Genomic DNA, 56,625 nt, shown 5'->3' with positions numbered 1-56,625 from the left:
CCGAGAACTGGGTCGCCGGCATCATCGTGCCGATGGCGGTGCCGAACAGCGCTGCGACCTGGGTGTTCGTCAGGGTCGAGGAGACGAGGCCGATGGCCGTGGTGGCGAGCACATAGGCGGCGGCGCCGAGCGCGAGGCCGAGGAACGAGCCCTTCAGCGGCACGCCGAACAGGAACAGTGCCATCAGCACCAGGACGCCGAAATTGAAGAACGCGACGGCCGCGTAGGGCAATTGCTTGCCCAGCAGGAATTCCAGCTTGGTGACGGGGGTGACGTAGAGGTTGGTGATGGAGCCCAGTTCCTTCTCCGTCACCACCCCGAGGGCGGTGAGGATGGCGGGAATGAAGATCAGCATCAGCGCGATGGTCGCCGGCACCATGGCCTCGACGCTCTTGAAGGCCTGGTTGTAGCGGTAGCGCATCTCCAGGGTCGCGAAGCTGGTCACGTCCCGCCCCGCCATCCGTGCGGCATCGGCCAGGAACATCAGGTGCACCGCCTGCACATAGCCTTGGATGGTCTCGGCGCGGAACGGCATGGCGCCGTCGATGGTCACGAGGATCTCGGTCGGCCGGCCGGAGCGCAGATCGGCGCCGAACTCGGGCGGGATTTCGATGGCGAAGGCGATGGAATTGGCCTTCAGCCGCCGGTCGAGGTCGTCGGGGCTCGCCAGCGCCGGCTCCATCACGAAATAGGTGGAGTGGGCAAAGCCGTCGACATAAGCGCGGCTCTCCGGCGTCTGGTCGCGGTCGAGCACGGCGAAGCGCAGCTTGTCCACATCGAGCGTGATGCCGTAGCCGAAGATCACCATCAGGAGCGCGGTGCCGAGCAGCGCGAAGGCCAGCCGCACGGGATCGCGCCGCAGCTCCAGCGCCTCGCGCCAGGCATAGGCGCCGAGCCGGCGCGGCGAGAAGGCCGCCGGCCGGCCGGCGGCATGGGGCGTGGGCGGCGCGAGGCGCGCCTTGGTCTCTGCGGCCCGTCCGCCCATCTCCATATAGGCGATGAAGGCCTCTTCCAGCGTCGGCGTGCCCTTCTCGCGCTTCAGGGCCTCAGGCGTGCCGGTGGCGATCACCTTGCCGGCATGCATGAAGGAGATGCGGTCGCAGCGCTCGGCCTCGCCCATGAAGTGGGTGGAGACGAAAATGGTCACGCCCTCCGTGCGGGAGAGGCGCTGGAGATGGTCCCAGAAATTGTCCCGTGCCACCGGGTCGACGCCCGAGGTGGGCTCGTCGAGGATCAGCACTTCCGGCCGGTGCAGCACCGCCACCGCCAGCGAGAGGCGCTGGCGCACGCCCAAAGGCAGGCCGTCGGAGAGCGCATCGAGGTGGCCGGCAAGGTCGAAGTCCCGCACCAGCTCGGCGATGCGCGCCACGCCGTCCGCCTCGGCCAGCGTGAACAGGCGGGCGTGCAGCTCCAGGTTCTGGCGCACGGTCAATTCGCCGTAGAGCGAGAAGGCCTGGCTCATATAGCCCACGCGCCGGCGGGTCTCGATATCGGCCGGGTCCACCGGCACGCCGAACAGCAGCGCCTCCCCGGAGGAGGCCGGCAGAAGGCCGGTGAGCATCTTCATGGTGGTGGACTTGCCGCAGCCGTTGGAGCCGAGGAAGCCGAAGATCTCGCCGCGGCGGATCTTGAAGCTCACATGGTCCACGGCGACGAAGTCGCCGAACCGGCGCGTCAGCCCGCGCGATTCGATGGCGATGGGCGCGTCGTCGGCGATCGGCGCGGCGGGCGCCGCTTCCGGCCCGTCGCCGCGCCGCCCCTCGGGCAGCAGCGAGATGAAGGCGCGCTCCAGGTTTGGCTGGCCGGTGCGGGCCAAAAGGTCGGCCGGCGTCCCGTCGGCGAGGATGCGGCCGCCGTCGACCATCACCACGCGCTCGAAGCGCGCCGCCTCCTCCATGTCGGCGGTGGCGACGAGGAGGGTCAGGCGCGGCCGGTCGGCGCGAATCTGCTCGACGAAGTCCCAGAACTGGCGGCGCGAGAGCGGGTCGACGCCGGTGGTGGGCTCGTCCAGCAGCAGCAGATCCGGGTCGTGCACCAGCGCGCAGCACAGGCCGAGCTTCTGCTTCATGCCGCCGGAGAGCTTGCGCATGAGCCGGTCGGCGAACGGATCGAGGCCCGTGGCCGCGAGCAAGGGCGCGACGCGGGCGCCCTTGGCGTCGGCCTCCTCGCCGAACAGGCGGGCGAAGAAGGCGATGTTCTCCGCCACGGTGAGGTTGGGATAGAGGTTGCGCCCGAGCCCCTGGGGCATGAAGGCGATGCGCGGCTGCACCGCCTCGCGGGCAGCGCGGGCGGAAAAGTCCGCGCCCAGCACCTCCACCTTGCCGGCCTGGATGCGCTTGGCCCCGGCGATCAGGCCGAAGAGGGTCGACTTGCCGACCCCGTCCGGTCCCACGAGCGCCACCGAAGCGCCCTCGGCGACGAGAAGGTCGATGCCGTCAACGGCCAGGGTGCGGCCATAGGCGTGGCGGATGCCCGTGAGGCGGATGGCATCGGCCGGTCCGCCTGGGCCAGCCCCTGCCGTTCCGCTCACTGCGCCGCCTCGCGCACGAGGTCGGATTCGAGCCAGGCCGGCCACTGGGCGTTGGGATCGAGCCGCACATAGCCGACGCCCGTGACGCCGGTCTTCACGTGCTCCAGATACTTCTCCACCAGCACCCGCGGCACCCGGAGCTTGACGCGGAACATCATGCGGTCGCGCTCGCTCTGGGTCTCCACCTGCTTGGGCGTGAACTGGCCGCGGGCGGAGACGAAGGAGACGTTGGCGGGCACGGCGCGGTCCGGCAGCGGCTCCAGCATCAGCCTGGCCTGCGCCCCGATGCGGAGCGTGCCGGCCTGGGACGCCGGCAGGAAGATGGTCATGTAGACGTCGGAGAGATCCACCAGGGTGAGCACCTTGCCGCCCGCGCCGAGCACCTCGCCCGGCTCGGCGAGGCGGTAGATGACGCGGCCGGACTTGGGCGCGACGAGGGTGCCGTCCGCCACCATGCGCTTCAGCCGGTCCACCTCGGCCTCGGCGGCGCGGATGGCGCTCTCGCTCGCGGCGAGGCTCGACTGGGCCGCGGCGAGGGCCGCAGCGGCGGTGAGCTTGGTGGTGCGATACTGGTCCACCTTCTGCTCGGTGGCGAAGCCCTTGGCCACCAGGGTCTCCTGGCGCTCCAGCTCCTTGGTGGCGAGGTCCAGCTCGCCCTTCCTCTGCTCCACCACGTGGGTCGCGGTATCGCGCGACTGGGTTGCCTGGGCGGCCTGGGCCTCGGCGGTGCGCAGGGCGGCGGCGGTCTCCTCCACATCCATGTGGGCGACCACCTGGCCCGCCTGGACGAAGTCGCCCTCCTCGGCGAGCACGTCCACCACCCGGCCCGCGGCCTTGGTGGCGACGTCCACCTGGGTGGCCTCGATGCGGCCGTTTCCGGAGGCGAATCCCGGCGGCAGGGCGCGGGCCCGGGAGGCGAGATACCAGGCCCCGGCGCCCCCTCCCGCGACCACGGCGAGCAGGAGCACGAGGATCACCAGCGTGCGCTTCATGGACAGCACCTCTGCAAAGGCCACCGCTGCGGCCGAGCGATAATCTCGCACGCCGCATGGGCCGACGTAACTGCCCCACTTGGTCCTGGAGGTAGCTGCGGTGCAGCAAGAGGGCCTTGATCGGGATCAACGGTACCCGCGGGCGCGGCGGTTCCCGCGCGCGATGGCCAACCGGACGGCCGTGTCAGGCTGGGCGGAGGTCAGGCAGAACGCCCGGCCCGCGGGGGAGATGCAGGCCGGGCGCCCGCTTCCGACGCACGGCAGGCCGTGTGCCAGAAAAGGCAGCTGAGAGCGCCGCACACATGAGAGCGGCAATTTCTGATTTACGGCATCGCAAAAAGGCTGGTCCCTGCGTGCGGATCAGCCGGCGTCATCGCCCCACGAAAGCAGCCGCAAAGTCCGGCTGTCACTGCGCCGATCAACGCGACACAAACGGTGCGTACAGCAAGGCGCCGGGGTTTCTTTTGACATGGATCAAATGGCGCGAAGGTATTTCGTTCCGGGCGTCACGGCGGCCCCCCTCAGCCGGCGCCGCGCCTTTTCCGCAGCTCCGTGCGCATCGCGTCCGGGCGAACCAATCTTCCGCGCGGGCGTTTGGCCTCTGGGCCGTGAACTGTACCCTGGCCGGGACAGCGCCGGCGGCGCACGGAAGGCGGGCTCGATGTCGCGGTGGGAATGGCTATTGAAGAACCTGGCGCGGCGCCTGTGGGTGCGCGCCAGCCTCATCGGCCTGCTGGGCGTCGCCGCGGCCATGGTCGCGGCCGTGGCGGAAAACTACATCCCCTGGCAATTGCCGGGCTCCATCGGCGCCGATGCGGTGGACGGGATCCTCAACATCATCGCCTCCTCCATGCTGGCGGTGACGACCTTTTCCCTCAGCGTGATGACCTCGGCCTACGGCTCCGCCACCAGCAACGTGACGCCCCGCGCCACCCGCCTGCTGATGGAGGACAAGGTCACGCAGAACGTGCTCTCCACCTTCATCGGCTCGTTCCTGTTCGGCATCGTCGGCATCGTCGTCCTGAAGACCGGGGCCTATGGCGACCGAGGGCGGGTCGTGCTGTTCCTCGTCACGATCGGCGTCATCTTCCTCATCGTCGTGACGCTTCTGCGGTGGATCGACCACCTGACCCGCCTCGGCCGCGTCGGCGAGACCACCGACCGGGTGGAGCGCGCGACCCGGTCGGCGCTGGAGGAAAGGCTGGCCGAGCCCTATCTGGGCGGCCGGCCCGCCGGCGGGCCTGAGGACGCGATCCCGGCGCGGGCGGTGCCGGTCTTCGCCGAGGCCATCGGCTATGTGCAGCACGTCGACATGGCGGCGCTGCAAGGCTGCGCCGAGAAGAACCAGGGCAGCATCCATGTGGCGGCCCTTCCCGGCTCGTTCATCGCCGCCCGCACTCCCGTCGCCTTCATCGATGCGCACTTCGCGGGCGGGGACGAAATCGCCGAGGCCACCGAGGCTGTCCGCCGGGCCTTCTCCGTGGGCAGCGAGCGCAACTTCGACCAGGATCCGCGCTTCGGACTGGCGGTGCTGAGCGAGATCGCGTGCCGCGCGCTCTCGCCAGCGGTTAACGATTACGGCACGGCGATCGACGTCATCGGCCGGGCCACCCGTCTGCTGAGCCTGTGGGCGCAGGGCGGCGCGCCGCGTGACGAGGACGGCATCCGCTTTGCAGACGTGCGGGTCCTCGCGCTGCGTTCCGATGACCTGTTCGAGGACGCCTTCATGCTCATCGCGCGCGACGGGGCCGCCATGATCGAGGTGCAGCTGCGGCTGCAGAAGGTGCTCGCGGCGCTCGGCCAGTTGGGCGACGCCGACTTTCGCGCCGCCGCGCGCCATCAGGCTGAGCTTGCGCTGATGCGGGCGGACGATGCCCTGCCGATCGAGGCCGACCGCGCCCGGCTGCGCGCCGCCGTCGCGGCGGGATGGGGCGAGCTCGCCACGGACGCAGCCGCACCGCCGGGAACGATCCGGCCGGAGCGTCATTGACTGGGCATATCCCCCACACCAAGGAGGTGACCATGTCCGGTCCATTGGACGGCAAGCGCATTCTCGTTCTCGCCACCAACGGCTTCGAGCAGTCCGAGCTGGAAGTGCCCCGCGACCGCCTGAAGGAGGCGGGCGCCAGGGTGGACGTCGTTTCGCCGGAGAGCGGCGAGATCAAGGGCTGGGACAAGAAGGACTGGGGCCGCCCCGTGAAGGTCGACCGGCCGCTCGCGGACGCCCGCGAGGCCGACTACGACGCCATCGTCGTGCCGGGCGGCCAGATCAATCCCGACCTGCTGCGCGCCGAGCCCGCGGCGGTCGAGCTGGTGAAGGCCTTCTACGATGCCGGCAAGACCGTGGCGGCGGTGTGCCACGGGCCGTGGCTGCTGGTGGAAGCCGGCATCGCCAAGGGCCGGCGCATGACCTCCTATCATTCGATCCGCACCGACGTGGTCAATGCGGGCGCGCGCTGGGAGGACGCGGAGGTGGTGACCGACAACGGCCTCGTCACCTCCCGCAAGCCCGACGATCTGGAGGCGTTCTGCGCCAAGATCATCGAGGAGGTCCGCGAGGGCCGCCACCAGCGGCGCGCGGCCTGACCATCGCGCCCTCGCGCGACCCGGCGAAAGGCGGCCTCCCGGCCGCCTTTCGTGCGGGATCAGCGCGCCGGCGCCTCCACCACGAGGCCGACGATGCGGCGCACCACGGGCAGCACCAGCAGCAGGGTGGGGAAGGCGACGAGCCAGCTGAGGCCCCAGGCGATGGGCCAGGTGCTCACGAAATCGGGGCCGAGCCCCAGGCTGCGTGCCGTGGCGATGGCCGAGACCACGAAGGTCATCAGCACCGACAGAACGAGCGGCATGACGATGCCGGCATAGCGCGCCGGCAGCTTGCGGGAAGTCTTGGGAGAGGCCATGAGGGCCATCCTTGTCGCGGATGGTCCCGGGCGGGTCCGGATCGTCTCGCGCATCCGGCCGGCCTGGGACCGGGTTGGATGCGTTGCCTGACGTCGGACGCTTACGGCGCGGCCCGAAGGCCGCACGCGCTTCTTAACGCACCTTCGCCGCGCCGCGTCAAGACCGAAGCGGACGGCTGCGGCGGTGGGCTATCGGCCCCGCCGCCGTCCGGCTGCGGCCTGCTGGGCCACCTGGAGCACGGTGCGCTCGCAGATGGCCTGGGCGAGCGGCGCGCTGCGGCGGGCGGCAAGCACGGCCTCGTCCACGGCGAGCATGGCCTTCAGCACGCGGCCGGCTGGGAGCGCCCTGAGCGCGGCGGAGAGCTTGGGCTTGCGCGAGAAATGCACCTGCGGCCGGGCGCCGTCGATCACCCGGTCCACGGAAGAGCCGCCCTCCACCTGAAGCGCCATCTGGTGCAGTGAGGCGAGGGCGCGCAGCAGCGCGCCGAGCACCGCGTCCGGCCGGGTGGCGGCGCCGAATGCCTTGCCGAGCGCCTGCACCGCGTCCGCCGTCTCGCCGGCGAGCGCGGCATCCACCACATCGTCCAGGGCGAGCGCCGAGGCATCGCCGACGATGGCGCGTACGTCCTCGGCGCTCACGCGCTTGCCGCCCTGGGCGTAGAGGGCGAGCTTGGCGATCTCCCCGCGCGAGGCGAGCCGGTCGCCGCCGATCAGCGAGACGAGAAGCTCGCGCGCGTCCGGATCGATGGCGAGGCCGGCCTCGCCGAGCATGGTGTCCACCAGGCGGGCGAGGTCGCGCTCGGTGTCGGCATAGCAGGCGATGGCCAAAGCGTGGGGCGAGTTCTCGCAGGCCGCGCGCAGCGGCGCGCCGCGCTTGAGGTCGCCCGCCTCCACCACCACCAGCGTGCCGGACGGCTCGGCCAGGACCGGGGCCAGCGCCGGGACGATGTTGCGCGACCCGGCGCGCACCCAGATCACCCGTTCGCCGCCGAACAGGCCGATGGTGCGCGTCTCGTCCACGAGGCGGCGCGGATCGGACGACAGCTCGTCGCCGTCGAGGCGCACCAGGGCGAACGGATCGGCGGTGTCGGGGATGGAGCGCCGCACCAGAGCGGCCGCGCGCTCGCGCACGAGGCCCATGTCCGGCCCGAAGATGAGAACCACCTGCTTGGATGGGTCGCGCCGGGCGAGCGCCGTGTCCGCGTCGCCCGGCCGCACGGCCACCATGGGCTAGCTGCCCTGGGGCTTGGGCTCGAAGTTGGGATCGTTCTTCTTGCGGATGAAATAGGCGGCGATCTGCGCCTTGATCTGGTCCGCGACGATACGGGCGGCGCGGTTCTCCGCGTCGCGGGTGGCGGCATAGTTGGCGTAGCGCTGGTCGCTCACGTCGATGGTGCCGGAGCCGGAGGCGGACCCCTCGATCACCGGCTTCTTCTTCTCGTCGCCGACCCGCACCAGCTTCCAGTTGCCGGTGATTCGGACGATCTGGTTCTCAGGCAGGCCGGAGCCCGAATTCACGATCGCCGAGGCGATCGAGGACTGCACCGAGATGGTCATCTGGTAGGGCACGTGCTTGGGATTGCCCTCCCCGCCGGTGAGGGCGAAAATCAAATCGTTGCGCAGCTCGTTGCCGATCCGGCCCTGGATCTGGAGAATCTCCACCTCGCGCATATTGTCCATGAGCGAGGGGCCGGCGGCGGTGTTGCTCTCCGCATAGAGCGGCTGGAAGCAGCCGGCGAGGCCGCCGGACAGGAGCCCCACCACGGCAAGCCGTGCAAGCAGAGTCGCGCGGCCGGCATCCTGCTTCGCAGACGCGGCCAGGGGCGTCCGGTCGGCGCGATGTTCGGCGCGGGTTTCGGTGCGGTGTTCGGTGTCAGGCGACCACATTCACGATCCTCTGCGGCACCACGATGATACGCTTCGGCGCGCGCCCGTCGAGTGCCTTGCGCACGCTTTCGAGTTGCAGGACGGCCTCTTCCACCTCTGCGGTGGTGGCCTCGCGCGGAACGACGATGTCGTCGCGCTTCTTGCCGTTGATCTGGATCGGCAGGGTGACGGTATCCCGGCGCAGCAGCGCCGCGTCCACCCGCGGCCATCCGGCCTCCGCCACCAGCCCCTCATGCCCGAGCGTCGCCCAGCATTCCTCGGCGAGATGCGGCGTCATCGGAGAGATCACCAGCACCGCGATCTCCGCCGCCTCGCGCAAGGCGTAGGCGAGGTCCGCCGGAACCGGCGCCGCGCCGCGCGCGGCGGCGACCGCCGAGGCGAAGGCATTGGTGAATTCGTAGACGTGCGCCACCGCCACGTTGAAGCGCAGGCGCTCCACGTCGTCCGCCACCTGGGCGGCGAGGGCGTGGGCCGCGCGGCGCAGCGCGAGCGCCGGCTCGCCGAACGCGTCGGGGCGGTTCGCCGCCGCCGGGGCGCCCAGCTCGATCGCCTCGTTCACCAGGCGCCAGATGCGCTGCACGAAGCGCCAGGCGCCCTCGATGCCGCCCTGGGTCCACTCGCTGTCGCGCTCGGGCGGGGTGTCGGAGAGCATGAACCAGCGCGCGCAGTCGACGCCGTAGGTGTCCGCCACCGCCTCGGGGGCCACCACGTTGCGCTTCGACTTCGACATCTTCTCCGGCGGCGAGACAGCGACCGGGGTGCCGTCGTCGATCTTCACCGCCTTGCCGGTGCCGAGCACCTTCACCTCTTCCGGGAACAGCCACTTGCCGTCCTGGTCCTTGTAGGTCTCGTGTACGATCATGCCCTGGGTGAAGAGGCCGGCGAACGGCTCCTCCAGGTCGATCCGCCCGCAGGCCTTCAGCGCCCGGGTGAAGAAGCGCGAATAGAGCAGATGCAGGATGGCGTGCTCGATGCCGCCGATATACTGGTCCACCGGCAGCCAGTGGCCGACTGCCGCCTTGTCCAGCGGCTGCTGCGCATTGTCGGAAGCATAGCGCAGGAAATACCAGGACGAATCCACGAAGGTGTCCATGGTATCGGTCTCGCGCCGGGCCGGCTTGCCGCATTTCGGGCAGGCGACCTCGCGCCAGGCCTTGGCGCGGTCGAGCGGATTGCCCGGCCGGTCGAAGGTCACGTCCTCCGGCAGCAGCACCGGCAGGTCCGCGCGCGGCACGCCCACGGGGCCGCAGCTCTCGCAGTGGATCACCGGGATCGGGCAGCCCCAATAGCGCTGGCGCGAGATGCCCCAGTCGCGCAGGCGGAAGTTCACCTTGCGCGTGCCCTGCGGCTCGCCGCCGACGCGGAAGCGCTCCAGGCGCCGGGCGACCGCCTCCTTGGCGTCGGGCACGCTCATGCCGTCCAGGAAGCCGGAATTGATCAGGGTGCCGTCGCCGTCATAGGCCACGTCGCCGATGGCGAAGGCGCCCGCGTCGGTGTCCGGCGGCAGCACCACCGGGACCACCGGCAGGGCGTACTTGCGGGCGAAGTCGAGGTCGCGCTGGTCGTGCGCCGGGCAGCCGAAGATGGCGCCGGTGCCGTAGTCCATCAGCACGAAATTGGCCACGAACACCGGCACGGTGCGCTTGTCGTCCAGCGGGTGCACCACCTTGAGGCCGGTGTCGAAGCCGAGCTTCTCCTGGGTCTCGATCTCCTCCGCCGAGGTGCCGCCCTTCTTGCACTCGGCGACGAAGGCGGCGAGCGCCTGGTTCTTCCCCGCGAGGTCCCGGGTCAGCGGATGGTCGGGCGACAGCGCGAGGAAAGAGGCGCCATAGAGCGTGTCGGGACGGGTGGTGTAGACCTTCACCGCGTCGGCGCCCGCCGGTGCCTCGCCCCGGGCGAACTCGAACAGCACTTCGAGCCCTTCCGACCGGCCGATCCAGTTGCGCTGCATGAGGCGCACCTTGTCGGGCCAGCGGTCGAGCGTATCGATGGCGTCCAGCAGCTCCTGGGCGAACGCGGTGATGCGGAAGAACCACTGCGAGAGCTTGCGCCGCTCGACCACCGCGCCGGAGCGCCAGCCGCGGCCGTCGATCACCTGCTCGTTGGCGAGCACGGTGTTGTCCACCGGGTCCCAATTGACCTCGCTCTCCTTGCGATAGGCGAGGCCGTTGTCCAGGAAGTCCAGGAAGATGCGCTGCTGCTCGACATAATAGGACGGGTCGCAGGTGGCGATCTCGCGGTCCCAGTCGAGCGAAAGGCCGAGCAGCTGGAGCTGCTCGCGCATGGTGGCGATGTTCTCGTAGGTCCACTCCTTGGGGTGGACGCGGCGCTCGATGGCGGCGTTCTCGGCCGGCAGGCCGAACGCGTCCCAGCCCATGGGGTGCAGCACGTTGAAGCCGGCCATGCGCTTGTAGCGCGCCAGCACGTCGCCCATGACGTAGTTGCGCCCGTGGCCGATATGGATGCGCCCGGACGGGTAGGGGAACATCTCCAGGACGTAGAATTTCGGGCGCGGATCATCGTTGCGCGTGCGGAAGACGCCGCGCTCCTTCCAGATCTTCTGCCAGCGGGGTTCCACCGCGCGGGCGTTGTAGCGGTCGCTGGCCCGCTCCTGTGTCGGTTCTTGGCTCATCGCTCTTGTGCTGGGATCGAAACGCGGCGGCACTTGGGCAGAAACCGCCGCCGGGGTCAATGGCGCGATGCCGCTTCGCGCCCCGTGGCGGCCCCGCGCGGGGCGCCGGCGGACGCAGCGGAAGATTGGTGGCCGCCACCGTGCCCATTTGCCGGCAGTCGCCCTTGCCTCACGCCGCCCTATCGTCCATCACAGGGCGGCACTCAAAAGACACAGGGGTGGGGAAATGGTGGCGGCGCGGCGGTGTGTCAGGTCTTGTCTCGGGCTTGCCGGCGCGGGCGTCCTTCTTCTAGCAGGTGCTTCGGGCGCCCTGGGCGCGGATGGGGCGCCGGCGCTGGACGGCGCGCAGCTTTCGCCGCTCTGGGCGCTGCCGTTCGTGGGCATGCTGCTGTCGATCGCCCTGTTCCCGCTGCTGGCCGGGCACTTCTGGCACCATCACTACGGCAAGGTGGCGCTGTTCTGGGGCCTCGCCTTCGCCATTCCCTTCGCCTTGACCTACGGCCCCTCGGCCACGACGCACGAGGTGGTGCACACGGCGCTGCTGGAATACATCCCCTTCATCATCCTGCTGTTCGCGCTGTTCACCGTCTCGGGCGGCATCCTGGTGACCGGCAACCTGCACGGCAGCCCCGTCACCAACACGGCGCTGCTTGCCATCGGCACGGTCCTGGCCAGCGTCATCGGCACCACCGGCGCCTCCATGGTGCTCATCCGCCCGCTGCTGCGCGCCAATGACGAGCGGCGCTACAACGTGCACACGGTGGTGTTCTTCATCTTCCTGGTGTCGAACATCGGCGGCTCGCTGACGCCACTCGGCGACCCGCCGCTGTTCCTCGGCTTCCTGAAGGGGGTGAACTTCTTCTGGACCACCACGCACCTGTTCCACGACACGGTGGTGATGGCGGGCCTTCTGCTCACCGCCTTCTTCCTGCTCGACAGCTACTACTACCGCAAGGAAGAGGGCATGAAACTGCGCCGCGACCCGACCCCCGACACCGAGGGGCTGGGCCTGCGCGGGGCGCAGAACCTGCCGCTGCTCGGCGGCGTCATCGGCGCGATCCTGCTCTCGGCGCTGTGGAAGCCCGGCATCAGCTTCAACATCTACGGCACCCACGTGGAGCTGCAGTGGATGGTGCGCGACGTGCTGCTGGTGGTGATCGCGCTGGTCTCCCTCGCCATCACCCCGAAGCTGGTGCGCGAGCGCAACGGCTTCGACTGGGAGCCGATCCGCGAGGTGGCGAAGCTGTTCGCCGCCATCTTCCTCACCATCATCCCGGTGATCGCCATCCTCAAGGCGGGCGAGCGCGGCGTGTTCTCGCCGCTGGTCGAGCTCGTGACCGGGCCCGACGGCCAGCCGGTGAACGTCTGGTACTTCTGGCTCACCGGCGCGCTCTCGGCCTTCCTGGACAACGCCCCGACCTATCTCGTCTTCTTCAACCTGGCCGGCGGCGACCCGCACCAGCTGATGGGGCCGCTGGCGGTGACGCTGGAGGCGATCTCGGCCGGCGCGGTGTTCATGGGCGCCATGACCTATATCGGCAACGCGCCGAACTTCATGGTGCTCTCCATCGCCAAGCACCGCGGCGTGAAGATGCCGAGCTTCTTCGGCTACATGGCCTGGTCTGTTGGCTTCCTGGTGCCGGGCTTCATCCTGCTGACGTTCCTCTATTTCCTGTAGGGGGCGGTCTCGCGGGCGTCGTCATGCCCCGGCTTGTCCGGGGCATCCGCCCTGCCATCCCGCACGATGCCAGGGAGGCCGGCACCACGGCCGACCGGCGATCCCCCGCACCGGCCTGGGGGATGGCGCGCCGAGAACGCGGGCGCCCCGGCGAAGGCCGATCGCGTGCCTATTCGCCGGCCAGCCGCAGCGGGGGACACGCCTGCGCCTCGCGCCGGCGCAAAGCGGCCTCCGCCTCGGCGATATAGCCGCGCGTGAGCGGCACCGCCTCCTGGCGGCGGGCGAGCTGGATCTGGAACACGTTCAGGCCCTGGTAGCGGAACGCCATCTCGCTGGCGGCGAGATAGAATTCCCACATGCGGCAGAAGCGTTCGTCGGTCAGGCGCACCGCCTCCTCCCAGCGGGCGCGGAAGCGCTCGCGCCACGCCTTCAACGTCTCAGCATAATGCAGGCGCAGAAGCTCAATGTCGGTCACCACGAGGCCGGCGCGCTCGATGTGCGGCAGCACCTCGGACAATGCCGGGATGTAGCCGCCGGGGAAGATGTACTTGGCGATGAAAGGGTTGGTGACGCCCGGCGGGTCGGAGCGGCCGATGGCGTGGAGCAGCATCACCCCGTCGGGCTTCAGCAGGGCCTTCGCCCGCTGGAAGAAGGTGGCGAAGTGGTCCACCCCCACATGCTCGAACATGCCCACCGAGACGATGCGGTCGAAGGCCTCCGGGATGTCGCGATAGTCCTGCATGCGGAATTCGACCCGGTCCGCAAGGCCGCGCTCGCGCGCCCGGTTGCGCGCCATGTCGAGCTGTTCCCGCGAGAGGGTGACGCCGGTGACGCGCGCGCCCGTCATCTCGGCGAGATAGAGGCCCAGCCCGCCCCAGCCGGAGCCGATGTCCAGCACCGAAAGGTCCGGCCGATCCATCACCAGCTTGGCGGCGAGGTGGCGCTTCTTGGCGAGCTGGGCGTCGTCGAGCCGCTGCTCGGGCGTCTCGAAATAGGCGCAGGAATATTGCCGGTCGGCATCGAGGAAGAGCGAATAGAGCCGCCCGTCGATGTCGTAATGGTGGGCGACATTGCGCTGGGACCGCGCGGGCGGATTGAACTGGGCGATCCGCCGCAGGGCCAGCCGCAGCCGGTAGAGCCCCCGTGCCGACGGGGTCGGATTCACCGCCTCTGGCTGCGACATCAGCAAGTCGAGAAGGTCGGCGAGCGTGCCCTTCTCCACCACCAGCGTGCCGTCCATATAGGCTTCGCCCAGGCGCAGCTCGGGGTCGAGCAGGATGCCGCGTTCGGCCGCGCGGGTCGTGAAGCGAACCGCCACAAGCGGAGGGCCGGCCGCGGCCTCACCCACCACATCTTCGCCCACCAAATCTCCGCCCACCACGTAGCGCCGGCCGGAGGCCGACGTGACCTGAAGCGCACCGCGACGGACGATGCGGGCCAGAACATTCTTCAGCAACCGTTCCATCGGCCGCCTCCACCATGAGCGTCCTATGACGCGAAATGCCTCTCCTTCCCTCGCCCGATGCCGGACCCACCCGCAGGCAGCCACTGCAACACTGCGCCCCGACCGCTCTGGTCAGTTCGGGTTCGCCTTGCCTCGCACGACATAACGTTGGAAACGCGCAAGACGATGTCCGGCCGCCGGGTTCGGCCGCAACGGGTGGAATGAAACCATCAAGCGTTCCTGTCGGCAATATGTCGCACCCGCCGGACGCTGTTTTTTCCATCACCCGTGAAGCGGCGATGAAAAATTGAGCGGGAGGCACCTGCGGCGTCGCGGCCGGCGTTCAGAAACAAAGGCGGCGCCGCCGGCCTGGGCCAGGGCGCCGCCTTTTCATTCGTCTCGCCGGCAGTGGAGGCCGCCGGCGCAGGCAAAAGCCGTAAAGCTCAGCCCTCCACGTCCTCCTCAGCGGCCAGCTCGGCGGCGACGGCGGCGCGCTCGACGGCGAGCTCGGCCTCGATCTCGGCGTCCTCGTCACGGGCGGTGCGCACGTCCTCGCCGCGGGCCTGGCGCTCGGCCTCCTCGGGATTGCGGGCGACGTTCACCTTCACCGTGACCTCGACCTCGGGGTGGAGGGTGACGGGCACGGTGTGCAGGCCGAGGGTCTTGATGGGGTGGTTCAGCACCACCTGCGCGCGGTCCACGTGGAAGCCGGCCGCGGTCAGGCCGTCGGCGATGTCGCGGGTGGAGACGGAGCCGTAGAGCTGGCCGCTCTCGCCCGCCTGGCGGATCATCACCACGCTCTGGCCGTTGAGCTTCTCCGCCACGGCCTGGGCCTCCTGGCGGCGCTCCAGGTTGCGGGCCTCAAGCTCCACCTTCATGGTCTGGAAGCGGTCCTTGTTCGCCTTGGTGGCGCGCAGGGCCTTGCCGTTCGGCAGCAGGAAGTTGCGGGCGTAGCCGTCGCGCACCTTCACCACTTCGCCCATCTGGCCAAGCTTGGCGACGCGCTCGAGAAGAATGACGTCCATGTTCGTGTCTCCTTGTATCTTCGTGTGTCGTGCGTTTTCGTGTGTCTTGGTCTTCGCGTGATCGGGCTGTTCAGCGATCGTTGGCGGCAGGCGGTCCCTTTGGCGTCGAAACCCGCGCGCGCAAGTCGAACAGGGCGTCCGCGAGGCCGAGCGCCGCCATGGCGAGGAGGGGCCAGCCCAGCATGAGGCTCGTGGCCCATACGCCCGAGAGCACAAGGACGCGCGCGGTGTGGCCGCGGGTGAGGGCGTGGACCAGCGCGAAGCCGGCCAGCGCAAAAGCGAGGATCAGGGTCGCCGCCGCCACCGAGGCGGCGAGGCCCAGCATGGACGGCGCCATGGTGAGCAGCAGGGCGGCCGCGAGCGCCAGCGGCGTGCCGCGCGGCAGGCGGAAGGCGGACAGATCGGGCCAGGGCCGCGTGAGCCGCTGGGACACCAGGGCCGCCTTGCCGGCGAGGTAGAGGCAGGCGAGCTGCGAGACCATGCTCAGCGCCCCCGCCATGGGTGGCAGCAGGCGGGCGAGCAGGGCCCCCATGGCCGCCGTGTCGGTGCCGCCGGCCAGCGCCGACTGCCCGCCTTGGCCGACAAGCGCCTCGAAGGCGGAGATGACCGAGGCCTCATAGGCCTCGAAGCTCCACGACATGGAGAACAGCGCCACCAGCACCGCCAGCGTCGCGAGGCCCGCCGCCATGCCGATGAGCCCACCCACCGGGAACCACAGCACGCCGTCGCGCGCCGCCGGCTCCTCGCGGGCAAGCATGGCGGCATATGAGAGGGCAAAAGCGGGGCCGCCCATGCCCAGCGCATAGGCGATCAGGAGCGGGTGCCCGAACACGAAGCCGAGGCTTCCGGCGGCAACGATGGCGGCGCCGAGCGCAGCCCAGGGAGAGAAGGCGATGCCGGCGATCATGACCGGCAGGGGCGCAAGATAGAACAGCGGCACGGCCATGAGCGATCCCGCCGCGACGCCTGCGGCGAGCAGGGCGGACGCGGCGCCCGCAGCGATGGCGATGACGATCAGCGGACCCATTGGACGAGCTGTCCCGCTTGAGGGCGGTTAGAGGCGGCACGCGGCGGCCCCAACTGAAGCCCCAGGGCTCATTCCCTGCGGCCTGTCTTCTCTCTTGGAAGACGCCCCCGGGGAGACCCGGAGGCGCGCGATCCCCTTGGGGACCATATGCTTGCGGTGATCCTCAGCGGATCACGCTGCCTAGTTTCGTAATCCTGCGCGGATCACGATGCCCGTGTTCGTGATCCTCAGCGGATCACGAAGGGCAGCAGGCCCAGGAAGCGGGCGCGCTTGACGGCGGCGGCCAGCTCGCGCTGCTTCTTGGCGGACACCGCCGTGATGCGCGAGGGCACGATCTTGCCGCGCTCGGAGATGTAGCGCTGCAGGAGACGCACGTCCTTGTAGTCGATCTTCGGCGCGTTCGGGCCGGAGAACGGGCAGGTCTTGCGACGACGGAAGAAGGGGCGGCGCTGGCCGCCGCCGGCACCACCGGACTGAGCGAACGCCATCAGACTTCCTCCTCGCTCTGGGTCTCCTCGGAGGGACGCGGACGGCGCGGGCGATCCTCACGGCCGCCGAAGCCGCCGCGGTCGCCGCCGAAGCCGCCGCGTTCACCACGCTCGCCGCGCTCGCCCCGCTCACCGCGGTCGTCGCGATCGCGCTTCTGGAGCATGGCGGAGGGGGTCTCCTCGTGCTCCTCGACGCGCAGGGTCAGGACGCGCAGCACGTCCTCGTCGATGCGCTGCTGGCGCTCCAGCTCCTGCACCGCCGCCGCGGGGGCGTCGATGTTCATGAGCGTGAAGTGGGCCTTGCGGTTCTTGTTGATGCGATAGGTGAGGGACTTCACGCCCCAATACTCGGTCTTTCCGACCGAGCCGCCATTCGCCTCGATGACACCCTTGAACCGGGTGGTCAGTTCCTCGACCTGCTGCGCCGTGACGTCCTGGCGCGCGAGGAACACGTGCTCGTAGAGCGGCATGTGTTCACTGCCTTTCGTTTCAACTCTCCGCCCCACCGGCGCCAAGCCCTTCTTGCCTTTCGGAAAGGCGCGAAGCTCGGAAGGCGGGGACACGGGACGGCGGGCGGTCTTGCCCTCCCTTTCCCTTCCCAAGGCATGCCTCGGGCAAAGAAAGAGCGTCCGTTCAGCCCCCGGCCGGGTGCGACGGAAGCGGCGCGTATAGCAGGTTCTGCTGCGATGGCAAGGTCCGAGCCGTGGCGGGAGCCCGCGCGAGGGCGTCCCGCCATTGCCACGGCGGCCCGCCGAAACGGATTGACGAGTTCATATCTCGGACTAAAGTCAGATATTATGCTGCCAGATCCCGTTTCCCGCATCCGCCGCTTCAACCGCGTCGTCACCGCCGAGGTGGGGGCGCTCGACACGTCCTTTCTCGGGCGCGGGCGGCCGCTCGGCGCGGCGCGGGTGCTGAACGCCATCGGCCAGGGCTGCGGCGACGTGGGCAAGATCCGCGCACGGCTGGGCCTCGATTCGGGCCTCGCGAGCCGGCTGCTGCGCGGCCTGGAGGACGAGGGGCTGGTGGAGACGGCGCCCGATGCCGACGACGCCCGCCGCCGCGTCGCCCGGCTCACCGAAGCCGGCAAGGCGGAGTTCGCCGCCTATGAGGCGCTCTCGAACGCGCAGGCCGGCGCGTTCCTCTCCCGCGCGGCGCGGACGGAGGCGCTGCTTGACGCCATGGACCTCGTCGCCTCCACGCTCGGGCGCGGGCGCATCACCGTCGAGGAAGCGGACCCGCGCGGCGCCGAGGCGCGCTGGTGCCTCGGCGAATACTATGCCGAACTCGGGCGCCGCTTCGCGTCCGGGTTCGACGTGGCGCGCTCGCGCGATCCCGATGCCGAGGCCATGGTGCGGCCGCGCGGGGTGTTCCTTCTGGCGATGTCCGACGGCCTGCCGGTGGGCTGCGTGGGCCTGAAGGGCTCGGGCGGCGCGATGGCGGAGGTGAAGCGCCTGTGGATCGCGCCTTCCGCCCGGGGACTTGGCCTCGGCCGGCGCCTGATGGACGAGGTGGAGGCGGCCGCCCGGTCGCTCGGCGTCGCCACGCTGCGGCTCGACACCAATGGCGCGCTCGGCGAGGCGCTGGCGCTGTACCGCACCACCGGCTGGCGCGAGATCGACCGCTTCAACGACGATCCCTATCCCGACCACTTCTTCGAGAAGCAGCTGTAGCGCCGGGCGCCAGCATCTTCCCCTCGCCCCGAAGAGAAGCAAGGGCGGGCGCCGCTTGGGCGCCCGCCCTCATCTCACTTTGCCGGCGTGTTCACCGGCGAGTTCGGGTCGAACAGATAGGCCACCACGTCCTTGATCTGCTTCTCGGTCAGCACGCCGTTATGCCCGAAGCGCGGCATGGAGGAGCAGGCGAACGCGGCCTGGGCGTTGTAGACCTTGGCGTAGGCGGCCTTGGCGTCCTCGGCGGCATACTTGCGGTCGGCGCCGTAATTGGTGAGCGAGGGCCCGAGCGTGCCGTAGCTCACCTCCTTCAGGTCCATCTGGTGGCAGGCATAGCAATTGCCGCCGCTCACCGTGCCGGGCGGGTCCGAGAACTGGCCGCCGCGGCCGTTCTGCGCGACCTTGGCGCCTTCCTTCCAGTCGCCCAGCAGCACGCCGTCTGCGGGGAAGACCACGGTCTTGGTCTCGCGGGCGACGATGGCATCCGCCTGCGCGGCGGAGGGCTGGTTGCGGGTCTGGGAGCAGACCTGCATGGTCTCGTCCTGGGCGAGGCGCGCGGCCCAGCCCTCGGGCAGCTTGGTGAAGCTCTCCTTCACCACCCGGTCCACGGTCGCCTGCGGCGCGGCCGGGATCTGCTGGGCGAAGGCGAGGGACGGGACGACCAAAGCGGCGGCGGCGATGAATGCGTGTTTCATGGTTTCCTCCCGCCTCAGCGCTTGATCGAGGGCACGTTGAGCTCGGCCCCGTTGGCTTGTTTGTTCAGGAACAGCGCCAGCGCGGTGACCGCTTCCGAGCCGTAGTCCGGCGCCGGCATGCGCATCTGGCGGTAGCAGTCCCACAGGCGGTGCTGCATGGTGCGCAGCGCGCTCTGGGAGACGCGGTAGGTGGGCCAGGAGCTCATGGTCGCCTGCGCGTCCTTGCCGGGCTTGTCGAGCTGCGGCAGGCCCTGGAGGCGGATGCGCTTGCCGGGCTCGGCGTGGCAGGTCTGGCACGAGAAGTCGTTGATCGACGAGCGGCGGAAGAACAGCGCCTCGCCGATGGCATAGGCCTCCTTCTCCTTCGGGTCGTCGAGCACGACGTTGATCTTCATGCCGTTCGACTTGTTGGCGATGAAGGCGACGAGGTCCTCCATGTCCGAGCCGCGGCCGGGGCCGGAGAAGGGCCGCGCCTTGAGTGGCTTGGTGTCGAGGCCCTGGATGGTCTCCATGCACCACAGGAGGCGCTGCTCCAGGTCCATCACCTGGTCGGCATCCTTGAAGTAGCGCGGCATCTGCACGAACGCGCCCTCGATCTTGCCGGGGCCGACGCCGAGATCGCAGGTCTCCAGCGACACGTTCTTGGTGCCGCGCTTGGCCGACCACAGTTCCTCGCCCCGATCCACCGCAAGGTAGCCCGGATTGGCCATGGGGTCGTTGATCATGGCGCGGTAGCGCTCGATCTCCTTTTCGCTGGCATCCTCCTGGGCGGCCGCGACCAGCGGCGCGCCGAGGACGAAGGCGAGCGCGCATAGGCATGTGAGGGTTGTGGCTTTGCGTCGCATGGTTCCTCCCGACAGTTGGCGTCTCGCGGCGCCGGGCTCTCTTTGGTGGAGTCCTGGCCGTTCCTCGCATCGGTCGTCCGCGCTCCTTGCCGAAGCGCGGCGCCGATGGAGCTACTTTACATTCAAAAAAATCGATATCACAATATGTGAAATTGATCGGCGAACCGCCGTTCCAAAAGGCCGCCAGGGCCGCCGATAAAAATCAGGAATTGCAGGGCGCCCGTGGCGCCGCGGCACCGAGGAGGAAACGGATGACGTTCAAGGCTTTTGCGCCCACCCGTCGGCAGGCGCTCCAGTTGGCGGCCGGCGCCTTCGCGGCGGCGCTCGCGCCCAACCTTGCGCTGGCGACCGAGGCGCAGGTCGCGGACGAACTGAAGAAGCTGTTCGGCGGCAAGTCCATGGCCGAGGGCAAGGTGAAGCTCGACCTGCCCGAGATCGCCGAGAACGGCCTCGTCGTGCCGCTCAACCTTGAGGTCGACAGCCCGATGACGGACGCCGACTACGTGAAGGCGGTCCACGTCTTCGCCGACGGCAACCCGCTGCCCCAGGTCGTCACCTATCACTTCACGCCGGCCTCCGGCCGCGCCTCCGCCTCCACCCGCATGCGCCTCGCCCAGACGCAGAACGTGATCGCGGTGGCCGAGATGTCGGACGGCAAGCTCTACAGCGCCAAGGCGCAGGTGAAGGTGACCATCGGCGGCTGCGGCGGCTGACGCGCGGCGACCGGCAACGAAACTCAAGGAAGGAAACGCACCATGGCCATCACCTCCAAGCCCCGCGTGCGCGTGCCCGCCCAGGCCAAGGCCGGCGAGATCATCGAGATCAAGACCCTCATCTCCCACGAGATGGAGAGCGGCCAGCGCAAGGATTCGGCGGGCAAGACCGTGCCGCGCGACATCATCAGCACCTTCGAGGCGGCGTTCAACGGCAAGCCGTTCTTCAAGGCGGACTGGTTTCCGGCGATCTCGGCGAACCCGTTCCAGTCGTTCTTCTTCAAGGCGACCGAGAGCGGCGAGTTCACCTTCAGCTGGAAGGACGACGGCGGCTCCGAGCAGAAGGCGACCGCCAAGCTTACCGTCGGCTGAGGCCGGCCGACCCGCGACGCCAGCCGCGGCCCGTCCCCCAAAGGGACGGGCGCGCGCCCGCAGCACGCCTTAGGGCGTGAACGGGAGAGCGTGCGCGGCGCGCCCTCGGCTTGCGGTCTCGCCGCTTCGAACGCACCCTTTTGAACGCAGGACGCACATGATCTCCAGGCGCGACTTCCTCATCGCCGGCACGGCGCTCGCAGGGCTCTTCGCCGGCCAGCCGGGCGCGCTCGCCCAGGCGGCGCGCGGGCAGACTCTGTCCCAGGGCGACCTGCTGAAGTTCGGCGCGTCCGGAACGGTGACTCTGCTCCACATCACCGACATCCACGCCCAACTCGTGCCGATCTATTTCCGCGAGCCCTCGGTCAATCTCGGCGTGGGCGAGGCGCGCGGCGTGCCGCCCCACCTGACCGACCAGGCGTTCCTCGACGTCTTCAAGGTCCCCGTTGGCGGCCGCGACGCCTATGCGATGACCAGCCTCGACTTCCAGAACCTCGCCAAGACGTACGGCCGCATGGGCGGCATGGACCGCATGGCGACGCTCATCAAGGCGATCCGCGCCGAGCGGGGCGACGACAAGGTGCTGCTGCTCGACGGCGGCGACGGCCTGCAGGGTTCGTGGACCTCGCTCAAGACCAAGGGCGAGGACATGGTGAAGGTGTTCTCCGCCCTCAAGACCGACGCCATGGTCGGCCACTGGGAGTTCACCTACGGCGCCGACCGGGTCGCCGAGATCAAGGACAAGGCGCCGTTCGCCTTCCTGGCGCAGAACGTGCGCTCGGTGGAGTGGCAGGAGCCGGTGTTCGAGGCGCGCAAGACCTTCGAGAAGGGCGGCGCCAAGGTGGCGGTGATCGGCCAGGCGTTCCCGCGCACGCCGATCTCCAACCCGCGCTGGATGATCCCGGACTGGGAGTTCGGCATCCGCGAAGACGAGATGCAGAAGCAGGTGGACGCCGCCCGCGCCGACGGCGCCGACGTGGTGGTGCTGCTGTCCCACAACGGCTTCGACGTGGACCGCAAGATGGCGTCCCGCGTGAAGGGCATCGACGTGGTCTTCACCGCCCACACCCACGACGCCATGCCGGCGGTGGTGCAGGTGGGCCAGACGCTGCTGGTGGCCTCCGGCTCCCACGGCAAGTTCCTCTCGCGCCTTGATCTCGACGTGAAGGACAGGAAGGTCGCGGGCTTCCGCTTCCAGCTCATCCCGGTGTTCTCGGATGTGATCGCACCCGATCCGGAGATGGCGAAGCTGGTCGCCGACATCCGCGCGCCCTATGCCAAGGATATCGACCGGGTGCTGGGGCAGGCGGGCAGCCTGCTCTACCGCCGCGGCAACTTCAACGGCACGCTCGACGACATGATCTGCGACGCCATGATGGCCGAGCGGGACGCGGAGATCGCGCTCTCACCCGGCTTCCGCTGGGGCGCGAGCCTTTTGCCGGGCGATCCCATCACCTTCGAGCAGGTCGCCAACGCCACCGCCATCACCTATCCCGCCTGCTACCGCATGACCATGACGGGCAAGCAGTTGAAGGACGTGCTGGAGGACGTGGCGGACAACATCTTCCACCCAGATCCCTACTTCCAGGGCGGCGGCGACATGGTCCGCGTCGGCGGCGTCGGCTATTCCATCGATGTCGGCAAGGAGATCGGATCGCGCATCTCCGACATGGTGTTCCTGAAGACCGGGAAGGCGCTGGAGGCCGACCGGTCCTACACCGTCGCCGGCTGGGCGAGCGTGAACCAGAACGTGGAGGGCCCGCCGATCTGGGAGATCGTCGAGCGCTACGTCACCGCCAAGAAGACCATCGACATCAAGCCCAATGCGTCGGTGAAGGTGAGCGGCGCGTGAGGCCGGCTGCCGGCCCCTTTTTTTGATCGACATATGCAAACTTGCGAATGCAAGAATATCTGAGGCAAGAATATCTGAGGGAGGACGCCATGTCCCAGATCCATGAGCCCGGAAAGGGGCGAGGCGGCGAGGCGGGGACTGCATCCCTAAGCCGCCGCCGCTTCCTCTCCGCCGCCGGCATCGGCGCCGGCGTCGCGGCAGCCGCCCCGCTGTCCGCGGTCGCGGCGCGGGCCGCGGCGCCCGACCCCAACATCGTGCCCGTCCCCGACTGGACGAAGACGCTCGGCGTGGGGGTCAACAACAATCCCTATGGCGTGCCCTCGAAGTTCGAGAAGGACGTGGTGCGGCGCGAGGTGGAATGGCTCACCGCGAGCCGCGAAAGCTCGGTGAGCTTCACCCCGCTGTACGCGCTCGACGGCGTCATCACGCCCAATGGCCTGTGCTTCGTGCGGCACCATGGCGGCGAGGCGGAGATCGATCCGGACAAGTACCGCTTCATGATCCACGGCCTCGTGGACAAGCCGCTGGTGTTCACGCTCGACGACATCAAGCGCATGCCCGGCCGGGTGAACCGCGCCTACTTCCTGGAGTGCGCCGCCAATTCCGGCATGGAGTGGCGCGGCGCCCAGCTCAACGGCTGCCAGTTCACCCACGGCATGATCCACAACGTGTTCTATACCGGCGTTCCGCTGCGCGCGTTCCTCGACGCGGCGGGGGTGAAGACCTCCGCCAAGTGGGTGCTCGCGGAGGGCGCCGACGCCTCGGTGATGACGCGCTCGATCCCGCTGCACAAGGCGCTCGACGACTGTCTCGTGGCCTTCGCCATGAACGGCGAGGCGCTGCGGCCCGAGCAGGGCTATCCGGTGCGCCTCGTGGTGCCGGGCTGGGAAGGCAACATGTGGGTGAAGTGGCTGCGCCGCCTCGAGGTGGGCGACCAGCCCTGGGCGCAGCGCGAGGAGACCGCCAAGTATACCGACCTGCTCGCGGACGGACGCTCGCGCCGCTACACCTTCATCATGGACGCGAAGTCCGTGGTGACGAGCCCGAGCCCGCAGGCGCCGCTCAAGCACAAGGGGCCGAACGTCCTGTCCGGCATCGCCTGGTCCGGCCGCGGCACCATCAAGCGCGTCGACGTCTCGCTCGACGGCGGGCGGAACTGGACCACCGCGCGCATCGAGGGCCCGGCCATGCCCATGGCCATGACGCGCTTCTATCTCGACTTCGACTGGGACGGCCGCGAACTCTTGGTGCAGTCCCGCGCCATGGACGAGACCGGCTACGTGCAGCCCTCCAAGGCCGAGCTGCGCAAGGTGCGCGGCGAGAACTCGATCTACCACAACAACGGCATCCAGACCTGGCTGGTGCACGGCAACGGGGAGACGGAAAATGTGGAAGTCGGCTGAGGCGCTCGCCGTCGCCATCGTCATGGCCGGCGCGCTCGCCGTCGCCGCGCTCCCCTCCCACGCCGAGCTCGCCCCCGCCGCCCAGAAAGGCGAGGCGGGCAAGAAGGCCCAGGCCAAGGCCGAGAAGGGCAAGGCGCAGCAGGCGGTGAACGCGGCCGCGCCCGCCGCCGCCGCGACTGCGGTGAAGGTCGCCGCGCTCGGCCGGCCGGCGCTGGCGGAAGAGATCGCCGCCTGGGACATCGACGTGCGTCCGGACGGCCAGGGCCTTCCCGAAGGCAAGGGCTCGGTGAAGGAGGGCGAGGAGGTGTTCCTCGAACAGTGCGCCGCCTGCCACGGCGAGTTCGGCGAGGGCGCCGGCCGCTGGCCGGTGCTGGCCGGCGGCGCCGGGACGCTGAAGTCGGAGCGGCCGGAGAAGACCATCGGCTCGTTCTGGCCCGATGCCTCCACCGCCTACGACTACATCCACCGGGCGATGCCGTTCGGCAACGGCCAGTCGCTGACCGCGGACCAGACCTACGCCATCGTCGCCTACCTGTTGAACCTGAACGACGTGGTGAAGGACGACTTCGTGCTCTCCAAGGAGAACTTCGCGAAGGTGAAGCTGCCGAACCAGCCGAACTTCTTCGACGACGACCGGGAGACCACCGAGAAGGCCTTCTGGAATGCCAATCCCTGCATGAAGAACTGCACCGGGGAGGTGAAGGTGATCAGCCGCGCGCGTATCCTCGACGTGACGCCGGACGGCGAGCAGAAGGGCAATCTGGAGTGAACCCGCGACCAGCGCGGGCGCTCCTCGCCCGGGCGGTGCGTTCGCGCACCGCCCTCTCGGCGTTTCTGGCGCCGCTTCTCATCGGCCCCGCGGGCGCGAGCGCGTCCGGCGATCGCGAATACGGCGCCTATCTCGCCTCGCAATGCGTCACCTGCCACCAGGCCTCCGGGGCGACGGTCGCCGGCGTGCCCGCCATCGTCGCCTGGCCGGAGGAGCAGTTCGTGGCGGTGCTCGATTCCTACCGCAAGAAGGAGCGCGACAACGAGGTGATGCGCACCATCGCCGCCACCCTGTCCGAGGAAGAGATGGCCGCGCTCGCGGCCTATTTCGGCAGCCTGAAGCCCGCAAGCGGGCACTGAACGACCCGCCCGCCGCCGCCTCGCGCGGCGGCGGAAGCCGGCCGGCCGGGGGCATCCCCGGCGCGCAGAAACGAGGTGCCGCATAAGGCGCCCGTATGGAGGAGGAGACGATGTTCAACTTCGGCCGCCGGGCCTTTCTCGGCACCCTCGCGCTGGCCGGCGCGGCGCCCGTCGCCGCCTCCGCCGCGCAGAGCCTCAAGCTCGCCGACATCAGGAAGGAGGCGGACAACGCCTGCCTCTATCACTGCGACTTCGGCGACCCGCCGCGCTTCGTGCAGATGCTCACCAACATCTCGAACCACTATTCGGCCTATGGCGCGGACCCGTTCGCGCTCCAGCTCGCCGTGGTGGCGCACGGGCAGGGCGTGAAGTTCTTCCTGGAAGACCTCGACGGCACCACCTGGAAGGACGAGGTGATGGTGCCTTCCATCTTCGAGAAGGTGGATGCCGTCGCCAAGAACGGGCTCAAGATCTACCTCTGCTCCATCACCTTCGAACGCCTCAAGCTCGACAAGGAGAAGGTGCGCAAGGCGCCCTACATCGCCTTCGTGCCCTCGGGCGTCGCCACCGTCGGCGCGCTTCAGAACAAGGGCTTCGCCTACATCAAGATCGGCTGACAGGCCGGCACTGGGAGGACTGGGACATGACAACGCTATCTCGGACAACGCTATCTCGCAGGCATTTCGTCGCCGGCGCGGGCACGCTCGCTCTCGCCACGACGCTCGGGGCACCGGCGGTGCTCGGCCAGGCCAAGCCGCGGCTCGTGGTGGTGGGCGGCGGACCGGGCGGCGCCACGGTGGCGCGCTATGTCGCCAAGGATTCCGGCGGCGCGGTGGACGTAACCTTGGTGGAACCGGCGCCGAAATTCGTCACCTGCTTCCACTCGAACCTCTATCTCGGCGGCTTCCGCTCGTTCGAGAGCCTGGAGCACGGCTACGACAAGCTCGCGGGCCAGGGCGTGAAGATGGTGCGGCAGGCCGCGAAGTCCATCGACCGCGACAAGAAGGAGGTGGTGCTGGAGGACGGCTCGCGCCTTCCTTTTGACCGCCTCGTGCTCGCGCCCGGCATCGACCTCAAATACGATTCCGTGCCCGGCTGGTCGAAGGCGGCGGAGGAGGTCATGCCCCACGCCTGGAAGGCGGGGCCGCAGACCAAGCTGCTGAAGGCCAAGCTCGACGCGGTGCCGGATGGCGGGCTGATCGTCATGATCGCTCCGCCCAATCCCTTCCGCTGTCCCCCCGGCCCCTACGAGCGCGTCTCCATGATGGCGCATGTGCTCAAGACGTCCGGGCGTGGCAAGGCCAAGATCATCATCGTCGATCCCAAGGACAAGTTCTCCAAGATGGGCCTGTTCCAGGAGGGCTGGGAGCGCCATTATCCCGGCATGGTCGAGTGGATCGGCCCCAGCATCAATGACGGCGTGAAGTCGGTGGACCCGAAGACCGGCACCGTGGTGACCGGCTTCGAGACCTACAAGAATGCGGCGCTCGTGAACGTCATCCCGGCGCAGATGGCCGGTGCCATCGCCCGCGACGCGGGTCTCGCCAACGCCTCCGGCTTCTGCCCCATCGATCCGGAGAGCATGGCGTCGCAGATGGATCCGAACGTCTTCATTGTCGGCGACGCCGCCATTCCGGGCGACATGCCGAAGTCGGCCTTCGCGGCCAACAGCCAGGCCAAGGTGGCGGCCATGGCGGCGCGCGCCGCGCTCACCGGCGCGAAGGCGTTCCCGGCGCGCTATGCCAACACCTGCTGGAGCCTCATCGACACCGACGACGCGGTGAAGGTGGGCGGGCGCTATGCGCCGGCCGACGGCAAGATCAAGGAGGTGGAGGGCTTCATCTCCAAGACCGGCGAGAGCGCGGAGCTGCGCAGGCAGACCGAGCAGGAGAACCTCGGCTGGTATGCCGGCATCACCGCCGACATCTGGGGCTGAGGCCCTCCGGCTGGCCTGAAAATGAGACGCCCGCCGGCAGGCCGGCGGGCGTCTTCGCATCCGTGCAGGCGGGGCGCTCAGGTGCCCATGTATTTGATGGTGCAGCCATAGGGGCGGGTGACGGCGGTCTTCACCGGCTCGCCTTTCACCGCCGCCGCCATGGCTTCGCGCAGATAGGGCACCGCCTTCTCGATGTCGTCGGCGCGGGTGGACGCGATGGAATCGATGCCGCCCATGTAGAGCAGCGTGCCGTCCTTGCCGATGACGTACATGTGGGGCGTCACCTGCGCGCCATAGGCGCGGCCGATCTTGCCGTCCGGGTCCATCACCACCGCCGCCGGCATCGCCTTGCGCGAGCCGGTGAGGCCGTTGGCAGTGGGGCCGTCGACCGCGCCCTGCTCGCCGGGGGCGGACGAGATCATGGTGAGCCACACCACGCCTTGGGCCTTCGCATCCGCCTGCAGCTTCTGCATGTTGCCGGCGCCGTAATGCTTGCGCACGAACGGGCAGTCATGGTTGGTCCATTCCAGCACCACCACCTTGCCTTTCAGCGCCGCGAGGCTCTGGGTCGCCCCGTTGCTGTCGGTGGCGGTGAAGGCGGGCGCGGGCTGGCCGATCTGCGGGGCGGCGAGCGCCGGCATCGCGGCGAGCAGGGCCGGGCCGGCGGCGAGGCTCGCGGCGCCGGCCATCAGGAAGGCGCGGCGGCCGAGGGTGGCGGGGCGGTCGGAAGAAGAGCCTGTGGTCATGCGTCGTCTCCGTTGGGTCAGGGGGCGGCGCGCTCAAGCGCCGCGACGAGATAGGCCTCGGTAAGGACGGTGGAGAGCACCACCGGGTCCCCGCCGCCGGCGGGGTAGAGGGCATAGAAGGGCAGGCCGTCGCGCCCGAAGGCGCGCAGGAAGGCGGTGATCTCGGGGTCCTGGTTGGTCCAGTCGCCCTTGAGATAGGTGATGCCCTTGTCCTTGAGCGCGGCCTTGGCCGCGGCGGTGGAGAGCGCGGTGCGCTCGTTGACGAGGCAGGTGATGCACCAGGCCGCCGTCATGTTCACGAACACCGGCCTGCCCTCGCGCCGCAGCGCGGCGAGGCGGGCGCCGGTGAAGGGCTCGCTGCCGGCCGACGCCTCGGCCGTGGGGGAGGGCGCCGCCACCGCGCGCAGCTGCGGCAGCAGCGCAATCGTCCCGACAATCGCGGCGAGCGCCAGAGCGCGGGGCACGAGGCCGCGGCCGCGCCGGTGCTGGGCAATGCCGAAGATCCAGGCCGCGAGCGCCACCAGGAGCGCGCCGGCGAGCGCGATCATCACCCCGAACTCGCCCGCCTGCCGCGCCAGCACCCAGACCAGCCAGGCGGCGGAGGCATACATGGGGAAGGCCAGCGCCTGCCGGAGCCGCACCATCCACAGGCCCGGCCGCGGCAGGAGCCGCGCGAGGCGCGGCACGAAGGCGATCAGCGCATAGGGCGCGGCAAGGCCGAGGCCGAGCGACAGGAACACGGCGAGCGCCACCGGCCACGGCGCGGCGAGCGCCGCCCCCAGCGCCGCGCCCATGAACGGGGCGGTGCAGGGCGTCGCCACCACCACCGCCAGGAGCCCGGTGAAGAAGCTGCCCTTGTGGCTCGGCGCGTGGGCGAGGTGCTGCCCCGCGCCGGTGACCGAGGTGCCGATCTCGAACACGCCCGAAAGGTTGAGCCCGATGGCGAGCATCAGCCACGCCATGAGGGCGACGAACACCGGCGACTGGAACTGGAAGCCCCAGCCCACCGCCGCGCCGCCCGCGCGCACGGCGAGCAGCACGCCGGCCAGCGCGAGGAAGGCCGCGACGACGCCGAGCGTGTAGAACACGCCTGAAAGCCGCACCTCCCGCGCCTCGCGGCCCGACAGGCGGGCGAGCGCGGTCGCCTTGATGGCAAGCACCGGGAACACGCACGGCATCAGATTGAGGATCAGCCCGCCGAGGAAGGCGAACAGGATCGCCTGGCCGAGCGGCAGGCGCGCCGCCGCGCCGCCCGCAGGGTCGGACGCGGCGGCTGCGGGCGCAGGCGTCGGCGCGATCTCGATCCAGCGCGTGACACCGGCCGGATCGGTGACGGCGACGAGCCCGCCATTGGCGGCAGACGGGTCAAAGGACTGGCCCTTCTCGGCCACCAAAGTGAGCCGGCCTGGCGCAACCTCCAGCGCCTGCGGTGCCGCGTGGACGACGACGCCCCAGTCCTGCGGATAGAAAAAGGCGCCGGCGATGCGCTCCGGCGCGATGCCCTCGCCCTCGACGGTGAGCGCGAGGTTGCCGCCCTCAGTGGCGAGCCGCGCGCGCCAGTCGAGCCCCACCGGGCGGCGGGCGTCGCTGGCGGCGAAGGCCGCGGCGATGCCGGGTGCGGGCGGCGCCGGCGCTTCGCTCACCGGCAAAGCGAGCGTGAACCTGCCCTCCTCGGGAATGCATTCCTTCTCGCACACCAGCCAGCTCGCCTCGGCCGACACGGTGAAGGTGTCGCCGGGCTTTAGCGTCGCCGGCACCGTGACGGCGATGGGAAACACCACCTCGCCGCCATAGCCGAAGCTGGTGACCGGGCCGACGGCGAAGCGGTCCGGCCCCGGCCATTGAATCTCGCCCGCCCGCGCACCCTCGGGCAAAGCGAGCGCGATCTCCGGCGGCGTGCCGGCATCGCCGGGATTCTTCCAGTAGGTATGCCAGCCGGGCGCGAGCTTCTGGCGCAGGCCGATCCGCACCTCTCCGCCCGGCGCGACGCCGGCGGCGTCGGCGATCAGCGTGACGGTGGCGCGGGGACTGCTGACGGCGGCGCTTTCCGCTACGGTGACTTGGCCTTCCTGCGCCCCGGCGGGGTGGGGCGCGAGCAGCACGGCGAGGGCAAGGGCGAGGCCCGAAACGGCGCGCGCGGCGCCACCGCGCCACGTTCGCAGCCTCGGCCACCGCTCATCATGCCGTCCCACTTGCCGCATGCCGCCGCCTTTCGCGCGCACCGCCCGCAGGCGGTGCTCTGGATGTGCCGGACCATACGTAAGGTCCGCGCCGGCCGCAGCGCACAATCCTGGAAACGCCGGCCCGCCCGCCTCCGGGTCGAGAGCGGTCGTGCCATTTATCGTTTTCAATCAGCCGCTTGCCGTGGATCGCGTGTGGCTGCGCGAACGATGCACAATGGCGTGAGCGGGAGAGGCCCGCGCAGGTGGGCCGGCTCTATCGCCCGCCGGCGGCGCGCGCCTTCGTGCCGGTGTCGACCTTCGGCTTGGCGGGTGACTTGGCAGGGGGGGTGGCAGGGGATTTGGCGGACGTCTTTGCCGGTGCCTTGGCCGCCGCCTTCCTGGGCTTCGGCGCGGGGGCCTCTTCGTCTTCCGCCGCCAGCGCGTCCTCCGCCGCGACGGGGGCCACCTTCGAGGTCCCCATCATGGCGGAGATGGAGGCGCCGGCGGTGAGCATGATCTGCTTGAACTCGTCGAGGCGCGGGTCCATGCGCACGCTCGGCCCGGTGACGGACAGCGAGTAGTGCACCTCGTCCTTGATGTCGAAGATCGGCACCGAGATGGCGGTGACGCCGGGAATCCGCTGGCCGGTGGTGCAGGAATAGCCGAGCCGCCGGATCTCCGCGAGCGCCGCCTTCAGCGCCTTCACGTCCAGCTTCTCCTTGGTCTGGGCATAGGCCAGGATGGCGTCGATCTCGGTGTCGCCCGCATAAGCGAGCAGCAGGCGCGCGGTCGCCCCGTGCAGCAGGCTCACATGCTCGCCCGGCCGCACGATGGTCATCAGCGGCGAGGGGGTGTCCACCACGTCGACGCAGATGCGCTCGACCCCGGAGCGGATGTTCAGCGTCACGGTCTCGCCGGTGAGCCGGCACACCTCCGCCATGGTGGGGCGCGCCGCCTCGCGGATGCCGAGCGTGCTCTTCACCAGGCCGGCGAGGCGCAGGATCTTCAGCGACAGGCAGTAGCGCTGGTTCTCCAGCCGCACCAGGAAGCCGCCGCGCACCAGCGTGTTCACCAGCCGGAAGGTGGTGGCCTTGGGCATGCCGATGCGCTCGCCGATCTCCTGCAAGGAGAGGCTCTGATGCTTGGCGTCGAACGCATCGAAGATGGCCAGCGCCCGTCCAACCGCTCGGATCATGTGGTTCCCCTGCCGTACCGTTCCGCCGCCTGCGCTGCCCCGCTTGCTCCGCCGCCTACTCCGCCGCCGCCTGATGCCGCGCCTCGGGCCGCAGGGCGTTGAGCCCGGTCAGCTCGCGCCCGAGGATCAGGGTGAGGATCTCGTTGGTCCCGTCGGGGATCGGCAGCATGCGCACGTCGCGGTAGAGCCGCTCCAGCCCGGTCTCCTCCGCCACACCCATGGCGCCGTGCACCTGCATGGCGAGCGACACCGCCTCCGCGCATGCGGTGGTGGCGTATCTCTTGGCCATGGCGGACGCCCCGTCCGCCGGTGCGCCGTCGTCGATGAGCGCCAACGCCCGATAGCAGAGGAGGCGGCTCGTTGTCACGGCGGTTGCAATGTCGGCGAGCCGGCCCTGCACCAGCTGCTTGCGGCCGATCGGCTCGCCGAACTGGCGCCGCACCCCGGCATAGGCCACCGCCAGATCGAGCGCCTTCTGCGCCATGTGCACCGCGCTGAGCCCGAGCAGCGGGCGGTTGCCCACCCAGGTGCCCTGGAGGATGCGCGCGGCGTCGCCGCTCTGGCCGAGCAGGTTGCGCCTCGGCACCCGGCAGTCGGCGAGCGAAATCTCGGACAGGTGGCCCTGCTTGAACCCCAGCACGGGAATTTCGCGCGCCTCAAAGGGCGAGGCGTCGCGCTCGATCAGCACCCGCTGCATCATGCCCTGGCCGGACAGGCAGGTGGCGATCATCAGGTCGGCGATGGTGCCGTTGGTGATCCACATCTTCGAACCCGACACCACATAGCCGTCGCCGCTCGGCGTGATGCGGGTGGCGATGCCGCGCGGGTCGGAGCCTGTGTTGGGCTCGGTGGAGCCGGTGCAGCCGATCTTGCGGCCGGCGATCAGCTCCGGCAGCAGGTGCTCGGCATGCTCGGCGCCGCCCTCGGCATGGAGCCGGGCGATGGTGCATTCGTGCGAGATGAGCGAGATGGCGATCACCGGCGGCAGCTGCTCGAAGCACAGGCCGTAGTCCAGCATGCGCATTTCGCCGCCGCCGGCGGAGGCCGGCAGGCGCGGCGCGGTGAGGCCCATGCGCGCCAGCGCGGCGAAAATCTCCAGCATCACCGCCTTGGGCAGCGGCTTGTCCGGGTGGTTGGCGGCGAGCCTGGGCTCGATCTCGGCGCGCACCATGCGGCGCACCTGATCCTGGAGCAGTTCCTGTTCCTCGCTCAGCTTGAAATCCATGGTCCGATGATCCTTGAGCGCTTCATCCCGCGGTGGTCTTGGTCTTTTTTGGGCCCCGTGCCCTAAGGCATCACGAAGCCGCCGTTCACGCTCAGCACCTGGCCGGTGATCCAGCCGGCCTCCGCGCTGGCGAGGAAGGCGATGGCGGCGCCGATGTCCTCCGGCTCGCCGATCCGGCCGGTGGGATAGAGCTTGAGCACGCTCTTCTGCCGGCGGGCATATTTCTCCTCGCCCATCTGCTCGAGCATCTGCGCCTCGCGCGCCTGGCGCAGCGGCGTGTTGGTGGCGCCGGGCGAGACCACGTTGAGCGTCACGCCCTTGCCGCCCACCTCCTGCGCCACCGACTTCACGAGCGCGATCACGCCCGCCTTGGCCGCCGCATAATAGGACAGGCGCGCCTGGCCGATGCGCGCCGAATCGGAGGCGAGGCACACTACGCGGCCATAGCCGCGCGCGACCATGCCCGGCAGCACCGCGTGGAGGCCCAGCATGGGTCCGTCGAGGCACACGCCCAGCATCCGCTTCCAGTCCGCCGGGGTAGAGTCCAGGAACAGCTTGTCGTCCAGCACCGCGGCGCTGTTGACGAAGATGGAGAGCGGGCCGAGCGCGCCTTCCGCCTTGGCAACCATGGCGGCGACGTCGTCCGCCTGGGTGATGTCGCAGCCGATGCCGATGGCGCCGGGCAGCTTCGCTGCGGCGGCCTCGGCCGCCTTGGCGTCGATGTCGGCGAGGGCGAGGCGTCCCCCTTCGGCGGCGATGCGCTCGGCGGCGGCGAAGCCGATGCCGCGCGCGCCGCCGGTGATGAGCGCGACGCGATCCTTGAAGCGCTGCGTGGTCATCAGATCGCCTTCCGGAAGCGGCGGAAGTTCGCCGGGCGCTTTTCCAGGAAGGCGGTGATGCCTTCGAGATTCTCCTCGTTGCCGTAGATCGAGGCCAGCATCTCCGCGCTCGGGAAGAAGGCGGAATAGAAGTCGCGGTCCGAGCCGGCATTGAGCGCCAGCTTGGCGATGCGGATGCTCTGCGGGCTCTTGTCGAGGATGTCCGAGCACAAGGCGTCCACCGTGGCGTCGAGCGCGTCGGCGGCCACCACCTGGTTGATGAGGCCCATGGCGAGCGCCTCCTGCGCCGAATAGAGCCGGCAGGTGAACACCATCTCGCGCGCCTTGCGCTCGCCCACGTAGCGCGCCAGCAGCTGGCAGGCGCCCCAGATCGGGATCGAGCCGACGCGCGGGCCGGTCTGGCCGAACTTGGCGTCCTCGCTCGCCACCGTCATGTCGCAGAACAGGTTGATCTCGTTGCCGCCGCCGACGCAGAAGCCGCGCACCTTGGCGATGATGGGCTTGTCCATCATGCGCATCACGGTGGAGAGGTTGAACAGGCGGCGCATGTGCTTGCGCCCCACCGGCGGCACGCGCTTCGACTGGTCGCGGATGTCGCCGCCGGCGCAGAACGCCTTCTCGCCCGCGCCCGCGAGCACCACCACGCCCACCTCCGGGTCGTCCGCGGCCCGCGCCATGGCGTCGGTCAGTTCCTCGTAGGTGCGCGGGCGCACCGCGTTGCGGACCTCGGCGCGATTGATGGTGATGCGGGCGATCCCGCCATCCTGCTCATACAGAACGTCCTCATACGGCACGTGCGTCTCCCTGCCTTTTTTGATCTTGAGATTCCACTAGACGGATCGAGTTTCAAAAATCTATACTCCCGGGCATGCCGACGAGCAACCAAAGATCGGCGTTTAGGGAGAACCGCATGCATCGTCTGTCCTCGGGCGGAATCCTGCCCATTCTGGCACTGGCGACCACGCTCGCCGCCACCCCCGCTCTCGCGCAGGAAAGCATCAAGATCGGCGTGCCGATGGAGCTGAGCGGGCGATTCGTCGCCTACGGCGCCTCCGGCAAGCGCGGCGTCGAGTTCGCCACCGAAGTCTATGGCGGCAAGGTCGCCGGCAAGAAGATCGAGCTCCTGGTGCGCGACATCCAGTCGGAATCGCAGGCCACCATCTCGGTGTTCAACGAGCTCGTCAGCAAGGAGAAGGTGAACTACATCATCGGCCCGATCGGCTCGCCGACCGTGGCCGCCGCCATTCCCGCCTGGCGCCAGGGCAAGCCGATCTGGCTGGTGCCCGGCTCCTCCAGCACCAAGCTGGAAGAAGAGGTGGGCGGGGACCCGGAATTCTTCCACACCTTCCCCTACGCCTACAATTACCACGAGAGCATCGCCGCCGCGCTGAAGAACCAGCTGCCCGCGGGCCAGAAGGTGGCGATGATCTATACTGACGACAATTACGGCCGCACGCACCAGCCCTATGCCAAGAAGTACCTGACCGACGCCGGCTTCGAGGTCGTTCTCGAAGAGATCGTGCGCACCAACGCGGCGGACATGAACCCGCTGCTCACCAAGATCGCGCGGGTGAAGCCGGACGTGCTGCTCGGCCTGGTGCAGACCACCGACGCGGTCACGCTCGCCAAGCAGATCTACACCCGCAAGCTGCCCGTGCCCTACCTGATCGGCACCGCGGCGACGCAGCTCGATGAGTGGCAGAAGGCGGTCGGCACCGCCCAGGAGGGATGGGTCGGCGTCACTACCTATCTGCCGGGGCTCAACCGGCCGGGCAATCAGGAATTCCCCAAGCTGTTCCCGCCGAGCAGCGAGTGGGAGGCGATGTTCGTGAAGAAGTACGGCCAGGAGCCCGACTTCGAGGATGCCGGCTGCTACGTCTCCGCCATGCTGCTGTTCCTCGCCATCGAGCGGGCCGGCGGCGACGACAAGGAGAAGGTGGCGGCCGAGCTGCGCAAGATGGACATCCCGAACACCCTGCTCGGGCGCGCCAAGTTCGTCTCCACGCCGAGCGGCACCAAGCAGCAGGCGTTCACCGACATGGTCGTGTTCCAGCGCGAGAACGGCAAGAACGTGATGCTGTTCCCGCCCGGTCCCGAGACCAAGAAGATCAAGGCTGTGACCTACTGATCGCAGGCGCAGCGGCCGGGGTCATGGCGCCCCGGCCGCTGCAAGCGGAGGCCGGCTGATGGATCTCATTCCCCAACTCATCGTTGATGCGCTGCTGCTCGGCGGCATCTACACGCTGATGGTCATCGGGCTCGCTCTGAGCTTCGGCGTCACGCGCGTCATCAACTTCGCGCACGGCGAGGCGGTGATGCTCGGCGCCTATGGCGCGTTCACCGTGTTCGTCGCGTTCGGTGTCGATCCGCTGATCGCCATGCCGGTGCTGATGGTGGCGGGCTGCGTGCTCGGCATGGTGCTGTTCAAGGTCGCCATCGCCCCGGTGCTCAAGGCGCCCCACGTCAACCAGATCCTGCTCACCTTCGGCATCGGCCTGGTGCTGCAGAACCTCGCTCTGGTGATCTGGAGCCCGGACGGGCGCTCGGTGGTGCCGTCTTATGCCTATTCCTCGTTCGAGTTCGGCGACGTGGTGGTCTCGGGCGGCCGGCTGATCGGCTTCGGCATCGCCGCGGTGCTCGTGCTCGCGCTGTTCTTCTGGCTGAAGCGCACCGAGTTCGGTCGCGCAACCCGCGCGCTCGCCGAGCAGCACGACGCGGCGGTTCTCATGGGCATCAACGTCAACCAGATGTATGCGCTCGCCTTCGGCCTGTCGGTGGCGCTCGGCGTCGCAACGGGCGTGATCCTGAGCTTCCTCGGCGCCATCACGCCGTTCATGGGCTTCCACATCCTGGTGAAGGGCTTCGCCATCATCGTTCTGGGCGGGCTCGGCAGCATCGTCGGCGCGGTGCTGGGCGCGTTCCTGCTCGCCTTCGCCGAGACCGCGGTCAGCTACTACGTGCCGAACGGCACCGGCTGGGCCGAGGCGGTGGCCTTCCTCACCCTTTTCCTCGTCCTGGTGCTGCGCCCGCGCGGCATCATCGGCCAAGCCGTGGCGGACTGAAGCATGCTCCGATCCCCCTATTTCATGGTCGGCCTCGGCTTGCTGTCGGCCCTCGCGCTCGTCGCCTCCACCTTCTGGAACGCGCCGCAGCTCAACGACTGGCTGTTCCGCATCTCGACCCTCATCATCCTGGCGACCAGCTGGAACCTGATGGCCAATGCCGGCCTGGTCTCGCTCGGCCACTCCGCCTTCTGGGGCGTGGGCAGCTATACCGCGGTGCTGGCGGCCAATGCCTTCGGCGGCTCGGTGCTGCTCACCTTCACGCTGGCGCTCGTCGTGGGCGGCGTCATGGGGGCGCTGCTGGCACTGGTGACGGGCTCGCTGAAGGGCATCTTCTTCGCCATCGTCACTTTGGCGCTGTCGGAGGGGCTGCGCATCTGCGCGCTCATGGTGCCGGAGGTGACGGGCGGGGCCGTGGGCCTGTTCCTGAAGCAGGAGCTGCGCCCGTCCCAGCACACGCTCTATCTGTTCGGCGCGCTCGCGGCGGTGGGGAGCGTGGTGGTGGCGGCGGTGATCGCCGGCTCGAAGCTCCAGTTCGCCTCCCGCGCCATGCGCGACAACGAGGCCGCGGCGCAGATGCTGGGCATCGCCCCGCGCCGCCAGCGGCTGATCGTGGTGGCGATCTCCGGCGCAATGGCCTCGGCGGCCGGCGCCATCAATGCGTGGTACGGCGGCTATCTCGACCCCGAGGTCGCCTTCACCCTGCACAACACCATCCTGTCGCAGATCGCCCCCATCCTCGGCGGCATCCACACCATCGCCGGGCCGGTGGTCGGCGCGGTGGCGATCATCGCCCTGTCGGAAGGCACGCGCATCTGGCTCGGCACCATGGAGGGCGTCAGCCAGCTCACCTTCGGCCTGATCCTGGTGGTGTGCATCCTGTTCCTGCCCAAGGGTCTGGTGGGCCTGGTCCAGGGCGGGCCGAACCGGCGCAAGCCGACCCCCGCGCCGCGCCTGCCGCTCGCCTCGACCCAGGGAGCCAAGCCATGAGCGCGCTGCTTGAGGTGAGCAACCTGCACGCCGGCTACGGCGAGTCCGCGGTGCTCCAGGGGCTCGATTTCGAGCTGGGGCAGGGCGAGGTCGTGTGCCTGCTCGGCGCCAACGGCGTCGGCAAGACCACCACCATGGGCGTGCTGTCGGGCCTCGTGCCGGCGAGCGAGGGGCGGGTGCGCTATGACGGCATCGACCTCCTGGCGCTGCCCACCCACGAGCGCGTGTCGTCGGGCCTCGCGCTGTCGCCGGAAGGCCGCAAGGTGTTCCCGAACCTCACGGTGGAGGAGAACCTCTATCTCGGCTCCTTCAACCGCAACGCCCGCGCCCACCGCATGCGCAAGCTCGACGAGGTCTATGCGCTGTTCCCGCGCCTCGCCGAGCGGCGCACCCAGAGTTCGGGCCTCATGTCCGGCGGCGAGCAGCAGATGCTCGCGCTGGGCCGGGCGCTGATGTCGAACCCGCGGGTGCTGCTGCTGGACGAGCCCTCGCTCGGCCTCGCGCCGCTTGTGGTGCAGTCGGTGTTCGCGGCGATCCGCGCCATCGCCGCCACCAACATCTCCATCCTGCTGGTGGAGCAGAACACCCACGCCGCGCTCTCGGTCGCCTCGCGCGGCTACGTGATGGCGGCCGGGCGCATCGTGCTGGCGGGCGACGCCGCCACCCTGCGCGAGGCGCCGGAGCTGCGCGACGCCTTCATCGGCAAGGCTCAATCCAAGGGGAAGGCTCTCCATGCTTGAGGTGCGCGATCTCTCGAAATCGTTCGGCGGCCTGAAGGCGGTGAGCGAGGTCAGCCTCACCGTCGGCCAGGGCGAGTTCGTGGGCGTCATCGGCCCGAACGGCGCCGGCAAGACCACGCTCATGAACCTCATCACCGGCTATATGCGCCCCACCTCGGGCGACGTGCTGTTCGAGGGGCGCTCCATCGTCGGCCTGCCGCCCTACCGCATTTCCCACCGCGGCGTCGGCCGCACCTTCCAGGTGGTGCGCCCGTTCGCCGAGATGTCGGTGGAGGACAATGTGATGACCGGCGCGCTTTTCTCCGGCGCGCGCACCAACAGCCTCAAGGTCGCTCGCAAGGCGGCGGAGCTGCCCATGGAGCTGACCGGCCTCACCGCCAAGCGCCATGTGGCGGCCGGCGCGCTCACGCTGGGCGAGAAGAAGAAGCTGGAGCTCGCCCGCGCGCTCGCCACCAACCCCCGCCTGCTGCTGCTGGACGAGGTGATGGGCGGGGTGACGCGCGGCGAAGTCGGCGAGCTGATGGAGGTGCTGCGCCGCATCCACAGCGCCGGGGTGACGATCATCATGATCGAGCACCTGGTGGAGGTCATCATGGAGCTGAGCCAGCGCGTGATGGTGCTCAATTTCGGCCAGAAGCTGTTCGAGGGCACGCCGGACGCGGTGGTGGAGCACCCGGCGGTGATCGAATCCTATCTCGGCAAGCCGCTGGAGGCGGACGCCGCATGAACGCGCCGCTGCCGCTGCCCGCATCGCCGGCGCCGGCCATCGTCGGCACGCTCGCCGTGCGCCGCTTCGGCGCCGGGCGTCCGCTGGTGCTGCTGCACGGCGGCTCGGGCTCGCACACCCACTGGATCGCCAATATCGACCGTCTCGCCCAGGGCTTCGAGGTGGTGGCGCTCGATTTGCCCGGCTATGGCGACGCCCCGCGCCCGGCCTCGCGCGATCCGGAAACCTATATCGGCTCCTTGGCCGAGGACCTCGCCGCCGCCATGGCGGACGCCGGGCCGTTCGGCCTCGTGGGCTTCAGCTTCGGCGGCACGCTGGCGGCGGCGCTCGCCGCCCGCCTGCCGGGCAGCCAAGTGAGCGCGCTGACGCTGCTGGGCCCGGGCGGCTTCGGCGTGCCGGAAGGTCGCCGGCTGCCCATCGTGCCCACCCCGAGCGCGGCGCAGGACCCCGCCGGCCACCGCGCCGCGGTGGCGCAGAATCTCGGCGCCTTCATGATGTCGCGCGTCCCGGCCGTGGACGAGGCGGTGGTGGACCTGCACAGCGCCAACATCGCCCGCCAGCGCTTCGACAGCCGCGTCATCAGCCTTGCCGACCGGCTGACGGGCGATCTCGCGCGGGTGCACTGCCCGCTCCAGGTGATCTGGGGCGCCAAGGACCAGCTCTGCGTGCCCTCGGTGGCGCATCGGGCCGGCCTGGTGCGCGCGGTGCAGCCCGATGCCGAAATCCACATCCTGCCGGGCGCTGGCCACTTCGTGCAGTACGAGGTGCCCGATGCAGTCGCCGCGCTGATCGAGACCTTTCACCACCAGGCCTTTTCCAACCGGGTGCCTTCATGAGCAGCTACGAGACCATTCGCGTGGAGCGCCGGGGGCCGGCGCTGATCTTCCATCTCGCCCGCCCCGAGCGGCGCAACGCCGTCAGCCTCAAGATGATGGCCGAGATCGTCGCCGCCACCGAGGCGGCGGAGGACGATGCCGAGGGCCGCGCCATCATCCTCTATGGCGGGCAGGAGTATTTCTCCGCCGGCGCCGACCTCACCGAGGCGGTGAAGATCAAGACCGCCACCGACGGCACGCGCTATTTCAAGCAGTGGCACGCGCTGAACGCGGCGCTGGAGAATTCCGCAAAGCCGGTGATCGCCGCCATCGAGGGCTTCTGCATGACCGGCGGGCTGGAGCTGGCGCTCGCCGCCGACCTGCGCGTGGCCGGGGAGGGATCGAGCTTCGCCATCACCAGCGCGCGCATCGGCACCGTTGCGGGGGCCGGCGGCACCCAGCGTCTGCCCCGCGTGGTGGGGCCGTCCAACGCGCTCGACATGCTGTTCGCAGCCGAGCCGATCGATGCCGCCGAGGCGCTGCGCATCGGCCTCGTCAACCGCGTCACGCCGCGCGGCGACGCGCTCGACAAGGCGCTCGAGATGGCGACGCTGTACGCCACCCGCGCGCCGCTGAGCCTCGCCTTCGTCAAGCGCGCGGTGCATCGCGGCCTGCAGATGGACCTCGCCTCCGCCATCGAGTTCGAGACCTTCCTCGTCACCACCGTCTACGGCACCCGCGACAAGCAGGAGGGCATCACCGCCTTCCTGGAGAAGCGGCCCGCCACCTTCACCGGAGCCTGAGCCATGGCCGAGGTGCTTCCCCTTTCCGGCATCAAGGTGGCGGACTTCAGTCGCCTCCTGCCCGGCCCCTGGTGCGCGCAGATGCTCGCCGACCTCGGCGCCGAGGTGGTGAAGGTCGAGCGGCCGGACGGCGACCCGAGCCGCCACAACGCCCCTCTCTACGAAAACGAGAGCGTCTATTTCTGCTCCGTCAATGGCGGCAAGACCTCGCTGGCGGTGGACCTTTCGACCGCCGAGGGCCGCGCGGCCGCGCACCTCCTGATCGCGGAAGCCGACGTGCTGGTGGAGAGCTTCGGCCGCGGCGGCGCGGAGAAGCTCGAGGTGCATTACGAGCGCGCCCGCGCGCTCAACCCGCGCCTGATCTATTGCAGCATCACCGGCTTCGGCCATGACGGCGCGCTCTCCGGCATTGCCGGGCACGACCTCGCGATCCAGGCGAGCACGGGCCTGCTCGCCAACACCGCCGACACCGCGCCCTATTTCCAGGCGGGAGACTATTCCGCCGGGGCGATGGCGGTGATCGGCATCCTCGCCGCCCTGCGCAACCGCGACCGGGACGGGCAGGGCGCCTTCCTCGACGTCGCCATGTACGACGCGCTGATGGGCATGGGGAACATCGCGCTCGCCAGTGCCCTCGGCCGGCGCGCCGGCGGCACCGGAACCCCGGCCATGGAGGTGTTCGGCGGCAGCCCGCGCTACACCACCTATCCGACCCGCGACGGCAAGCGCGTCGCGGTCTGCCTGCTGGAGGCGAAGATCTGGCGGCGCTTCTGCGCGGTGATCGGCCGGCACGACCTCGCCTTCGCCGACGAGACGCCGGTGGACCGGCTCTCCAGCCACGGACCGCGCGCCGAGCTGTTCCGCGCCGCGATCACCGAGTTCTGCCTCGCCCACGACCGCGACGAGATCGGCGCCCTCATGGTGGCGCACGCGCTGCCGGTGATGCCGGTGCTCACCCCCGACGAGGCGGTGGCGAGCGAGCACGCGGCGAGCCGCGGCGTGGTGGAACAGGTGGAGCACCCCACCGAGGGCACCACCTACACGCTGCGCAGCGGCCTCAAGGGCGCCGGCCTCGTGCGCGAGACCCGCCGCCCCGCCCCGACCATCGGCGACGCCGAGCGCGCGCCGCCCGACACACGCATCCGCGCCAGCCGCGCGGTCTAGGACACGGCCATGGATTTCAGCCTCACCGAGGAACAGACCCTCTTCCGCGACGCGGTGCGCGCCTTCTCCGAGCGGCATCTTGCGGCCGGCGCGCTGGCGCGTGCTCACGCCAACGCCTATCCCTGGGACGTGGCGGAGATGATGGCCGAGCAGGGCCTCATCGGCATCACCGCCAGCGAGGAGAATGGCGGCATCGGCGGCACGCTGATGGACGCGGTCATCGCCATACAGGAGGTGGCGCGCTCGTGCCCGCGCTCGGCGGACGTGGTGCAGGCCGGCAATTTCGGCGCCATCCGGGTGCTCGCCCAGTATGCGACCCCCGAGCAGCGCGAGCGCTACCTGAAGCCGCTGTTCGCCGGCAAGGGCCTGATCTCGGTGGCCATGACCGAGCCCGGCGCGGGCTCCGCCGTCACCGAGCTTCAGGCGTCGGTGAAGCCGGACGGCAAGGGTTTCCGCCTCAACGGCTCGAAGATCTTCACCACCCACGGCACCCACGCCACCGTGTTCCTGGTCTATGTCCGATTCGGGCCGGGCACCGGGAACATCGGCTCCGTGCTGGTGGAGCGCGGCATGGAGGGCTTCACCTTCGGCGGCCAGGTGCCGTTCCTCTCCGGCGAGGAGTGGAACCCGCTGTTCTTCGACAATGTCTACATCCCGCCGGAGAACGTGCTGCTCGGTCCGGGCGGCTTCAAGAAGCAGATTTCCGGCTTCAACGTGGAGCGCATCGGCAATTCCTCGCGCGCGCTGGCGCTCGGCCGCTACGCCTATGAGACGGCGCGCGAGCATGCGCTCACCCGCCACCAGTTCGGCCGCGCGCTGGCCGAGTTCCAGGGCCTGCAGTGGAAGTTCGCGGAGATGAAGATCCAGCTCGACGCGGCGCAGCTCCTGCTCTACCGCGCCGCCGCCAGCGCCGACCGGGGCTTCCCCTCGGCCGAGGAGACGGCGATCGCCAAGGTGGCTTGCAACCGCGCCGGCTTCAACGTGGCGAACGAGGCCATGCAGGTGATGGGCGGCGCCGGCTACAGCCAGGATTCGCTGGTCGAATACTGCTTCCGCCGCACCCGCGGCTGGATGATCGCCGGCGGCGCCATCGAGATTCTTCTCAACCGCATCGCCGAGCACGTATTCGACCGCAGCTTCCCGCAGCGGGCCGAGAGCCGGGCGAAGGAAACCGCATGAGCGCCGCGCCCTCCATCGCCGATGCCCTGTTCCGCCCGCGCAGCATCGCGCTGGTGGGCGCCTCGGGCGACCAGAACAAGCACGCCTCGCTGCCGCACCAGTATCTGCGGCGCCACGGCTATGGCGGCGAGATCTTTCCGATCAATGCCTATCGCGACAGCGTGTTCGGCGAGCGCGCCTTCGCCCGCATCGACGACATCGGCCGCCCGGTGGACCACGCCTTCATCATGCTGCCGACCGACGCGGTGAAGGATGCGGTGTCCGACTGCTGCCGGGCGGGGGTGCGCTGCGCCACCATCCTCAGCAACGGTTTCGCCGAGAGCGGCGACAGCGGCCGCCTCCGCCAGGACGAACTGGTGGAGATGGCACGCGACGCCGGGCTCCGGCTGCTCGGCCCCAACAGCCTCGGCATCATCAACCTGCCGGAGCACGTGGCGCTCTCGGCCAACGAAATACTCTCCTTGCCGGAGCTGCGGCCCGGCCGCTACAGCCTCGTCTCGCAGAGCGGCAGCCTGATCGGCGCCGTGCTCTCGCGCGGCATCGAGCGCGGCATCGGCTTTTCCAAGATGATCTCGGTGGGCAACGAGGCGGACCTCGGGGTCGCCGAGACCGGCGACCTGCTGGTGGACGATCCCGGCACCGACGCCATCCTCCTGTTCCTGGAAACCGTGCGCAAGCCCGATGCGCTGGCCGCCATGGCGCGCCGCGCGTTCGCCGCCGGCAAGCCGGTGATCGCCTTCCGCGTCGGCCGCTCGGAGGTGGGCGAGACGCTCGCCGCCTCGCATACCGGCGCGCTGGTGGGCAGCGGCGCCGCGGTCGACGCCTTCCTCGCCGACATCGGCGTGGTGCGGGTGGAGACCATGGACGCCTTCCTGGAGGTGGCGCCGCTGGTGAAGGGCCACCGGCCCGCGCCGGGGCGGCGCGTCTCCGTCGTCACCACCACGGGCGGCGGCGGCACGCTGGTGGTGGACGCGCTCTCGCGCCACGACATCACCATCGCCCCGCCCTCGCAGGCCTGCGTCGACCGCCTCGCCGCCCAGGGCATCGCCATCGCCCGCGCGCCGCTGATCGACCTGACGCTCGCCGGCACCAACGCGAAGACCTACGGCCCGGTGCTGAGCGCGCTGATGGCGTCGGAAGACTGCGACCTCGTGGTGTCGGTGGTGGGCTCGTCCTCCCAGTTCCGTCCCGACCGGGCGGTGCTGCCCATCGTCTCGGCGACGCGCGACAATCCCGACACGCCGGTGGCGGCGTTCCTGACGCCGCACGCGGCCACCTCGCTGAGCCTCCTGGCGGAGGCGGGCGTCGCCGCGTTCCGTACGCCGGAATCCTGCGCCGACGCGGTGCGCGCCTTCTTCGACTGGCGCGCCCCGCGCGCGGCGGCGGCGTCCGTCGCACCGCCCGAGGCGCAGGCCGCGCTCAAAGCCGCCGAAGGCCCCGCGCTCGATGCGGAAGCCGCGGCGCGGGTGTTTGCGGCGCTCGGCGTGCCGGTGGCGCCGGAACGGGTGCTGCCGGCGGATGCCGCCGCCATCGAGCGCCTGGCGCTCGACGACCTGCCCTATCCGGTGGCCGCGAAGATCCTCTCCCCCGACATTGCCCACAAGACCGAGGCGGAGGGCGTGGCGCTCGCCATCGCCTCGCCGCAGGCGCTGAAGGACGCCTGCCGCCGCATCCTCGCCGGCGCCGCCCGGCATGCCCCGGACGCCCGCCTCCTCGGCATCCAGGTGCAGCCCATGCTGCGCGGGCTGGGCGAGGCGCTGGTCGGCTTCCGCCGCGATCCGGCGGTGGGCCCGGTGGTGACGCTGGGGGCCGGCGGCGTGCTCGCGGAAATCTACCGCGATGTCAGCGTGCGCACGGCGCCGGTGGACGCCGAGACCGCGCGCGCCATGATCGGCGAAGTGAAGGCCTTCGCGCCGCTCCGGGGCTATCGCGGCCTGCCGCGCGGCGACCTCGACGCGCTGGCGCAGGCGGTCGCGGCCTTCTCGCGCCTCGCCGCGCTCGACGTCGCGGAGGCGGAGGCCAACCCGGTGCTGGTGCGCGCCGAAGGCGAGGGCGTCATCGCCCTCGACGCCCTGATCGTGAAGGGAGGCGAACATGCGCTCTGAAGCCCCGTCGGGCGACGTCACGCGCCGGCTCGCCGCATTCTGCGCCGGCCTCTCCTTCGCCGACCTCGACGCGGCGGCGCGCCGCGCGGTGGGCCGCCATCTGCTCGACACGCTCGGCGCCGCCGTCGCCGGCTCGCAGGGGCTTCCGGCCCGCATCGCCGCGCGCACGCTCGCGGAAGTCGGCTCGGACGGTCCCATGCCGGTGCCCGGCATGGCGGGCGGCTGGAACCGCCTCGCCGCCGCCTATCTCATGGGCGCCAGCGCCCACGGCCTGGAGGTGGACGACGGCTACCGTGCCGGATCGGTTCATCCCGGCGCTCCCGTCATTCCCGCCGTGCTCGCCGCCGCCTGGGGCGGCAAGGTGAGCGGCGCGCGCGCCGCCGCGGCCATCGCGGTCGGCTACGAGGTGGTGACGCGGGTCGCCGAGACGGTGCATCCCGCCTCGCGCCGGCGCGGCTTCCACAACACCTCGATCACCGGCGTACTGGGGGCGGCGGCCGCCGCCGCCTCGGTGCTGGGGCTCGATGCCGGGCGCACGGCGCACGCGCTCGGCATCGCCTCAAGCTCGGCGGCGGGCCTGTTCGCCTTCCTGCACGGCGGCGGCGAGATCAAGCGCCTGCATCCGGGCCTCGCCGCGCGCGAAGGCCTCTATGCGGCGCTGCTCGCCCGCAACGGCATGACCGGCCCGGCCGGCGTCCTGGAGGGCGAGGACGGCTTCCTCCAGGCGTTCGGCGACAAGGCGGACCCTTCAAGGCTGGTGGCCGGCCTCGGCGAGAGCCTCAACGTCACGCGCTGCTACATCAAGCCCTATGCCTGCTGCCGGCACCTGCATCCCGGCATGGACGGCGTGCGCGCCGCCATGGCGGACGCCGGCATCGGCGCGGACGATATCGATGCGGTGGAGATCGGCACCTACGCCATCGCCGCTGGCCATGCCCATGGCGGCTGGGAGGACATGCCTTCGGCGCAGATGAACTACCGCTTCTGCGTGGCGCTCGCCGCGCGCGAGGCGCAGGTGGGCATCGCCGCCTTCGACACCGCCCATCTTTCCGACCCCGTGCTGAGCGACCTCGCCGGCCGCGTCCATGTGGCGGTCGAGGGCGAGCGCGAGGCGGAATATCCGCGCCTCAGGTCCGCGCGCGTCACGCTGCGCACCAAGTCGGGCGCCGCCTTCGAAAGCTATGTGGACGAGCCGCTCGGCTCGGCGCGCCATCCGCTCTCCGACGCCGCGCTCATCGCCAAGTTCGAGGAACTCGCGACGCCGGTTCTCGGCGCACGGGAAACCGCGCAGCTGCGCGCGCGCGTCGGCGACCTTGCGGCCCTCGACGATATCGATGCGCTTCTTGCCCCCGTCGCGGGGCTGGAGCGCACGGCAAGCTGAAGAACAAGAATTCGGAAGGACGAGGAAATGCCCAAGACCACGCTGTTCTCCCCCTTCTCGCTGCGCGACGTGACCTTCGACAACCGCATCGTCGTCTCGCCCATGGGGCAGTATTCGGCCGACGAGAACGGCTTCGCCACCTCCTGGCACACCATGCATCTCGGCCATCTCGCCGTGTCGGGCGCCGGCCTCGTCTTCACCGAGGCGACGGCGGTTGAGCCGCGCGGGCGGGTGAGCGGGCGCTGCCTCGGCATCTGGTCGGACGACCATGTGGCGGGCCTCAAGGAGGTGGTGGGCTTCTGCCGCAGGCACGGCGGCGCCAAGCTCGGGATGCAGCTCGCCCATTCGGGCCGGAAGGGCTCGGTGACGGTGCCGTGGGAGAAGCAGCAGGGCATGGAGGACGGGGAGGGCGGCTGGCTCATGGCGAGCCCCTCGGCGGTGCCCTATCCCGGCCGCCCGGTGCCTGAGGCGCTCGACGAGGCGGGCCTCAGGGAGGTGCGCGAGGCGTTCGCCGCCGCCGCGCGGCGCGCCGATGCGGCGGGCTTCGACGTGATCGAGATCCACAACGCCCACGGCTACCTGCTGCATTCCTTCCTCTCGCCGCACGCCAATGCGCGCACCGACGCCTATGGCGGCAGCCGCGAGAACCGCATGCGCTTCCCGCTCGAAGTGTTCGAGGCGGTGCGCGCCGCCTGGCCGGCGGGCAAGCCGCTGGGCGTGCGCGTCTCCTCCACCGACTGGACGCCGGACGGCTGGCAGCCGCATGACACGGTCGCCTTCGCCCACGAACTGAAGGCGCGCGGCTGCGACTATATCTGCGCCTCCAGCGGCGGGTCCTCGCCGGACCAGAAGATCCCGGTCGGCCCCGGCTACCAGGTGCCGTTCGCCGATCAGGTGCGGCGCGCGGCGGACATCCCCACCATGGCGGTGGGGCTCATCACCAAGCCGCAGCAGGCCGAGGACATCCTCAAGAGCGGGCAGGCGGACTTCGTCGCGCTCGGCCGCGGCATGCTCTACGAGCCGCGCTGGGCCTGGCATGCGGCGGAGCATTTCGGCGAGGAGGTGTATTTCCCGCCGCAATACGAGCGCTCGCACCCCTCCATGCGGCCGGGCGACTTCCTGAAGCCGTTCCGCGAGAGCGCCGCCGCGGCGCAGGCCAAGGCGAGCTGAGGGCCGCACCATGACCAACCGCACGGACGCCAACCTCACCCTCGCCTTCGCGGAAGAGCTGGCAGCGATCACCCCCGCCGCGCTGACCGAGCGCGACCTCGCCCAGCTGGACCTCCTGGTGTTCGACTATGTCGGCGTCGCCTATGGCGGCGCGGCGCGTCCGTGGATCGTGGCGCTGCACCGCTGGGCGGAGCGCTATCGCGGCACCGGGCCGGCGCGCATCATCGCCAGCGATCTGGAGGTGACGCCCGAGGTGGCGGCGTTCGTCAACGGCGCGGCCGGGCATTCCTTCGAGCTCGACGACACGCACGAAGCCTCCATGAGCCATCCCGGCGCGGTGGTGATCCCGGCCGCGCTCGCGGTGGCGTCCGAGACCGGCGCGTCCGGACGCGACGTGCTCGCGGCCATCGCCGCCGGCTACGAGGCCATGGCGCGCATCGGCATCGCTGCCCGCGCCGAGCGCGTGATCGCCGCCGGCCATCATCCGACCGCGGTGTTCGGCGTGTTCGGCGCGGTCGTGGCGGCCGGAAAGCTGAAGGGCTTCTCGGCGCAGCAGATCGCCGCCGCCTGGGGGCACGCGCTCTCTTTGTCCGCCGGCTCCATGCAGTTCTCGCAGGAGGTGAGCGGCGCCGAGGTGAAGCGCCTCCATGCCGGCTATGCGGCGCGCGCCGGCGTGCTGGCGGCAGAGGTGGTGGAGGCGGGCATTCCCGGCCCCACGCGCGGCCTCGACGGGCGCTACGGCTTCCTCGCGCTCTATGGCCACGACGCGATTCCCGAGGCGCTGACGCGGATGGGCGCGCGCGGCCTTGCCATCCACGACATGAGCTTCAAGCCCTATGCCTGCTGCCGGCTGCTGCATTCCATGATCGACGGCCTGCGCACCACCACGGACGGCTTCGCACAGGCGCAGGAGGCGCGCATCCGCGCCATCCTGGTGCGCGGCCCGCGCAAGCTCGCCGAGCAGCACATGGTGCGCCGGCCTGACACGCCCATGGCGGCGCAGTACAGCCTGCCCTTCACGGTGGGCGCGGCGCTCGCCTTCGGGCCGGAGCGCTACGACGCCTACGAGCCGGGCAACCTCGCCGACCCGCGCATCCTCGCCTTCGCCGACCTCGTCGAGGTGGGCCACGACGCGGCGATGGAGGCAGCCTATCCCGAGCATTTCGGCACCGAGGTGGAGGTGACGTTCGCCGACGGCTCCACCCGCACCGAGCGGGTGCTCGACAGCCTCGGCACGCCGGTCCATCCCATGACCGGGGACGCGCTGCGCGCCAAGGCGCTCGGCCTCATCGGCGGGCGGCTGGAGGCGGACGCGTTCGATCGCCTCGTGGGCGAAGTGACGGCGCTCAAGGGCGCGGCCGATGTCGGCCCGCTCCAGGCGGCGGTGGCACGATGACGATTACCACGCCGTTCCGCGACCTGGTGGTGCTCGAATGGGGCTGCCGGCCGGCGGTGCGCGCCTGCGGCAGCCTGCTCGCCCAGGTGGGTGCGCAGGTCGCGGCGTTCGGCGATGCCGGGGCCGATTGCTTCGGCGCGTTCAAGGAGCGGGTGGCCGACACGCCGCAGGCGCGGGCCGACGCCTTCGCGCGGGCCAACGTCATCCTGGTCTCGTCCGACCGCGCCGACACGCCGCCTCTGCCACCCCGGCGGGCGGAGCAGATCGTGTGCGACATCACGGTGGACGGCGACCCGGCCCACGGCCACTGGACCGAGCCGTTCCTCCAGGCCGTGACCGGGATTTCCGACATCACCGGCGTCCCCGGCGGCCCGCCGGTGATCTGCGGCGGCGCGGTGGTGGAGATCCAGGCCGGCATGCTCGCGGCCTCCGGCATCCTTGCCGCCTGGCGCACCCGCGCCGCCACCGGCGCGGGCCAGGAGATCGGCCTGAAGCTGGTGGATTGCGGGCTCAACAACCAGTCCACCTTCCTGCCGCTGGTGTTCGCCGGCCGCACGCCGCAGCGGTCCGGCAACCGCCACCCCATGGCGGTGCCGTGGAACAGCTACCGGGCGGCCGATGGCTGGATCCTCCTGTGCTCGGCCACCGACGAGCACTGGGTGAAGCTGACCAAGCTCATGGGCCGGCCCGAACTTGCGGAAGGCCCCTACGCGAAGCTCGCCGACCGCATCGCCCTGTGCGACGCGGTGGACCGCGAAGTGGAGGCCTGGACCTCGACCCTCTCGGTGAAGGACTGCATCGCCGCGCTCAATGGCGCGAACCTCGCAGCCGGGCCGATCCTCGACATTGCCGGACTTGCGACCGACGAGAACCTCGCGCTGCGCGGCACGCTCTCCCACGGGCCGCGCCCGCGCCCGCTCTCCTTCGTGCGCACCGATTTCTCGGCCGCCCCCGCGCCCGGCCGGCCCGAGCCGGAGCGGCGGCGCGCCCGGCCGCTCGACGGCCTGCTGGTGCTGGAGATCGGCCAGTACACGACCGCGCCGGTCGCCTCCAAGCAGCTCGCTCTGCTCGGCGCCGAGGTGCTGAAGATCGAGCCGCCGGGCGGCGAGGCCTCGCGCGCCTGGCCGCCGCACCAGGACGGGCAGGGCTATTTCTTCACCATCAACAACGCCAACAAGCGCAGCCTGATGCTGGACCTGCGCGCGGACGGCGACCGCGCGGCCTTCGCCGCGCTCCTCGCGCGCGCCGACGTGCTGGTGGAGAACCTGAAGCCCGGCTCGCTGGCGCGGCTCGGCTTCGATGCGCAGGCGCTGGCGGCGCTCAATCCGCGCCTCGTCTATTGCGGAATCTCAGGGTTCGGGGGGCTCTCGGCCTATCCCGGCCGGCCCGCCTTCGACACCGTGGTGCAGGCCATGTCGGGCCTGATGGACATCACCCGGGCCGGCGAGCTGCCGGTGAAGCTCGGCATCTCGGTGGCGGACGTGAGCGGCGGCCTCGCCGGCCTGTTCGCCATCCTGTGCGCGCTGGAGCAGCGCCGCCGCACCGGGCGCGGCTGCGCCATCGATCTCGCCATGCAGGACGTGTCGGTGTTCCTCACCCAGACGGTGTGGAACGGCGCCGCGCCCCAGCCCCATTGCGTGATCGGCTGCGCCGACGGCCACGTGGTGGCGGGCGCGGATGCCCTGGCCCTCGGCGATCTTGCCGAGGCAGCCGCCGGCATGTCCCGCGCGGCGCTGGTGGAGGCGCTGGCGGCGCGCGGCGTCGCCGCCGTGCCGGTGCGCACCCTCACCGAGATCCGCAACGATCCGGCGATCGTCGGCGCGGGCGCGGTGCAGCTCTATGAGGGGGCGGACGGCAAGACCTGGCCGCTGTTCCGCTCGCCGTTCCGCTTCTCCGCCATGCCGGAGGTGCCGCTCGCGGCCATCGGCGCGCTGGGCGAGGCCAATGCCGACCTCCCGGCGGCGCCCGGCGGGCCGGTGCGCGGCGCGGCGGAGTAGCCGCCCGCCGCGGCCGTTCTCCCGCCCCCGCGGCCTATTCCGTCCGCCCGCGCGTCTCGCCGCGCGGCGGCCCGGCGCGCCGGCGGCCTGACCGGCGCGCAGCCCCAAATGCCCGCAGCAAGCTAAAACACCGTTTCAAATTCCGCGCCGCCGGCGGTTGCATGCGCCGGTCCGCGCCGGCCGACATCCTTATATTGCAACGCGTTTCCATAGGGTTGATACTTTATATCGCACGCAAAACTTGCATAAAAACCTATTGACATAAGTTTATGCTGTTTCTTACGCTGAAGACGATGGATGTGGTCATTCCCAAGTACTCGATGATTAAATCGGTCATCGAGTCTCGTCTTGAGCGCGAATATGCGGTCGGAGACCAGCTTCCGACCGAGGACGCGTTCTGCAAGGAGTTCGGCGTCAGCGTTATCACCATAAGGACGGCCCTCTCCCTTCTGGCGGACGAGGGGATCATCAGCAGGCACAGGGGACGCGGCACCTTCTATCGGGGGCCGCGCGTCAAGCGGACGGATGCGAAGCCGAGCCAGTTGCTGCAATCCCTCCTGAGGGACCAGCCCAAGGGCTTCGCCCAGGTCGAGTTCGCCGGGCATGCGCCGGCGACGCCGCATGTGGCGGGCATCCTCGGCGTGCCGGTCGGCGCGCAGGTGGTGGCCATCGATCGGGTCGGCTTTTCGGACGGGGAGCCGGTGATCTTCATCTCCGCCTACCTGCCCCGGCAGGTGGGCGACACCGTCCTCAAGAACATCGCGCTGCTGGAGCGCCACACGCTCGGCGAGGTGGTGAAGGAGGTGGCCGGCATCGAGATCGCGAACGTGGTGCAGACCATCGCCGCGACACTCGCCGATCCGCGTTTCGCGCCGCTGCTCGGCATCCCGGTCGGCGCGCCGGTGCTGGAAGGCGACCGCACCTATGTGGATGCGGCCGGCCGGCCGGTGATCCTGAGCCTCGCGTTCTATCCGGCGAACCGCACGCGGTTCGTCGTCAATCTGAGCGGCATCTCGGCGGCAGACTGAGAACCGCGAAACCTTTCCGGATCAACGACGCACCAGACAGAGGGGTCGTCATGCGCAAGACCTTGCTTCCCGCCTTGGCGATGCTCGCCGCCTTCACCAGCTTCGCCGCGCCCGCCGCGGCGCAGGCGCCCTCGGGCGCGGTGACGGTGATCGTTCCGTTCACCGTCGGCGGGCTCAACGACCTCACCGCCCGCGCGGTGGCGGAGAAGATCAAGGGCCAGCTTCCCGGCGGCATCGCGGTCATCAACCGCACCGGCGCGGGCGGCTCCATCGGCGTCACCGAGGTGGTCCAGGGCAAGCCGGACGGCACCGTGATCGGCCTCGCGCCGACCCCGGCCCTGCTCGACCAGCCGCAGATGAACGCGCTGCCCTACAAGGGGCCGCAGGACTATACGGCGATCGCCAACACCGTCACCTACTACCAGCTGCTGGCGGTGCGCGGCGATGCGCCGTGGAAGGACATCAAGGAGTTGATGGCGGCGGCGAAGGCGTCTCCCGCCAAGCTGCGCTTCGGCACGTCCGGCATCGGCACCGCGGCCCATCTCAACCTCGCCCAGCTCCAGGCGGCCTCCGGCATCGACGTGGTGCACGTGCCGTTCTCCGGCTGGGCGGAAGGCTCGGCCGCGCTGCTCGGCGGCCATGTGGACACGCTCGTCATCAATCCCGGCGAGGGACGCCAGCTCACCAATGCCGGGCGCATCCGCATCCTCGCGGTGTTCCAGCCGGCGCGCAGCCCGTTCTATCCGGACGTGCCGACCTTCAAGGAGCTGGGCTACGACATCGGCGTGAACCTCTCCTTCTCCTTCTTCGGTCCCAAGGGCCTGCCGGCGGGCGTCACCGACTTCTACGCCAAGGCGATCCGCGCGGCTGTGGAGGACAAGGCGTTCCAGGATTTCGCCAAGGCGCGCGAGATCGAGGTCAACTACATGGACAGCGCCAAGCTCGCGGCCTTCTTCGATAAGGAGTTCAAGGAGCATACGGCGCTTCTGGACAAGCTCGGCCTGCTGAAGAAGTAAGATGGCGACCCGGCTGCTCGGCGTCGGCATCCTCCTGTTCGGCGCGCTCTATCTCGCACTGGCGGCCCAGCTTCCCATGCACACGCTGGCGGGGCCGGGCGCGGGCTTCTTCCCGGTGGCGGTCGGCGTGCTGCTGATCGCCAGCGGCGCGGTCGCGGTGTTCGCGCGCGGCGTGCTCCATCTGGAGCCCACCTCGCGCCTCGGCCTCGCGAAAGTGGCGGCGACGCTCGCCGGCCTGTTCGCCTTCTGCGCGCTGCTGCCGGTGCTCGGCTATCTCGCCAGCGCGGTGCTGCTGTGCGTGGCGGCGCTGCGGCTGTTCGGCACCTCCTGGCGCGCGAGCCTCGCCATCGGCGGCGCGCTGGCGCTGGTGACCTGGGCGATCTTCGTGCCGCTGCTCGGCCTCACCCTTCCGGCGGGGAGCCTGTTCTCATGAGCGCGCGCCATCGGCACCCGCGGGAGGCGCGGCCATGGAAATGATCGCCGGCCTCGCGCACGGCTTCTCGGTCGCGGCGCTGCCCGCCAACCTGCTCGCCTGCTTCATCGGCGTGCTGCTCGGCTCGCTGGTGGGCGTGCTGCCGGGCATCGGCCCCAATGCGGGCATGGCACTGCTCATCCCGCTCACCTTCGCGATGCCGCCGGAGGCCGCCATCATCATGCTGGCGGGCATCTATTACGGCTCCATGTATGGCGGCTCCACCACCGCCATCCTGCTCAACGTGCCGGGCGAGGCGGCCTCGGTCATGACCGCCGTCGACGGCTACCAGATGGCGAAGAAGGGCCGGCCCGGCCCCGCGCTCGCCATCGCCGCCATCGGCTCCTTCGTCGCCGGCACGCTCGGCATCGTCGGCATCATGCTGGTGGGGCCGGGGCTGGCGGAGCTCGCGCTCCGGTTCGGGCCGCCGGAATACTTCGTGCTGGCGGCGGCGGGCCTCGTCTTCCTGTGCGGGCTCTCCACCAACCCGTTCCACATCGCCTTCATCATGGTGGGGCTGGGGCTTGCCATCTCCACGGTGGGCATCGACCCGATCACCGGCACCCAGCGCTTCACCTTCGGCTTCACCCAGCTCGCCCAGGGCATCGACCTCGTGCCGGTCATCATGGGCCTCTACGGCATCGCCGAGGTGCTCACGATGATGGAGGAGGGCGAGCAGAAGGCGCGCCTCACCAAGGTGCGCTTCCGCGATCTCGTCCCCTCCTGGCTGGAGGCGAAGATGTCGTTCTGGCCCATCATGCGCGGCAGCGTGCTGGGCTTCCTGATCGGGCTCGTGCCGGGGCCGGCGACGGTGGTCTCCTCCTTCCTGTCCTACCGGGTGGAGAAGCGCCTCTCGCGCACGCCGGAGCGCTTCGGCCACGGCGCCATCGAGGGCGTGGCGGGGCCGGAGAGCGCCAACAATTCGGCCACCGCCGGCGCCATGGTGCCCATGTTCGCGCTCGGCATCGCGTTTTCGCCCGCCACCGCCATGCTGCTCGCGGCGCTGGTGATCCACGGCGTGCAGCCGGGACCGATGTTCATGCTCAACGCGCCGGACGTGTTCTGGGGCGTGATCGCCAGCATGTATATCGGCAACCTGCTGCTGCTGGTGCTCAACCTGCCGCTGGTGCACGTCTTCGTCTCGGTGCTGAAGCTGCCGCAGAACGTGCTGGCGGCGATGGTGATGATCCTGTGCCTGGTGGGCACCTATTCCATCAACAACAGCCTGCTCGACATCTGGATCATGGTGATCGCCGGCGCCCTCGGCTACGGGCTGCGCAAGCTCAAGGTGGACCCCTCGCCGCTGGTCATCGCCCTCGTGCTCGGGCCGATGATCGAGAAGAGCCTGCGCCAGACCATGTTCCTCGCCAACGGCGAGTGGGGGCTGATCCTGACGCGGCCGATCTGCGTCGGCGTGGTGGCGGCGCTGATGCTGCTGTTCGCCGGCAACGCCCTCTTCAAGTGGCGCCGGCGCCTGCCGGCCGGTGCGGCGCTCGACTAGCGCCGCCGCTTTCTTCTTCGACCAACATCAAGAACTGCCCGGAGTGACGTTCAAATGGCTGAGATCAAGGGTCTGGAGGTCCTGTCCTATTTCGACTGCCCGGGCGGCGGACAAGTCTATGTGAAGGGCGACTACTGCTACATCGCCCACATGGACGCGCCCCACGGCACCACCATCGTCGACATCTCCGACCCGCGGAACCCGCGCCAGGTGCACCACATCGCCATCCCCAAGGGGGTGCACTCGCACAAGGTGCGGGTGGAGAACGACATCATGCTGGTGAACTGGGAGTGCCCGCCGCCCTACATCCTCGACGAGAACTTCCAGGGCGGCCTCGCCATCTACGACGTGAAGGACCCGGCCAATCCGAAGCAGATCGCCTTCTGGAAGACCGCCGGCACCGGCGTGCACCGCTTCGATTTCGACGGGCGCTACGCCTACATCACCCCGGAGGTGGAGGGTTATCACCTCAACATCATGATGATCCTCGACCTCGAAGACCCGGCCAACCCGAAGGAGGTGGGCCGCTGGTGGATGCCGGGCCAGTGGGTGGCGGGCGGCGAGACGCCGGACGAGGGCTACCGCATGACCTGGTGCCACCACGTCATGCGCCGGGGCAACCGGCTCTATGTCGCCTACTGGCATGCGGGCATGGCGATCCTCGACATCGAGGACATGTCGCAGCCGAAGCTGATCTCGCGCCTGCGCTACAATCCGCCCTTCACCCACCCGACCCACACCGCATTGCCCCTGCCGTTCAAGCTCGCGGGGCGCGACATCCTGCTGGTGGCGGACGAGGACGTGCGCAAGACCAAGCCCTCGCCGCCGCCCTTCATGTGGCTGGTGGACATCACCGAGGAGGAATACCCCACCATCCTCTCCACCTATCAGATCGAGGGGCTCCAGGACGTGAACATGCCGGAATTCACCGGCTGCCATCAGCCGGCCGAGCAGGTCTACGGCACCGAGATCCCGGTCGCGTGGTTCGCCTACGGCCTGCGCGTGGTGGACGTGAAGAACCCCCACGCGCCGAAGGAGGTGGCCTATTTCGTGCCCGACGCGCCCGAGGGCTTCGATCGGCCGGGCACCAACGACGTCTTCCTCACCGAGGCGGGCCTCATGTATGTCCTCGACCGCAACCGCGGCATGCACATCCTCAAGCGCGCCTGAGACGCGCGGGAGGGAGCCCGGCCATGTGCTGCTTCTACGAATACGAGGACGGCAACAAGTATCGCCCGTTCGTCCCCGCCTCCCACGCGGTGCGCGCGCGCACCCGCGCGGAAGAAGCGCGGATGCCGGGGGAGAAGGTGCCGGAAGCCGCCTGGGAGGCGTTCTTCAGCCCGGCCTGCACGGCGATCCCCTGGGCGCACTTCGAGCGCATGTTTCGCGCCCGCCAGAAGGCCGTCGGGCTCCTCGCCATGCAAGCCCCCGCCCGCCGTCCCGTGCGCGCCGCCATGGGCTTCCGCGCCGTGGAGGCGTGAGGCTGAACGCGCGCGGTGGGGACAGTGGGGAGGCAGCGAGGGTAGTTGAAGAGCGCGGTGGTCCCACCAGCCGCCGTCGTGCTCCGGCTTGTCTGTTTGAGATGTGTTGGAATGAGAGCGCCTGCGGAGCGCCCCTAACGCTCCGCAGGCGCGGGCGGGAGGCCGTTTACTCCGGCAGGCCGGGGGTCCGGCGAGGACCCTGAGGCCG

At 70.0% G+C, this 56,625-nt stretch carries 51 protein-coding genes (1 of these 51 only partly in view); 32 read left to right on the top strand and 19 right to left on the bottom strand.

Annotation, left to right across the window (positions count from 1 at the left end; all coding sequences use genetic code 11):
• Both rbbA and D9R14_RS20745 read right to left on the bottom strand, forming a co-directional pair.
• Positions 1-2,530: the 5' portion of a ribosome-associated ATPase/putative transporter RbbA gene (gene rbbA, locus D9R14_RS20750; RefSeq protein ID WP_121625271.1), read on the bottom strand. 209 nt of this gene lie to the left of the window's left edge; only the first 2,530 of its 2,739 coding nucleotides appear in the window; the start codon lies at positions 2,528-2,530; its stop codon lies beyond the left edge, outside the window.
• Positions 2,527-3,522 carry an HlyD family secretion protein gene (locus tag D9R14_RS20745; protein WP_121625295.1) on the bottom strand — a complete coding sequence of 332 codons (996 nt, stop codon included), beginning with the start codon at positions 3,520-3,522 and terminating at the stop codon, positions 2,527-2,529. Before D9R14_RS20745 ends, rbbA begins: the two co-directional genes overlap by 4 nt.
• A 661-nt stretch (positions 3,523-4,183) precedes the next feature.
• Between D9R14_RS20745 and D9R14_RS20740 the strand changes: the two genes are divergently transcribed.
• Both D9R14_RS20740 and D9R14_RS20735 read left to right on the top strand, forming a co-directional pair.
• The gene (locus D9R14_RS20740; RefSeq protein ID WP_121625270.1) at positions 4,184-5,512 is read left to right on the top strand and encodes a DUF2254 domain-containing protein; all 1,329 of its coding nucleotides are present in this window, start codon (positions 4,184-4,186) and stop codon (positions 5,510-5,512) included.
• Positions 5,513-5,544: 32 nt separating this feature from the next.
• Entirely contained in the window at positions 5,545-6,108 is a 564-nt protein-coding gene (locus D9R14_RS20735) for a type 1 glutamine amidotransferase domain-containing protein (protein WP_121625269.1), read from the top strand.
• A gap of 59 nt (positions 6,109-6,167) precedes the next feature.
• On the opposite strand, the gene D9R14_RS20730 is transcribed toward D9R14_RS20735, so the two are convergent.
• From D9R14_RS20730 to leuS, 4 genes are all read right to left on the bottom strand, one after another.
• Positions 6,168-6,434, bottom strand: a complete 267-nt coding sequence (locus D9R14_RS20730; protein ID WP_121625268.1) for a DUF2798 domain-containing protein — start codon at positions 6,432-6,434, stop codon at positions 6,168-6,170.
• Between the two features lie 180 nt (positions 6,435-6,614).
• On the bottom strand, positions 6,615-7,652 hold the full coding sequence (gene holA / locus D9R14_RS20725) for a DNA polymerase III subunit delta (protein ID WP_121625267.1): 1,038 nt from the start codon (positions 7,650-7,652) through the stop codon (positions 6,615-6,617).
• Between the two features lie 3 nt (positions 7,653-7,655).
• The gene (gene lptE, locus D9R14_RS20720) at positions 7,656-8,312 is read right to left on the bottom strand and encodes an LPS assembly lipoprotein LptE (RefSeq protein ID WP_121625266.1); all 657 of its coding nucleotides are present in this window, start codon (positions 8,310-8,312) and stop codon (positions 7,656-7,658) included.
• Complete coding sequence (gene leuS, locus D9R14_RS20715) at positions 8,299-10,944, bottom strand: leucine--tRNA ligase (protein ID WP_121625265.1); 2,646 nt, start codon at positions 10,942-10,944, stop codon at positions 8,299-8,301. Before leuS ends, lptE begins: the two co-directional genes overlap by 14 nt.
• 226 nt (positions 10,945-11,170) lie before the next feature.
• Between leuS and D9R14_RS20710 the strand changes: the two genes are divergently transcribed.
• Positions 11,171-12,622 carry a sodium:proton antiporter gene (locus tag D9R14_RS20710; protein WP_121625264.1) on the top strand — a complete coding sequence of 484 codons (1,452 nt, stop codon included), beginning with the start codon at positions 11,171-11,173 and terminating at the stop codon, positions 12,620-12,622.
• 169 nt (positions 12,623-12,791) lie between these two features.
• Here the strand turns inward: D9R14_RS20710 and D9R14_RS20705 are convergent, their stop codons facing one another.
• The 5 genes from D9R14_RS20705 to rpsF form a co-directional block, all read right to left on the bottom strand.
• The gene (locus tag D9R14_RS20705; RefSeq protein WP_121625263.1) at positions 12,792-14,087 is read right to left on the bottom strand and encodes a cyclopropane fatty acid synthase; all 1,296 of its coding nucleotides are present in this window, start codon (positions 14,085-14,087) and stop codon (positions 12,792-12,794) included.
• Between the two features lie 422 nt (positions 14,088-14,509).
• Positions 14,510-15,091: a 50S ribosomal protein L9 gene (gene rplI / locus D9R14_RS20700; protein ID WP_121625262.1), complete on the bottom strand. Its 582-nt coding sequence runs from the start codon at positions 15,089-15,091 to the stop codon at positions 14,510-14,512.
• Between the two features lie 70 nt (positions 15,092-15,161).
• A complete protein-coding gene (locus D9R14_RS20695; protein ID WP_121625261.1) occupies positions 15,162-16,118 on the bottom strand; it encodes a DUF2232 domain-containing protein in 957 nt (318 codons plus the stop codon).
• A gap of 227 nt (positions 16,119-16,345) precedes the next feature.
• A complete protein-coding gene (gene rpsR, locus D9R14_RS20690; protein WP_121625260.1) occupies positions 16,346-16,606 on the bottom strand; it encodes a 30S ribosomal protein S18 in 261 nt (86 codons plus the stop codon).
• The gene (gene rpsF, locus D9R14_RS20685) at positions 16,606-17,076 is read right to left on the bottom strand and encodes a 30S ribosomal protein S6 (protein ID WP_121625259.1); all 471 of its coding nucleotides are present in this window, start codon (positions 17,074-17,076) and stop codon (positions 16,606-16,608) included. The genes rpsR and rpsF overlap by 1 nt, the downstream gene beginning before the upstream one ends.
• A gap of 330 nt (positions 17,077-17,406) precedes the next feature.
• Between rpsF and D9R14_RS20680 the strand changes: the two genes are divergently transcribed.
• Complete coding sequence (locus tag D9R14_RS20680) at positions 17,407-18,279, top strand: bifunctional helix-turn-helix transcriptional regulator/GNAT family N-acetyltransferase (RefSeq protein ID WP_394010960.1); 873 nt, start codon at positions 17,407-17,409, stop codon at positions 18,277-18,279.
• Between the two features lie 74 nt (positions 18,280-18,353).
• Here the strand turns inward: D9R14_RS20680 and soxX are convergent, their stop codons facing one another.
• Together soxX and soxA are read right to left on the bottom strand one after the other, a co-directional pair.
• The gene (soxX, locus tag D9R14_RS20675) at positions 18,354-18,974 is read right to left on the bottom strand and encodes a sulfur oxidation c-type cytochrome SoxX (RefSeq protein ID WP_121625257.1); all 621 of its coding nucleotides are present in this window, start codon (positions 18,972-18,974) and stop codon (positions 18,354-18,356) included.
• A gap of 14 nt (positions 18,975-18,988) precedes the next feature.
• Positions 18,989-19,819 carry a sulfur oxidation c-type cytochrome SoxA gene (gene soxA / locus D9R14_RS20670; RefSeq protein WP_121625256.1) on the bottom strand — a complete coding sequence of 277 codons (831 nt, stop codon included), beginning with the start codon at positions 19,817-19,819 and terminating at the stop codon, positions 18,989-18,991.
• Positions 19,820-20,070: 251 nt separating this feature from the next.
• On the opposite strand from soxA, the gene soxY reads away from it, so the two are divergent.
• The 8 genes from soxY (at position 20,071) to D9R14_RS20630 (ending at position 27,223) form a co-directional block, all read left to right on the top strand.
• A complete protein-coding gene (soxY, locus tag D9R14_RS20665) occupies positions 20,071-20,532 on the top strand; it encodes a thiosulfate oxidation carrier protein SoxY (protein ID WP_121625255.1) in 462 nt (153 codons plus the stop codon).
• Between the two features lie 42 nt (positions 20,533-20,574).
• Complete coding sequence (gene soxZ / locus D9R14_RS20660; RefSeq protein ID WP_121625254.1) at positions 20,575-20,904, top strand: thiosulfate oxidation carrier complex protein SoxZ; 330 nt, start codon at positions 20,575-20,577, stop codon at positions 20,902-20,904.
• 157 nt (positions 20,905-21,061) lie between these two features.
• Positions 21,062-22,756 (top strand): thiosulfohydrolase SoxB, encoded by a 1,695-nt coding sequence (soxB, locus tag D9R14_RS20655; RefSeq protein WP_121625253.1) that lies wholly within the window; start codon positions 21,062-21,064, stop codon positions 22,754-22,756.
• An 89-nt stretch (positions 22,757-22,845) separates the two neighbouring features.
• Positions 22,846-24,159, top strand: coding sequence for a sulfite dehydrogenase (gene soxC / locus D9R14_RS20650; protein WP_121625252.1), 1,314 nt, complete (start codon positions 22,846-22,848; stop codon positions 24,157-24,159).
• Positions 24,143-24,928, top strand: coding sequence for a c-type cytochrome (locus D9R14_RS20645; RefSeq protein WP_121625251.1), 786 nt, complete (start codon positions 24,143-24,145; stop codon positions 24,926-24,928). The genes soxC and D9R14_RS20645 overlap by 17 nt, the downstream gene beginning before the upstream one ends.
• Positions 24,925-25,287, top strand: coding sequence for a c-type cytochrome (locus D9R14_RS20640; protein ID WP_121625250.1), 363 nt, complete (start codon positions 24,925-24,927; stop codon positions 25,285-25,287). Before D9R14_RS20645 ends, D9R14_RS20640 begins: the two co-directional genes overlap by 4 nt.
• A 110-nt stretch (positions 25,288-25,397) precedes the next feature.
• Positions 25,398-25,904: a DsrE family protein gene (locus tag D9R14_RS20635; RefSeq protein ID WP_121625294.1), complete on the top strand. Its 507-nt coding sequence runs from the start codon at positions 25,398-25,400 to the stop codon at positions 25,902-25,904.
• 26 nt (positions 25,905-25,930) lie between these two features.
• Positions 25,931-27,223 (top strand): NAD(P)/FAD-dependent oxidoreductase, encoded by a 1,293-nt coding sequence (locus tag D9R14_RS20630; RefSeq protein WP_121625249.1) that lies wholly within the window; start codon positions 25,931-25,933, stop codon positions 27,221-27,223.
• A gap of 77 nt (positions 27,224-27,300) precedes the next feature.
• Here D9R14_RS20630 and D9R14_RS20625 read toward each other — a convergent pair whose 3' ends face one another.
• The 6 genes from D9R14_RS20625 to D9R14_RS20600 form a co-directional block, all read right to left on the bottom strand.
• Positions 27,301-27,969 carry a redoxin domain-containing protein gene (locus D9R14_RS20625; protein WP_210210886.1) on the bottom strand — a complete coding sequence of 223 codons (669 nt, stop codon included), beginning with the start codon at positions 27,967-27,969 and terminating at the stop codon, positions 27,301-27,303.
• A 17-nt stretch (positions 27,970-27,986) separates the two neighbouring features.
• Complete coding sequence (locus tag D9R14_RS20620) at positions 27,987-30,161, bottom strand: protein-disulfide reductase DsbD family protein (protein ID WP_245420920.1); 2,175 nt, start codon at positions 30,159-30,161, stop codon at positions 27,987-27,989.
• Between the two features lie 244 nt (positions 30,162-30,405).
• Complete coding sequence (locus tag D9R14_RS20615) at positions 30,406-31,326, bottom strand: IclR family transcriptional regulator (protein ID WP_121625247.1); 921 nt, start codon at positions 31,324-31,326, stop codon at positions 30,406-30,408.
• Between the two features lie 55 nt (positions 31,327-31,381).
• Complete coding sequence (locus D9R14_RS20610; RefSeq protein ID WP_121625246.1) at positions 31,382-32,551, bottom strand: acyl-CoA dehydrogenase family protein; 1,170 nt, start codon at positions 32,549-32,551, stop codon at positions 31,382-31,384.
• A 62-nt stretch (positions 32,552-32,613) separates the two neighbouring features.
• Positions 32,614-33,390, bottom strand: coding sequence for an SDR family NAD(P)-dependent oxidoreductase (locus tag D9R14_RS20605; protein ID WP_121625245.1), 777 nt, complete (start codon positions 33,388-33,390; stop codon positions 32,614-32,616).
• Entirely contained in the window at positions 33,390-34,184 is a 795-nt protein-coding gene (locus D9R14_RS20600) for an enoyl-CoA hydratase-related protein (RefSeq protein ID WP_170168694.1), read from the bottom strand. The genes D9R14_RS20605 and D9R14_RS20600 overlap by 1 nt, the downstream gene beginning before the upstream one ends.
• A gap of 116 nt (positions 34,185-34,300) precedes the next feature.
• Here D9R14_RS20600 and D9R14_RS20595 point away from each other — a divergent pair, with 116 nt between their 5' ends.
• The 20 genes from D9R14_RS20595 to D9R14_RS20500 all read left to right on the top strand — a co-directional run bounded on the left by D9R14_RS20595 (position 34,301) and on the right by D9R14_RS20500 (position 56,417).
• Positions 34,301-35,518, top strand: coding sequence for an ABC transporter substrate-binding protein (locus tag D9R14_RS20595; protein WP_170168693.1), 1,218 nt, complete (start codon positions 34,301-34,303; stop codon positions 35,516-35,518).
• A 58-nt stretch (positions 35,519-35,576) separates the two neighbouring features.
• Entirely contained in the window at positions 35,577-36,452 is an 876-nt protein-coding gene (locus D9R14_RS20590) for a branched-chain amino acid ABC transporter permease (protein ID WP_121625242.1), read from the top strand.
• A gap of 3 nt (positions 36,453-36,455) precedes the next feature.
• A complete protein-coding gene (locus D9R14_RS20585; protein ID WP_121625241.1) occupies positions 36,456-37,442 on the top strand; it encodes a branched-chain amino acid ABC transporter permease in 987 nt (328 codons plus the stop codon).
• 5 nt (positions 37,443-37,447) lie between these two features.
• Positions 37,448-38,182, top strand: a complete 735-nt coding sequence (locus tag D9R14_RS20580; RefSeq protein ID WP_245420923.1) for an ABC transporter ATP-binding protein — start codon at positions 37,448-37,450, stop codon at positions 38,180-38,182.
• Positions 38,175-38,909, top strand: a complete 735-nt coding sequence (locus tag D9R14_RS20575; protein WP_121625239.1) for an ABC transporter ATP-binding protein — start codon at positions 38,175-38,177, stop codon at positions 38,907-38,909. The genes D9R14_RS20580 and D9R14_RS20575 overlap by 8 nt, the downstream gene beginning before the upstream one ends.
• Complete coding sequence (locus D9R14_RS20570; protein WP_121625238.1) at positions 38,906-39,745, top strand: alpha/beta fold hydrolase; 840 nt, start codon at positions 38,906-38,908, stop codon at positions 39,743-39,745. The genes D9R14_RS20575 and D9R14_RS20570 overlap by 4 nt, the downstream gene beginning before the upstream one ends.
• On the top strand, positions 39,742-40,527 hold the full coding sequence (locus D9R14_RS20565; RefSeq protein ID WP_121625237.1) for an enoyl-CoA hydratase/isomerase family protein: 786 nt from the start codon (positions 39,742-39,744) through the stop codon (positions 40,525-40,527). Before D9R14_RS20570 ends, D9R14_RS20565 begins: the two co-directional genes overlap by 4 nt.
• Positions 40,528-40,530: 3 nt before the next feature.
• Positions 40,531-41,691, top strand: coding sequence for a CaiB/BaiF CoA transferase family protein (locus tag D9R14_RS20560; protein WP_121625236.1), 1,161 nt, complete (start codon positions 40,531-40,533; stop codon positions 41,689-41,691).
• Positions 41,692-41,700: 9 nt separating this feature from the next.
• A complete protein-coding gene (locus tag D9R14_RS20555) occupies positions 41,701-42,870 on the top strand; it encodes an acyl-CoA dehydrogenase family protein (protein ID WP_121625235.1) in 1,170 nt (389 codons plus the stop codon).
• Entirely contained in the window at positions 42,867-44,975 is a 2,109-nt protein-coding gene (locus D9R14_RS20550) for an acetate--CoA ligase family protein (protein ID WP_121625234.1), read from the top strand. The genes D9R14_RS20555 and D9R14_RS20550 overlap by 4 nt, the downstream gene beginning before the upstream one ends.
• Positions 44,965-46,356 carry an MmgE/PrpD family protein gene (locus D9R14_RS20545; protein ID WP_121625233.1) on the top strand — a complete coding sequence of 464 codons (1,392 nt, stop codon included), beginning with the start codon at positions 44,965-44,967 and terminating at the stop codon, positions 46,354-46,356. The genes D9R14_RS20550 and D9R14_RS20545 overlap by 11 nt, the downstream gene beginning before the upstream one ends.
• Positions 46,357-46,383: 27 nt before the next feature.
• Positions 46,384-47,526, top strand: coding sequence for an NADH:flavin oxidoreductase/NADH oxidase (locus D9R14_RS20540; protein ID WP_121625232.1), 1,143 nt, complete (start codon positions 46,384-46,386; stop codon positions 47,524-47,526).
• A 10-nt stretch (positions 47,527-47,536) separates the two neighbouring features.
• Positions 47,537-48,922 (top strand): MmgE/PrpD family protein, encoded by a 1,386-nt coding sequence (locus D9R14_RS20535; protein WP_121625231.1) that lies wholly within the window; start codon positions 47,537-47,539, stop codon positions 48,920-48,922.
• The gene (locus D9R14_RS20530; protein WP_121625230.1) at positions 48,919-50,919 is read left to right on the top strand and encodes a CaiB/BaiF CoA-transferase family protein; all 2,001 of its coding nucleotides are present in this window, start codon (positions 48,919-48,921) and stop codon (positions 50,917-50,919) included. Before D9R14_RS20535 ends, D9R14_RS20530 begins: the two co-directional genes overlap by 4 nt.
• A 269-nt stretch (positions 50,920-51,188) precedes the next feature.
• Positions 51,189-51,947 (top strand): GntR family transcriptional regulator, encoded by a 759-nt coding sequence (locus tag D9R14_RS20525; protein ID WP_121625229.1) that lies wholly within the window; start codon positions 51,189-51,191, stop codon positions 51,945-51,947.
• 50 nt (positions 51,948-51,997) lie between these two features.
• On the top strand, positions 51,998-52,963 hold the full coding sequence (locus tag D9R14_RS20520; RefSeq protein ID WP_210210885.1) for a tripartite tricarboxylate transporter substrate binding protein: 966 nt from the start codon (positions 51,998-52,000) through the stop codon (positions 52,961-52,963).
• 1 nt (position 52,964) lies between these two features.
• Positions 52,965-53,396: a tripartite tricarboxylate transporter TctB family protein gene (locus D9R14_RS20515; RefSeq protein WP_121625228.1), complete on the top strand. Its 432-nt coding sequence runs from the start codon at positions 52,965-52,967 to the stop codon at positions 53,394-53,396.
• Between the two features lie 34 nt (positions 53,397-53,430).
• A complete protein-coding gene (locus D9R14_RS20510) occupies positions 53,431-54,936 on the top strand; it encodes a tripartite tricarboxylate transporter permease (RefSeq protein ID WP_121625227.1) in 1,506 nt (501 codons plus the stop codon).
• 54 nt (positions 54,937-54,990) lie between these two features.
• Positions 54,991-56,106: an LVIVD repeat-containing protein gene (locus D9R14_RS20505; RefSeq protein ID WP_121625226.1), complete on the top strand. Its 1,116-nt coding sequence runs from the start codon at positions 54,991-54,993 to the stop codon at positions 56,104-56,106.
• A 23-nt stretch (positions 56,107-56,129) separates the two neighbouring features.
• Positions 56,130-56,417: a hypothetical protein gene (locus D9R14_RS20500; RefSeq protein WP_121625225.1), complete on the top strand. Its 288-nt coding sequence runs from the start codon at positions 56,130-56,132 to the stop codon at positions 56,415-56,417.
• Positions 56,418-56,625: the final 208 nt, after the last annotated feature.

The sequence above is a fragment of the Xanthobacter tagetidis genome, from assembly GCF_003667445.1.
Lineage (GTDB): Bacteria > Pseudomonadota > Alphaproteobacteria > Rhizobiales > Xanthobacteraceae > Xanthobacter > Xanthobacter tagetidis.
Note: the sequence above shows the minus strand (reverse complement) of the source record. Positions and strands in the feature narration are given on the sequence as shown.

Bases quoted from the DNA above. Each gene is read 5' to 3' on its own strand.
- D9R14_RS20745 (WP_121625295.1), bottom strand. From the start codon at position 3,522: ATGAAGCGCACGCTGGTGATCCTCGTGCTCCTGCTCGCCGTGGTCGCG.
- D9R14_RS20740 (WP_121625270.1), top strand. From the start codon at position 4,184: ATGTCGCGGTGGGAATGGCTATTGAAGAACCTGGCGCGGCGCCTGTGG.
- D9R14_RS20735 (WP_121625269.1), top strand. From the start codon at position 5,545: ATGTCCGGTCCATTGGACGGCAAGCGCATTCTCGTTCTCGCCACCAAC.
- D9R14_RS20730 (WP_121625268.1), bottom strand. From the start codon at position 6,434: ATGGCCCTCATGGCCTCTCCCAAGACTTCCCGCAAGCTGCCGGCGCGC.
- holA (WP_121625267.1), bottom strand. From the start codon at position 7,652: ATGGTGGCCGTGCGGCCGGGCGACGCGGACACGGCGCTCGCCCGGCGC.
- lptE (WP_121625266.1), bottom strand. From the start codon at position 8,312: ATGTGGTCGCCTGACACCGAACACCGCACCGAAACCCGCGCCGAACAT.
- leuS (WP_121625265.1), bottom strand. From the start codon at position 10,944: ATGAGCCAAGAACCGACACAGGAGCGGGCCAGCGACCGCTACAACGCC.
- D9R14_RS20710 (WP_121625264.1), top strand. From the start codon at position 11,171: ATGGTGGCGGCGCGGCGGTGTGTCAGGTCTTGTCTCGGGCTTGCCGGC.
- D9R14_RS20705 (WP_121625263.1), bottom strand. From the start codon at position 14,087: ATGGAACGGTTGCTGAAGAATGTTCTGGCCCGCATCGTCCGTCGCGGT.
- rplI (WP_121625262.1), bottom strand. From the start codon at position 15,091: ATGGACGTCATTCTTCTCGAGCGCGTCGCCAAGCTTGGCCAGATGGGC.
- D9R14_RS20695 (WP_121625261.1), bottom strand. From the start codon at position 16,118: ATGGGTCCGCTGATCGTCATCGCCATCGCTGCGGGCGCCGCGTCCGCC.
- rpsR (WP_121625260.1), bottom strand. From the start codon at position 16,606: ATGGCGTTCGCTCAGTCCGGTGGTGCCGGCGGCGGCCAGCGCCGCCCC.
- rpsF (WP_121625259.1), bottom strand. From the start codon at position 17,076: ATGCCGCTCTACGAGCACGTGTTCCTCGCGCGCCAGGACGTCACGGCG.
- soxX (WP_121625257.1), bottom strand. From the start codon at position 18,974: ATGAAACACGCATTCATCGCCGCCGCCGCTTTGGTCGTCCCGTCCCTC.
- soxA (WP_121625256.1), bottom strand. From the start codon at position 19,819: ATGCGACGCAAAGCCACAACCCTCACATGCCTATGCGCGCTCGCCTTC.
- soxY (WP_121625255.1), top strand. From the start codon at position 20,071: ATGACGTTCAAGGCTTTTGCGCCCACCCGTCGGCAGGCGCTCCAGTTG.
- soxZ (WP_121625254.1), top strand. From the start codon at position 20,575: ATGGCCATCACCTCCAAGCCCCGCGTGCGCGTGCCCGCCCAGGCCAAG.
- soxB (WP_121625253.1), top strand. From the start codon at position 21,062: ATGATCTCCAGGCGCGACTTCCTCATCGCCGGCACGGCGCTCGCAGGG.
- soxC (WP_121625252.1), top strand. From the start codon at position 22,846: ATGTCCCAGATCCATGAGCCCGGAAAGGGGCGAGGCGGCGAGGCGGGG.
- D9R14_RS20645 (WP_121625251.1), top strand. From the start codon at position 24,143: ATGTGGAAGTCGGCTGAGGCGCTCGCCGTCGCCATCGTCATGGCCGGC.
- D9R14_RS20635 (WP_121625294.1), top strand. From the start codon at position 25,398: ATGTTCAACTTCGGCCGCCGGGCCTTTCTCGGCACCCTCGCGCTGGCC.
- D9R14_RS20630 (WP_121625249.1), top strand. From the start codon at position 25,931: ATGACAACGCTATCTCGGACAACGCTATCTCGCAGGCATTTCGTCGCC.
- D9R14_RS20625 (WP_210210886.1), bottom strand. From the start codon at position 27,969: ATGACCACAGGCTCTTCTTCCGACCGCCCCGCCACCCTCGGCCGCCGC.
- D9R14_RS20615 (WP_121625247.1), bottom strand. From the start codon at position 31,326: ATGATCCGAGCGGTTGGACGGGCGCTGGCCATCTTCGATGCGTTCGAC.
- D9R14_RS20610 (WP_121625246.1), bottom strand. From the start codon at position 32,551: ATGGATTTCAAGCTGAGCGAGGAACAGGAACTGCTCCAGGATCAGGTG.
- D9R14_RS20605 (WP_121625245.1), bottom strand. From the start codon at position 33,390: ATGACCACGCAGCGCTTCAAGGATCGCGTCGCGCTCATCACCGGCGGC.
- D9R14_RS20595 (WP_170168693.1), top strand. From the start codon at position 34,301: ATGCATCGTCTGTCCTCGGGCGGAATCCTGCCCATTCTGGCACTGGCG.
- D9R14_RS20590 (WP_121625242.1), top strand. From the start codon at position 35,577: ATGGATCTCATTCCCCAACTCATCGTTGATGCGCTGCTGCTCGGCGGC.
- D9R14_RS20585 (WP_121625241.1), top strand. From the start codon at position 36,456: ATGCTCCGATCCCCCTATTTCATGGTCGGCCTCGGCTTGCTGTCGGCC.
- D9R14_RS20575 (WP_121625239.1), top strand. From the start codon at position 38,175: ATGCTTGAGGTGCGCGATCTCTCGAAATCGTTCGGCGGCCTGAAGGCG.
- D9R14_RS20570 (WP_121625238.1), top strand. From the start codon at position 38,906: ATGAACGCGCCGCTGCCGCTGCCCGCATCGCCGGCGCCGGCCATCGTC.
- D9R14_RS20565 (WP_121625237.1), top strand. From the start codon at position 39,742: ATGAGCAGCTACGAGACCATTCGCGTGGAGCGCCGGGGGCCGGCGCTG.
- D9R14_RS20560 (WP_121625236.1), top strand. From the start codon at position 40,531: ATGGCCGAGGTGCTTCCCCTTTCCGGCATCAAGGTGGCGGACTTCAGT.
- D9R14_RS20555 (WP_121625235.1), top strand. From the start codon at position 41,701: ATGGATTTCAGCCTCACCGAGGAACAGACCCTCTTCCGCGACGCGGTG.
- D9R14_RS20550 (WP_121625234.1), top strand. From the start codon at position 42,867: ATGAGCGCCGCGCCCTCCATCGCCGATGCCCTGTTCCGCCCGCGCAGC.
- D9R14_RS20545 (WP_121625233.1), top strand. From the start codon at position 44,965: ATGCGCTCTGAAGCCCCGTCGGGCGACGTCACGCGCCGGCTCGCCGCA.
- D9R14_RS20540 (WP_121625232.1), top strand. From the start codon at position 46,384: ATGCCCAAGACCACGCTGTTCTCCCCCTTCTCGCTGCGCGACGTGACC.
- D9R14_RS20535 (WP_121625231.1), top strand. From the start codon at position 47,537: ATGACCAACCGCACGGACGCCAACCTCACCCTCGCCTTCGCGGAAGAG.
- D9R14_RS20530 (WP_121625230.1), top strand. From the start codon at position 48,919: ATGACGATTACCACGCCGTTCCGCGACCTGGTGGTGCTCGAATGGGGC.
- D9R14_RS20525 (WP_121625229.1), top strand. From the start codon at position 51,189: ATGCTGTTTCTTACGCTGAAGACGATGGATGTGGTCATTCCCAAGTAC.
- D9R14_RS20520 (WP_210210885.1), top strand. From the start codon at position 51,998: ATGCGCAAGACCTTGCTTCCCGCCTTGGCGATGCTCGCCGCCTTCACC.
- D9R14_RS20515 (WP_121625228.1), top strand. From the start codon at position 52,965: ATGGCGACCCGGCTGCTCGGCGTCGGCATCCTCCTGTTCGGCGCGCTC.
- D9R14_RS20510 (WP_121625227.1), top strand. From the start codon at position 53,431: ATGGAAATGATCGCCGGCCTCGCGCACGGCTTCTCGGTCGCGGCGCTG.
- D9R14_RS20505 (WP_121625226.1), top strand. From the start codon at position 54,991: ATGGCTGAGATCAAGGGTCTGGAGGTCCTGTCCTATTTCGACTGCCCG.
- D9R14_RS20500 (WP_121625225.1), top strand. From the start codon at position 56,130: ATGTGCTGCTTCTACGAATACGAGGACGGCAACAAGTATCGCCCGTTC.